Genomic DNA, 54,189 nt, shown 5'->3' with positions numbered 1-54,189 from the left:
CTCCCCTTACACCGGGGAGCCCTCCCCCGCCGCAGCGGACGCCCCCTCCCCCTCCCCCGCCGCAGCGGACTCCCTCGCCCCCGCCGCAGCGGACTCCCCCGCCCCCGCGGACTCCCCCGCCCCCGCGGACGCTCCGGCGCTCGACTACGTAAAAATGACGCTCTCATCGGGCATCGCGCCGCTTGAGATGCGTTTCGCGCAGATAAACAGCTGCTACCGGCGCCTGCCGATCGCATACAGAAGCTTCACTTATATAAACAGCGTGCTCGAAGGCGTGATCCCGCCGGAGAAATACGCATACGCCGCCGACGAGACCGACCGCGGCGAACGCCTCGCCCGCTGGAACGTCGCGAAAGCGGTCGAAGCGATACAGACCTTCGAAGCGTTCGACCGCAACGTGGACTTCGTGACCGCGCGCGTGCCGGCGTCGCTGACGCGTCAGCCGGACCTCTACTCGTGGATGAAGGACCTGCTCGGGCAGCTGAAGCTCGACGATCCGTCCAAGCTCTGCCTTGAGTTCCCGCGCACGCTGCTTTACGAAGAGGTCGAGACCGCGCGCACGTCGCTGCTTTCGATGAAGCTGCTGAAGGTGCGCACGCTCATGACAGGCTGCGGCGAACGCGACTGCCCCGTGACCGCGCTCGTGGAGCTCCCCGTCGACATGGTGCTGCTGTCGCCGCACGTATCGGCGATGTCGGATAACCGCGACAAAAACCATGTGTTCGCGGCGTTCGTGAACTTCCTGCGGTCGCTGCCCGTCGACGTTATCGGCGACGGAATATACAACGACGAGCAGATAACCGCGCACAGCAGAGCCGACTGCTCCGGCTACATCCCGTCGGCGGGCTACGAAGGCGCCGTTGAACACGGAGGCCTGCGCATGACGCTTGAAGAAGCGGTAGAACAGAAGGAGGTGAGCGTCTGATGGCTCAGCAATCATCCGGTTTGACCATCCGCAGAACCGCGACCGAGGTCAAACGGTACAGATTATGGACGAAGATGATACCGATAATCATACTCATAGCCGCGCTGCTGCTGGTCGTCGGCTACGTCGCATCGGTGCTTTATATGAAATTCGGCGCGTTCACCGTTTCGGTCAATAAGTTCGATAACCACGACTACGCGCTCTCGCTTTCCGAAAGCCCCGGCTTCGACGTCTACTCGTCCCGCCTGAACGCCGAGATCGCGGAGGAGATAACGAACATCGACGGCTCCACCCTTCCCGACTGGCTCGACAACGTCGACGGCGAGCACAACGGCGACAACTACGTGGCCTACACCTTCTACTGCAAGAACATGGGCACGAAGACGCTGACCTACTCGTACGAAATGTACATCGCCAATATGACCTTCGAGATCGAGAAGGCGGCGCGTATCAGGCTCTACATCAACGGCGAATACGTCGACTACGCCTACGCGAGGACGGACGGCATAGAAGGCCCGGAACCCGGCACTACGGCGTTCCAGACGGGCAACACGATAGTCAAGAAATTCATTGAGAACTTCAAACCCGGCGACATCACGAAATACACCGTCGTCATCTGGCTCGAGGGCCCCGACCCCGACTGCGTCGATAAGATAATCGGCGGCGAGTTCAAGATCGACATGCGGATGGAAGTCACCGGCGGTGAAGAAGAAATAGAAGCGTAAGATCGCTCAAAGCGCCCCGAAGTTTTCGGGGCGCTTTTCGCGGGTAAATTGCTCGCGGGGGAAGCCTTCCCCTTGAGGGGAAGGTGGCGCGAAGCGCCGGATGAGGTGTAGCGGCGAAGCCGCGTTATACGCTCGCAGGTAAATTCACGGCTTTCGCCGTGAGGTAAATCGCCGCGCGGGGCGCGGCGGGTAAATTCGCGCCTTCGGCGCGAGGTAGAAAGGAAAGGATACGCTGTGAAAGAGAGCGCGATGCTTGAGAACGCGAAAGATTTCGCGGTCAACGTCATTAAGGTATGCAACGGTATAAACAAAGGACCGAACGCCGCCGTGCTTACAAAGCAGCTCATACGCTCCGGAACGTCCATCGGGGCGAATATCCACGAAGCGAAATACGGTTACGGCAGCTCGGATTTCACGTTCAAGCTCCAGATTGCCTTGAAGGAGTGCTACGAGTCGGAATACTGGCTCGAACTCCTCGGCAGAACCGGACTGATAACGGAAGAATCGTCAAAAGCGCTGTCGGGCGAATGCGGCAGGATCCGCAGGATGCTGATCTCGGCGATAAATAAAATGAAATCAAAAGAAGAATAACGCGTATGCCCTCGCGCGCATGCACGCGTATACGTGCGTATAATAAAAAAAAAAGAACCCGTCGCAGCGAAAGAACCCGCCGCAGCGAAATCATTCAAATCGCGGAGCGATTTGCACCTTCCCTCGCGCGCGCGAGCGCGTGAATTTACCCCGAGCGGAGCTCGGATTTACCTCGCCCGGAGGGCGAATTTACCTCACGCGAAGCGTGAAATTACCTCACGGGCGCAGCCCGTGACACAACATCTTGTGTCCCGCCCCGCATCGCTTCCCCACATCTATATCCCGCAAAAATTTTTTGAAAAATTTTGAAAAAAACTCTTGACAAACCGGAAACGGTGCGCTATAATCTAACCACAATCGCGAAGGGCGGTTCGCCTGAGCGACCAAACTGAAGACTTGGCAAACCCGGAGAAATCCGGCGGCGCAAAGCTACAGGGCCCTACGGGGCAGCCAGCTGCGATGTTCGACACAGCGCGAACAGCGCGGCTTTTTAATTTCAAAAAACCTAACACTTGGCAAAGCCGGAGCAATCCGGTGACGCAAAGCTAAAGGACCCCACCGGGGTAGCCAGCTGCGATGTTCGACTCAGCGCGAACAGCGCGGCTTTTTTATTCCCCGCGAAGCTGTCATCCTGAGCGAGCGCGAAGCGCGAGTCGAAGGATCTCACGTAACCTTGCGAATACTGAGGCGCGGCGCGCCGAAGTATCTCAAACCTGAGATTCCTCACTTCGTTCGGAATGCAGAAGGCAGCGCGAGATTCTTCGCCCTGCGGGCTCAGAATGACAGAACTTCCCCCCCACCCACGTATTGATTATCCGAAGGAGGCGTCCTGAGGATTCTCGATAAAAACTTTATCAACAAAATCCAAACAAAGAAAGGAAACACAACAATGAAGTTTAAGAGACTTATCCCCGCCCTCGCGATGCTGCTTGTCAGCGCCATCCTCCTGGGCACCTCCACTTTCGCATGGTTCTCCATGAACAACCAGGTCACCGCGACCGGCATGAAGGTTCAGGCCGTTGCTGAAGGCGGTATTGAAATCCGCTACAACGTCCTCGCTACCGGAACCGATGACAACACCGCTTACAGCTACACCGATGATGCCGGTATGACCACCGCGACCGCGCTTCGCCCGACTTCTACTGCTGCGACCGGCACCGCCAGCGCTATTACCTCCAAATGGCTGCACGCTTCTGCTGCGAGCACTGATGCTACTACTGCTAAGGCCGGCACCTATGTTGATTTGACTGCTGCGGCCGGCTGGAGTGACGGTGTTATCTCCAACAATCCCGCTACCGATCTCGACGGCAATTACTATGTTGTCAAAGAGTTCAACATCCGCTCCACCAGCGATGCTGCTCTTGCGAAAAACCTCAGAGTTAAGGCGGTTGATGTTACTGGTTCTACTAATTCCCCTGACCTCGACAAGGCTCTCCGCGTAGCTATCATTGCTAATGCTCAGTGCGTTGTTTACGCTCCTCTCGGCGGCGACGCCTCCAATACAGTTGGTACCGGTGTTGGTGCTGATGGTAACAGAAGCGGTACTACTACCGTTTCCAACCTTGCTCCTACGAGCGTTGGTAACCTTTACGCGACCGCCAACGAGACCGTTCCTGCGAAGGATACGACCAATAGCAAATTTGGCGGCGTTGACGTCCGTATCTACATCTACTTTGAAGGCGAAGCTACTGAGCTCTACACCGATAACATCTATGCCAGCCTGAACGAGCTCGATATCGAAGTCACTTTCGAGGCTGAGTAATCACCCCACTGACTAACCTCGCGTAAAAGACTTACGCAAAGCAAAAACCGATCCGGGAGGGAGAAATCCTCTCCCTCCCGGAAACAATTTAATCTTTTGGCCAAAGAATTAAATTAAAAACCACTTACAAACGCCGTGGGCAGACGCAGCCTGCGGTCGTTTTATTTTATGCCGCGCCCGCGCCGTGTTTCTGTCATTCCGAGGAGCCGCGAACGCGCCCGCGCGTTCTGTCATTCCGAGGAGCCGGCGAAGCCGCCGACGAGGAATCCCACACCTTTCGCAGACCGTCATCTTTCGGTGTGGGATCCCTCGGGCTACGCCCTCGGGATGACAGACCTCACGCCGTCCGAGACTGAGGGGTTGTCGGCTTCCTCAAAGCGAGCGCGTCAATGCCCGGACGAGCAATGCTCGTCCCTACGGACAACCCCTCCGTCAGTCGCTCCCTGCGGCCGCGCCTGCCACCTCCCCTTGCACAGGGGGGCCTTTACGCCTCCCGCGGTCGTTTTATTTTTACCGCTTTTGGTACAGCGATAAACACGATTGTAAAAGTAATTAAAACTAACGCCATTCCAAGAAAAGCAGTCGGTTTTCAAAGAAAACTTCAGAAAAAGCCAAGAAAACTCGACAAGAAACAAAGAAAAATTCACAAAATCTGAAATAAAAGTATTGACATTTGAAATATAAGGAGTATAATGCAACTGTAAGTCAGTTGCAAAGGAGGGCGCCGCGTGAGCCAACTTGAAAAAGCGAAAGATCGAATAAGAGCGCTGCCGAAGGATTATACTTATGATGAGGCGCGCTCGCTGCTGAAACGGCTCGGATTTGTCGAAGAAACGAAGGGCAAGACGTCCGGATCGCGGGTAATGTTTTTCCGCGAAAGCGATAAAAGGGCGATCTTGCTTCACAAACCGCATCCGCAGTCCGAAATGCGCGAATACGCGGTGAAGAATCTGAAAGAATGGCTTGAAGGGATAGGTGAACTGTAATGAATAATACGATTGAATACAAAGGATACTTTTCAAACGTCGAATACTCCGCGGAAGACGGAGTGCTTCACGGCAAGATCGAGGGCATACGCGATCTCGTCACTTTTGAAAGCGAAAACGCTGCCGACATCGAAAAGGAGTTTCACGCCGCCGTCGACGATTATCTTCTTTTCTGCAAGCAGGTCGGCAAGGAACCCGACAAAGCGTATAAGGGAACCTTCAACGTGCGAGTCAAGCCCGAGCTCCATCGCGCCGTCGCTTCGCGCGCGATAAAGAACGGCATTTCGCTCAATCAGGCGGTCGAGCAGGCGCTTACGGCTTACGCCGCGAATCAGTGATCCGCGCCGCGTTTCTGTCATTCCGAGGAGCCGCGCAAGCGCCGACGAGGAATCCCACACCCTTTGCAGAGCGTCTTCGTTTTTGTCATCCTGAGCGGAGCGACCGACGGGAGCGCAGCCGAAGGATCTTAAAGACGAGGTCGTGTCGAAAATAAAAGTGTGTATTCGGAGCAACCGATAATGTTCACGCTCCTGATACACACTTTTTCTTATACAATGGCGTTACCTTCAGGATCCTTCGGCTCCGGCTTCGCCTTCGCTCGGGATGACAACGTATGCGCTTACGTTCTGTCGTTCCGAGGAGCCGCGAACGCGCCGACGAGGAATCCCACACCTTTTGCAGCCGTCATCTTTCGGTGTGGGATCCCTCGGGCTACGCCCTCGGGATGACACCTCATCCGTCGCCGCCTTCGGCGACGCCACCTTCCCCTCAAGGGGAAGGCTTGGCCGACCGTCATCTTTCGGTGTGGGGTCCCTCGGGCTACGCCCTCGGGATGACAGACGTGAGCGCGTCGATGCCCGGACGAGCAATGCTCGTCCCTACGGACAACCCCTCCGTCAGTCGCTCCCTGCGGTCGCGCCTGCCACCTCCCCTTGCACAGGGGAGGCCTTTACGCAGCCCGCGGTCGTTTATTTTTACCGCAATTATTCATTATTCATTTTTCAGTCTTCAGTATTCAATATAAAACAAAAAGAGCCCTGGCTGCGTCTGCCGGGGGCTCTTTTTAAGTAAACTTTCTGCAGAAAGCCCAACGGGACGGGAACTCCGTCCCGTTGGGAATGTTTTCCGTTCAGCTATGATCGGTAGCTGATGGTGCGTAACGATTTACGCGGGGTTAGTTAGTAGGTTGATTACGCAAGCGCGACGCCAGGCGCGGTAGAGATAGCCGAAGCGTTCTTAACGAGCGAGAACTCGACGCTCACAATAAGATTGTCAAGCGTAGAAAGCGCGTTATCGGTCATCAGGTTGGTATCTTCACCCTCGAAGTAAACAAAAACGTCAGCTTCAAGACCATCAGCGGTCACAGCAGGAATAGTGAGAACGTTGGTCGCAGAGGTAGCGCCCGCGCTAGCAGATGCTGCGACAACAGGAGTAGTGGGGTTAGAACCGGCGTTGACATAGTAAGTGCCGTCAGCACCAACGACAGGAGCGAAGAAATAGACTCTGCCAGCGATTTTAACGGCAACACGGAGGGCCTTGTCGAGATTGGCAGAAGTGGCGGTATCGGGGCCCGTAGCTTTAACGGTGATATTGAGGTTCTGCTCACCCTGAGCCAGCGAAGTGGTAATCGCTTCAGCGGAGGACTTCAGGAAGTAGGTATACTTGACATAGTAGCCTTCGCCGTTGGTGTAGCCGGTAGCTCCGGTATCAACGTAAGTGATGTCCTGCTTAGCCTGATGCGAAGCAGCAGCAGCGGCAACTGTCGAGGTCGCGGTGGAATAAGGATCAGTGCCGAGAGTCTTGTAACCTTCAGTAGTCAGGTTGCTGGACGGAGCGCCGGCACCGGCTTTAGCAGCATCGCTGGTAATCTTGCTGTGCGCAACATACCAAGTGGTAGTGTCCGCGGTGGAAGTGGCGTGGAGCAGGATGCCCGTGGTCTGGTTGGTAGTCGCGTTGCTGTCCCAATACTGACTATCAGCAGTATCTTCGACGTTGATCAGAATACCCTGATCGGCAACGGCCTTGACCTGCATGTTAGCAGCGGTCACGGTGGTGTTCATGGAGAACGATGGACGCGTTCGGTCACCGCGGGAGGACGATTACGCTGCCGTCGCGGAAGGTGAAGACAGTCTCCGCGCGGGAGACGGTCACGCGCTCAACGACGCAGCGGAAGAGCGTTTCGTCAAACGGCGGGGGAGAGGGGAGCGCGGGAGTCAACGCCCCCTCCTCACGCACCCGGTCGGCCAAGCCTTCCCCTTGAGGGGAAGGTGGCGTCGCCGAAGGCGGCGACGGATGAGGTGTCATTCCGATGGCGAAGCCCGGGGAATCCCCCGCCGCGCGCGTTGGCTCCCCTGTGCAAGGGTAGCGAAGCGGAGGCCGCGGTAGTGAATGACAGCCCGGTGGGCTGTCAGAGCCGCGGCCTGACCGAGCCCGCGGTGAGACGCTGTCGAGACTTGCGAAGCAGGGCGAGACTGAGGGGTTGTCGGTTTCCTCAAAGCAGCCGTTTGATTGCACAACCCCTCCGTCGTCCCCGGCTTCGCCTCGGACGCCACCTCCCCTTGCACAGGGGAGGCCGGCGGTCAACGCCCCATCCTCACGCACCCGGTCGGCCAAGCCTTCCCCTTGAGGGGAAGGTGGCGTCGCCGAAGGCGGCGACGGATGAGGTGTCATTCCGATGGCGAAGCCCGAGGAATCCCCCTCCTCACGCACCCGGTCGGAAAGGGTGTGGGATTCCTCGTCGGCGCTTGCGCGGCTCCTCGGAATGACAGATGACGGCGTGAGATCCTTCGGCTCGCTGCGCTCGCTCAGGATGACAGATGATACCGCCTCCGCGCAGGCGGCCTCCGCGGCGCTCAGGTCGAACCGCGCCGCGCACGCCGCGGCGAACGCCGCCTTCAGCTCCTCCTCGGGTACGGGCGGGGCGGAGCAGCGTCCGCACTTGCGGCCGGAGCAGCGCAGGGAGCGCGTTTCCGCGCCTCCGCGCCTCCGCGTGAAGCGCCCCATGACGCCGCCGCACTCCGCGCAGAACACACGCCGCGCGAAAACGCCCTCCGCCGCGCGCGGCTCGCCCTCGCGCTCCTTCAGCTCCCGCTGAACGAGGTCGAAGACGGCGGGGGAGACGATGGCCTCGTGGTGTCCGGCTATGTAGTATTTCCGCAGCTCGCCGTTGTTGACGGCGCGCTCTTTCGTCAGATAGCTCTTCGAGTAGGTCTTCTGCCGCAGGGCGTCGCCCTTGTACTTCTCGTTGCGCAGTATGCTCAGCACCGTGGAGGCGTACCACTTTTCGCGCCCCGCCGCGAAGGGTACGCCTTCGCCCTCGAGCGTGCGGGCGACGCCGTAGGGGGTGAGCCCCGCCAGAAAAAGTCCGTAGACGCGGCGCACGACCGCCGCCTGCTCCGGATTCACCGCCATCGAGCCGTCCGGCGCGCGGTCGTAGCCGAGGAACGACTTGTACGGCACCCACGCGTTGCCGCGCCGCATGCTTTCGCGCATGCCCCAGGTGACGTTCTCGGAGATCGAGCGGCTCTCCTCCTGCGCCAGCGACGAAAGTATCGTCAGCATCAGCTCGCCCTTTTCGTCGAAGGTGCGGATATTTTCCTTCTCGAAGTAGACCTCCGTGCCGTGTTCGCGCAGCAGGCGTATGTGCGTCAGGCTGTCGACCGTGTTCCGCGCGAAGCGGGCGACCGACTTCGTGACGATAAGGTCGATGCCGCCGGCGAGGGCGTCTTCGATCATGCGGCGGAAGCCGTCGCGCTTCTTCGTGCCGGTGCCGGAGTATTCGTCGGCGTAGACGCCCGCAAGCGTCCAGTCGGGGCGGGAGGCGATCAGGCGCGTGTAGTAGCTGCGCTGGGCTTCGTAGGAGGTCTGCTGTTCGTCCTTTTCGGTGGAGACGCGTGCGTAGGCGGCGACGCGGCGCGGCTTCGGCGCGGCTTCCGCGCGCTCCGGCGCGGGCGTGGATTCGATTACGGTTACTTGCGGCATGGTGTTCGCTCCTTTCGTGGTGTGGTTTGAGTGCGGGGGCGGGGAGAGGGGAGGCCTGTCATCCTGAGCGAAGGCGAAGCCGGAGTCGAAGGATCTTGAAGGTAACGGTCGTGTGAAAGGCAAAGTGTGCAGTCGGAAACGGGAGGTTACGCTTCGTTTTCTTTCGCGGCGCTTTCGCATCAATCCCCGGACGAGCAATGCTCGTCCCTACGATTTGCGCTTGCGGCACGGCTGCGTGACTGCGCGGGCGATTGATAATCGCCCCTGTGGTCTCCTCGGCCGCCGCCCCTGCGGAAGTGTCAATTTCACTGACGCCGAAGGCGTCATTGCTGCTCCGGCGCTTCGCCGGAAAGCAGCGCGGCGAGCAGCGGTCTGAAGCGCCTGCGCAGCGCCGCGCAGACGGAGGCGTATTCGCTTTCGGTGAGCGCGCCGCGCTCGAGCAGCCGCTTCGCGTAAGCGGCGGCGAGCAGGCAGTTCGCCTCCGCGTGCAGCTCCGAAGGCGTCATTTTCACGTCCGATCCCTCCTTTCCGGCAGGATACGAAAATATAATATTATACCGCGATTCCGCTCTCGAAAAAGGAAAAAAAACCGCGCTAATTCCGCTATTAATATATATATAGCGGTTTTGAGTCGAAAAAAATCAAAAAAATCGGCTCGATTTTGAAAAAAACACTTGCTTTATATATAGTACTATGTTATAATACGATTGCATATAGTATAAGTATCGGCAAAGCCGGAGCAATCCGGTGACGCAAAGCTACAGGACCCCACCGGGGTAGCCAGCTGCGACGTTCGACATAGCGCGAACCGAGCGGCTGTTTTTATTACCCCGCAAGCTGCCTTCCTCAGACGGGGAGGCGGCGCTCACGGGCGGGCCCGTGAGTGACGGAGGAAGGGAAGAGCCCTTTCTCCGCCGGAACGCTTTGACGGAAGGGGAGACTTTCCTCCCTCGGCCGCCGCCGCAGGCGGCGTGCGCCCCGGTTCCCCCCGCGGGGGGAGGAGTACGGCGCGGAGCGTTGAGTGTGTGGAAGAAGACGTATCGCGGGTCTTGTAAGAAAAGTTTTGCTTTGCCAAAAGCGGCGATCGGTATTTCGCCGCGGCGCGGCTCAGCCGCGAACGGACGCGGGAGGGCCCGCGTTCACGCGCCGAAGGCGCACGCCCCGTGGAGTTCCCGCCGACGTCAGCCGGTCGGAAAGGGAAGACTCCGCAAACCTGTCGTCCCGAAGAGGCGCGAGCCGACGAGGGACCCCCGCCGACCGCAGCCGGTCGGTCTTGCCTCCCTCTGAGGAGGGAGGTGGATTGCCGAGGTGTAAACCGAGGCAAGACGGAGGGAGAGATAACGGCAGCTCGTCTTCGGAGCAAAGTTTTGACAGGAGGATAACTTTCGTTATCTCTCCCTCAGTCTCGGACGGCGTATCGCCGCCCTCGACAGCTCCATCGTCAGAGGGAGCCAAGGCAGCAGGTCGGAAAGGGAAGGGGATTCCTCACTTCATTCGGAATGACAGCCTGCAACAAAAACACAACCTAAAACTTGGCAAAGCCGGAGCGATCCGGTGACGCAAAGCTACAGGGACTCCACGAGTCAGCCAGTTGCAATCATGCAGCAGGCCGGCTTTTTTTAACGGCTGAAACACGCGCGTGCGGAGCGTGCGCGTACAGAAAGGTGAAAGAAAAGAGTGCCGAAGTATTTCACGAGAAAGCAGAACATCTGGTTCGCCGCGAGGATCTGTTCGCTGATCCTGCTCGGCTTATTCGTGCTGGGCGTCATTCTGCTTTATCTGAACTCCGCCTTCGGATGGTTTGCGCAGAACAAGGAAGTCGACGGAAACGGCATGGCGGTCACCGCCTATCAGGACGACGTCGAGGCCGAATACTCGCACTACTTTTACGACGCGAAAAACGCCGTGGGAGTAGGGGAGGATTCCATCACCGATATCCAGGTCCCGCAGTACGACCTGATATTCCGTCAGCGCAACCGCTACACCCCCGCCGTCATCAGGGTCGCTCTGACCGGCGAGGAGGATCTCCCGCAGTCGGGAACTATCGCGCTCACGATCGGCCGCAACCTCGCGGCGAGCATTACCACGGACGAAGGCACGATAGCCAACGGCTCCGAGCTCGCGGCGCTGAACAACCTCTTTTCGAGTCTGATGCGCCTGACCATCGTCAAGGGAGCCGGCATCTACAGCGACGACCCTACCACGCTTTACCGCAACATCGACAACCTGCCCTACGGCAACGACTCCACCCTCTATGAGGTCATCAAGTCGCAGACGGTGAACGACGCTACGACCAACGTTTTCACGACGGTCACCGGCGACGAAGGCGATCCCGACCGCTACACGAAGGCGGATTCGGTAACGCTTTCCATCGACTACACCGCCGCCGACTGGAACGACATGGACGGCGACGGCGTGAACGAAACGCTCAACGTCTACGTCTACGTCACCTACGACGAAACGCTGCTCCGCGAATACGGCGCTTACGACGCCACGCTCAACGGCGACATCACCAGCGTCGGCCAGGTCATCAAACTGAGCAACGACCTGATGACGATCGCGGCCAGCCATTCGTAAGGGCGAACCCCACTAATCTGCACGGAAAGGAAGTGACGATAGTTGAAAAAGTTTGCGAAAAAGCAGCTCGCTTCGAGCTTTGTGCTTTTGCTTTTCCTGCTGGCGCTGACGACGTCGGCTGTTTACGCATGGCTGAGCAACTCTCTTGAATCGACTGTCGGCGCGACCTCCTACGTGCACAAGTCCTATTTCGAGAGCGGCGACGGCACCTCGACGCAGCAGTACAACGTCAGCTACGACGCGGACGGCAACCCCACCCACGGCTACGACAGCCAGGGCAATCCGCTGACAAGCGAAGCCGGCTGCGCTTTCGAAATCAGATATCCGCTGCAGCTTTACTATTTCGCGTGGCTGCAGAACCTCGGATATTTCAACGAGCCCGATCCGGAAACAGGCGAGATCGAGCCCGTCTACTTCTACATTTCCGAAGACCTCGATATGACCGGGTGGGTGCTTCCCCCGAGCGGCACCGCCGAATACCCCTTCATAGGCGAGTTCAACGGCAACGGCCACACCATCTCGAATCTGACCGTCACGAACGCGAACACCGTTACGGATATCCCGAACGAAGGCACGACCGGAGACCAGATCATCGGCTTCTTCGGCGTCGTCGGCGAGTATAACGGCTCCGCGAACGCGAACAACCACACCGCGCGCGTCGAGAACTTCACGCTGAACACCGTGACCATCGAGTCCACCGCGCCGGCGGAGAACAAATCCCTCGTCGGCGTCGCCGCGGGCTACGTCAACGGCGTCATGAACGGCGTCGCGGTCGCGAACTCCACCGTGACCGTCGGCAGCGGCGTTTCGGCGCTTGGCATGCCCGCCTCCGAGAGCGGCGGCGGCACGACCAACCAGTCCGACTACGGCCTTGTCGGCTACTGCACCGAGCCCTACCGCCTCGACCTGAACGTGACGAGAGTTACCCTCGCCGCGCCCGTCGAGACGCAGAACGTCATGTATAAAAATCTGCAGGACGAGGGCCCCGGCTTCGGCGGCAGCGTAAAGATGGATAACCTGTTCACCCGTCTGACGGACGTCAGGTCGAACCTCACCGGTAACAGAACGCCGACGACCGCTTACCCGACCGCGCAGACCGTCGTCCGCGACGAGCACGGAGTCGAGGTCAGCCGCGTCACCACCGCGACGTCGAGTACTTTCTCAATCACTGCCAACCAGAATCAGAACATCCCCCCAAAAGCCGCGCGTTATTATTCTTCCGACGAGTCGGGAATGTATTACTACTACAATACAAACGATAACTTCCTTTACATGTATCAGGAGACGATGACCGTTACGAACATGTCCTACACGGGCGAGATCAAAAACGGCTTCAAGGTCTCCAACGGCGCCAACTACATGACCCTCAGCTCCGCGAACGCCCTCGCGTCGACTGCGGACGCCGACGCCGCGAACGGCTGGGTGCTCGAAAACGGCCGCCTCTACACCTATTCCAACGCCAACGGAAGCACCTACTACCTCAACAGAGGGAACAACAACACGCTTTCCGTCGGCACGACCGCTTCCACGACCAACTGGACGCGCAACGCGGACGATACGCTGAGCTACACCTACAACAACCACACGTGGTATCTGACCTATAACAACGGCTGGTCGGTCTATCCCGGCAAGGAGACCTTCCGCATCCGCTCGAACGGCTACTACCTCAACAGAAGCGGAAACACCACGGTCAACGGCGTTGCGAACAACCCCGGCAATACCGCGGAGTGGGCGTACGACGAGACCACCGGCGGAATAAGCGTTTTCTACAACAACAACGTCTACTACCTTAACTCGAGCGCCGCGGGAGCCGTTTCGCTCAGCACGACGAGGAGCACCTCCTGGACGAAGACGGAGAACTCGCTCTACTTCACCGACAACGCCGGCGTGAAGTGGTATCTCCGCTACGCGAACGGCGCGTGGTCCTGCTTCCCCTCCGAGACCGCCTACCGCGTGACCGACGGCAGCTACTACTTCGGCGTCAACGGCACGGCGTTTGCCGCCGTGAACGCCGCGAACGCCGCGGACTGGGTGTGGGACGCGGATAACGGCCATCTCTACACCGTGGTAAACGGAACGATCCGCTACCTCAACGCGACGAATACGCTTTCGCTCGGAACGACCGCGTCAACGGTCTGGACCCGCGACGGCGCCGCGCACATGTCCTATACCTACAATAACGGAACGTGGTATCTCTACCGCGAGGGCGCGGAGTGGAAGGTCTATCCCTACGCCGACGCCTCCGTTATCTCGCAGGACGGCAACTATCTGAATATCGCTTCGACGACCGCGGTCGGCTCCGGAACCGACGCGGACGCCGCGACGCGCTGGGTCTTCGACAACGGCGCGATCAGCACCTATTATAACGGCAACACCTATTACCTCAACGCTTCCGGCGCCAACGTTTCGGTCTCGACCACGCGGTCGACGACCTGGACGCGGAACAGCGACGGAACGCTCAGCTATACCTATAACAACGCGCCGTGGTATCTCGTCTTCTCGGACGGATGGAAGGCGTATCCGTCGCTCGACCTCGTCGCCGTACATTCAGGAGACGACTATCTCGCTCCGAACGGCACGAACGCGGTGACGAATTCCGCCGACGCGCCCGCCTACTGGCTCGCGGACGGAAACAAGCTTTACACCGTCGTCGGAACGACGAACTACTACCTGCGCGCGCAGACGACGGGGCTTTCGCTCAGCACCGCCGCCAACGGCACGAACTTCACCTATAACGCGGCGAACAAGACTCTGACCTTCACCGCGAACAACACGACCTATTACGTCGTCTTCAACGGCACGAACTGGACCGTCAGCACTTCCGCCGTGAGCGGCGGCCCGATTTCCGCGCGTTCCGGAAACACGACCTACTATCTGAACGCTTCGACCACGGCGGTTTCCACCGGAAACAGCGCGAACAACGCGACCGACTGGGTTTATAACGAGGCGACCGGCAAGATTTACATGACCAGCGGCAACACGACGTATTATCTGCGCGGTTTGCTTGCGAACGTCCAGACCCGCTCGACCACCAACCTCGCGGTCACGACGAACGAGAACGATTCCGGCACCGCGTGGGAATACTCCGGAAACAACCTTACCTGCGCGCTTCAGGTCGACAACGCCGAAGTGACCTATACCCTGACGCTTGAAAACAACACCTTCAAGCTGATGGATACGAGCAAGAACTATTATACGATCGAGAGCTCCGGAGGCTATTATCTGAACGTTTCCGACGCCGCAAATCCCGCGCTGAACGCGTCGAACTCCGACGACAACGCCGTTCTTTGGTCTTTCTCCAATGATACGACGCCCGGCAGAAATGCGTCAACCAGCACTACTGTTTCAACAGTGGCGAGGGGTGTGACACGTTATCTGGTCGTCGGAAACGGCAGCGCGTCAATATCGAATAACAGCACACAATCCCAATATTATAACTACTATAACTACTATTACTATATCCGTAACAGCGGCGGCAACTACTATTTGCGGTATAACAACGGTTGGACGTCCAGAAACAGCAGAAACAACAACGACCGCATCACCCGCACCGAAATCACCTTCACTCCCGCGACCGTGACGGTTTCCGGCCACGCCTACGAAACCGAAGAAGACGCCTCCGCCGTATCCGCGGAAACGGTCTTTACCGCGCAGGGCCCCTCGACGCTGACCTATACTCCGCAGGATACTCACACCGAGCTGACCTACACCGACGTGCGCAGCGCCGATCTTACCCTTACGGCGGCGGACGTCCACGCTCTCCGCAACGACGGAACGACGACGGAGGGCTCCACCTACGCCTCCGCGTTCCCGATCAACGTCATCCAGTCCTCGCCGTACGCCGCGAACCCCGATACCAACACCGGCTACATCGTCGCCGGCGGTATCTCGCCGGCTTCATCCAGCGGCCGGGGCGATATCCGCGTATCGCAGTATTCCGCGGATAATATCAGTACTGCGACGAACGGAACAAACGGTTGGACTCAATCAGGAAACTGGGGTAACACATACTATACGTACAATGCCACGGCAGACTCGCGCCTCGAGGTAATCACCGGCGTGGATAACGGAACTTACAGCGGTTGGTACCGCGTTTCCGACAGCTTCAACGCGAACAATAACTCGGTCAATGCTAACATTTCCAGTGCCGCCTCTCAAAAGATAAACTTCAGCACCCTCGGATTCAAGCGCTACGAGGACGCCCGCCAGTCGATGAGCGATACGTTCGTGGGATCGCGGTATATCTACGGTCTGCACTTTATGGACGCCGCGATCGACGTCAATAAATACGTCACCCTGCCGAAGGCGTACATCGAGAGCGAGGAATACACGAACTTCCAGGTCCCGAACGACTCCATCGACTTCCACGTCAAGCGCCGCGGCTTCATCACCGTTTTCGCCGGCTCTTATTACGGCGGCAACACCTCCTTCTTCTCGCTGCACCGCATCTTCCGCTATGCCGCGGACGATCCCGAGGTCGTCGCGGGGTACAAGAACGCCAACGATCTGAAGGAGATCAAAGAAATCTCGCAGATATACAAGCCGCGCGAAGGCGACGACTTCATCTATAAATACGCCGACGGCACCTATTCGGACGGCAAATCCGCCTCCGACTGCGGTTCCATCGCGTTCGATATGGTTCGCATGACGAACCCCGGCTCCGCGATGGTGCAGAACGCCGTCTACTACTTCGAGATCCCGGTCAACGGCGGCGAGTTCGCGCTCGGCTCCGTTCCCGGCAGCGACGGCGCGTACCTCTTCTACCTCGACATCGCCGCCAACGGCGGTATGGCGGAGGATAAGGACCGCGTCACGATCACCGAACGCTTCACCGAAGAGGATTACGACGTCACGCTGCCCAAGGGCGTCCAGCTCACCGCGGGCGGCGGCTACGACGCGCAGCGTCCTTACGAGACCGCGACCATCGCCCTCGCGGGCGCCTACAACGGCTCCTACGATTTCGTCCGCAACGGCAACGCCGTCGTCTATAACTCCGAAACGAACACCGAGCTGACCTACATCGGCGGCAGGATCACCGTTTCCAACAGCAACGGCGATCCCATCGAATACTTCCCGCACGGTTACGTCGTCAGATCGGTCGAGAACATCACCGATACCGGCCGCGACACCCACAACGTCGATAAGCTCCGCGTCGAAACGCTCGACACCTTCGACAAAAACGGCGTCCGCACCGGCAACCGCACCGTCACCGTCTACGGCGGCGTCAGTCTGACGGACGTCGAAGCGGACTTCGTCGAGATCGTTACCTTCACCTACGCCTACGCCGGCCATGAGAATATGAAGACGCGCATCATCCGCGCCGCGTCCGAGGGCGGCTTCAACATCGTCTTCGACGAAGTCATCACGCTGCTGAGCATCAGCGTGCCGGACGATAGAGTCCACGTCAACTTCGGCGACAACACGTCGGTCTATATGCAGACCTTCACCGCCGAGGATACGCCGGTCGAGAACGTGACGCTCAGCCAGTACGCCGTCGTCGATATGACAAACGGCTTCCGCGAAAATATCTTCTATCCCTCGGTTTACGGTCCCAACATCGCCTACTACTTCACCTACGTTGAGGGCGGCAACATCACCCGCACGACCGAGCCCGTGCTGACGACCTCCGTCTCCGGCGGCACGTCCGCGAAGATCCCGGCAGGCTCGACCTCCGCGACTCAGACGCTCAACTACACCGTGACCCTCACCTCTACCGAGGATATCTACGCCTACGGCACGCAGCTGATCAACACCTACTCCGGCACCACCCGCGTCATCAACACCGGCGGAACCACCGCGAACGAAGCGACCTTCACCGTGAACACCGATGCGAACCCGGCCGCCGTGATCATCAACGGCGTCACGCTCGAGAAGGACGTGCCGAAGGAAATAGTCACAAACGCCTCGCCGTAAGCGTTCACGCGCCCGCAAAGGCGATAACGTACACCGTCAGAACCGCGTCTTCCGGCGCGGTTCTGAATTCTCCGCGGACAAACCCGCGCTTTTGTCCCGAAACCGCGGTTTTCCGCGTTCCGGAGCGAAAATTTTAACCGTTTTTTCACATTTTCTCTTTACAAATCCGCAATTATATATTATAATTACAATTACATATCGTATACCATAGGCTAAAAGGGTACTTGTGTCCGGGAAACCGCGTGTTTCCGGACGCATAGGCGTGTTATTCGCGCTTCGGCGTTGAATATATCAGATTCATAAGCAAAAAGACTTACATAGAAAGGAAAGTCAACTATGCAGACTGAAAAGACAGCAGAAAACAGCACTGCCAAAAAGGTGCTGCGCATCGTCGGTAACGTCCTTATATGGATATTTATCATCTTCGCTGCGCTGACCACCGTGCTTGCGTTCGCCGCGCAGTCCAATGCCGACGGCATTCCCGCCATCGCGGGGCGTGCGATCTTGACCGTTCAGTCCGAGTCGATGAACCGCGCTGCCGGCGAGCAGGCGGTCAAGGACGGCAAGCTCGTGCTCGAGGACGGCTGGGAAAAGGGCTTCAACCAGGGCGATATCATTATCGGCAGGAAGCTCCAGCCCGAAGAGCAGAAGGCGCTGAAGGTCGGCGACATCGTCACCTTCAAGACCTCCATACTCGGCGACGACGGACAGTTCCACGACGCCCTGAACTCCCACCGTATAGTTGAGGTTCAGGGAACGGGCGACGACGTCATGTACGTCACCCGCGGCGACAACCCGGAAACGAACCAGAAGGACGACGATCCGATATCCTGGACCGCGGTCATCTGCAAGTACACCGGCACGCGTCTCCCCGGAGTCGGCAAAGTGCTCGATTTCCTGCAGACGTCAACCGGATTCCTGGTAGTCATCGTTCTGCCGCTGGTCGCGTTCTTCGTCTTTGAGCTGGTCGTCTTCATCCGCAAGTTCCTGAAGGTCAAGAACGCCGGCAAGAAGCAGATCACCGCCGCCGACGAAGAGGCCATCAAGCAGAAGGCGATCGAGGAGTACCTCAGACAGCAGCAGGGCGGCGCCAAGACCGAAGAGGTCAAAGCCGAGGCCGAAGAGGTCAAAGCCGAGGTCGAAGAGAAGGCCGAAGAGGCTGTCGAATCCGTCGAAGAGAAGGCGGAAGAAGCCGTCGAAGAGGTCAAGGCCGAAGCCGAGGAAGCCGTTGAGGAGATAAAGCCGGAGTAATACGGCCAATCCGACGCGTTTTCAGACTTTTCGATTTATTCATTTATATTTTGTGAAACCCGGCAGATTCTTTGCCGGTTTCACGGCGAGACACGCATTTTCCCCGCGCCCGAAAGGTGCGAGGGTGTGATAACTGCGTGCAGTTTGCATCCAAAAGTTGACTTTTTGCTGTTGTTTTAAGTTATTTCGAAGCGCCTTTCAGGCGCCTCCCGACCCCGCGCCGACGGCGCGGATACACCCCCCGGACGGCGAATCCCCCGCTCGCGGAAAGAGCGGGCTACCTGCCGCCGCAGGCGGCAATCCATTAGTAAAGGTTGTTGATCAATGGACGCATTTATGAATTGGTTTTTTGCCTTCATGACGACTATTCTCGAAGGCTTATGGACCGGTATTTCAAAGCTGTTCATAGGAATTTTCCAGCTCTTCAATTTCCCGATGATATTCGACCAGCTGTCGAGGTACAAAGGGGACTTCAATATTCTGGGCTGGATCCTGTGCATACTTACGATCCTGCTTGCCTACGGCATCTTTTTTGCGATCGTGTTCCTCATCGTGCTCGGAATACGCAAATACCTGCGCTTTCGCAAGACGCTCGTCGGCAACGAAGACCTGCTTGAAGAGATCGCCGATCTGCACCGCGACGTCATTAAGCTGACCGCCGAGAAGGAACACATCCTCGCGATGAAGTTCGACCCGACCGGCATGTCCATGGAAGAGATCAAGAAAACGCTGGAAGGCATCAGCAACGAAGCCGGGGCGATCGCCGCGGCGAGCACCGCCGGCGGTACCGGCGGTACCGGCGAAGGCGGCGAAGGCTCGAACGTACCGGATCTGGAGGGCAGACGCTTCTTCCGTCTGACCGCAGTCGACGAGAAGTACGAATACTACGTGCCGCCGGAGTACGACCGCTCGATGAGCCTCGAGCAGCTCTGCGACGACATCCGCAACTTCGCGTGCTTCAACTCGCGCCTCTTCTATGAAATCAAGACGATACGCCTGATGATCGCCGGCCTCGCTTCCACGAAGCTGATACTCCTGCAGGGTATTTCCGGTACAGGTAAAACGTCGCTGCCTTACATAATGGGCAAATACTTCCTCAACGACGCGACGATAGCGTCGGTCCAGCCGTCATGGCGCGACCGCACCGAGCTCTTCGGCTACTTCAACGAATTCACCAAGAAGTTCAACGAGACCGAAGTCCTCAAGCGCATCTACGAGGCGTCCTACAACGACAACATCAACATCATCATCCTCGACGAGATGAACATAGCCCGCGTTGAGTACTACTTCGCGGAAATGCTCTCCATCCTTGAAATGCCGAACGCCGACGAATGGAAGATCGAGCTCGTTCCGTCCACCTGGCCGGGCGACCCGAACCACCTGATCGACGGCAAGCTGCAGATCCCGCAGAACGTCTGGTACATCGGTACCGCGAATAACGACGACTCGACCTTCGCCGTTTCCGACAAGGTCTACGACCGTGCGCTCGTCATCAACCTCGACAGCAAGGGTATTCCGTTCGACGCCCCCGAAACCAAGGCGAAGAACATCAGCTACTCCTACGTCGAATCGCTCTACAGCAAGGCGATCGAGGAGCATCCGGTCAGCGAGGAAATGCTGCAGAACATCAGCCACCTCGACCTCTACGTCATCGAGAAGTTCCGCGTGGCTTTCGGTAACCGTATCATCAAGCAGCTGCGCATATTCGTTCCGGTCTACGTCGCCTGCGGCGGCACCGAGGTCGAGGGTATCGACTACATCCTCGCGACCAAGGTTTTCCGTAAGTTCGAGGGACTCAACCTTTCCCTCATCCGCGACGAGATCCGCGGCCTGATCGCCTACCTTGACAACCTCTTCGGCAAGGGCGCGATGAAGGAGTGCATCGAGTATTTGCAGCGCCTCCAGAAGATGTCCTATTAAAAGCGGGTCTTTTCAGTCCTTTGCGGCTTGTCGTCCTCGGCAGGCAATAGCCTAGCCGTCGTCCTTCCGCGCCGCAAATCACCTGAAAATCCCTCGCTTTTCCGTGTTCTGCTTTCCGCGGCGAAAATCGTCCGAAAATCCCTCGTTTTTACGCGCCGCGCATTTACGCGGAAACGTCTGTCATCCCGAGCGAAGCGAGGGATCCCACACCTTTCGCAGCCATCTGCATACGTTGTCATCCTGAGCGAAGGCGAAGCCGGAGTCGAAGGATCTTGTCGGTAACGGTCGTGTTATCGGGAAAGTGTGCAGTCGGAAACGTGGGCTACGCTTCGTTTTCTTTCGCGGCGCTTTCGCGTCAATCCCCGGACGAGCAATGCTCGTCCCTACGGGCGCGATGCTTCGCATCGCGCCGGTTTCGCTGCTCACGCAGTGAGCAATACCAAACGAAAGGAGGCCTTTCCGTGCCTGAAGAAGCCAAAAAGAAGTCAAATGATTTCAGCCGCGTTTATGAAGACGCGACTTTCTTCATTGACAATATGATGCAGGACTACGACGTCTTCCCGACGATCCTCGAGAAGATGCGCGACGGCAACGCCTCCATCGAACTGAAAAAGCGCTATATCCTCCGCGCCATCGACGAAACGTGGGTGAACGCGATCGAGGACGTCCTGCCCGCGCTTGACGTCATCATCCGCAACCCCTCCAAGTACATCGAGGAGCGCGAGGAGGTCGTGCCGATCGAGCTTTCGCGCAACATTTCCGTGCGTTCGCTGCAGCATCTTTCTCAGCACACCAACCTTATCTCGAAGTTTGAGGACGGCGTGATAACCCCATCGAAGATACTCAACGTCTACCGCGAGGAGACGATCCAGACCTACGAAAACAAGTTCATCAATACGCTGATCAGCAGGCTTTACGCCTTCGTCAACCGCCGCTACGAGATCGCTCAGAAGGCGGGGCAGGACGAGAAGACGACGTCCCTTGACTTCAACGAGAGCTTTTTCCACGGCACCGCAAAGGTCAAGGTGAATATGCGCGTCGAGATCGCGGAGCCCGCGATGAGCGAGGAGGACCGCGTCGAGCGGAACTATACCCACACGACCGATCTGTGGCGCCGCGTCGTCAAGCTCAACGACGTAGTCACAACCTACGCCAACTCTACCTTCGTGCAGGATATGGGGCGCAGCTACATCCGCCCGCCCGTCATGCGCACGAACGCGATACTGAAGAATAAAAATCTGCGCCAGTGCCTCGCGCTCTGGCAGTTCATCGAGTCCTACGAAGAGGCCGGATACAGCATGCTCGTGCAGGAGAACCTCGAAAAAGTGGACGAAGCCTACGTCAAGGAGCTCTATTCCACCCTCGCGCTGCAGTATCTTATCTTCAGATATAATATAAATAACGAATTCGACGCGGAAAGCACGCTCGACACCCGTATAGCGGAGGACGTTTATAATCCGCGCATCGTAGATCAGCTGACGGCGCCCGACAAGGACGAGTTCAACGTTTCCGCGGAGCCGGAAAAGATCGCGCCGCCGCCCGCGCAGCAGCGCGCCGTGACGCTCACGCCCGAAGACAGGCTTATGCTCGAGTCGCTCGACGTGGCGATCGCCGCGGCCGAGGCGCTTACGCCCGAGGATGAGAAGATCATCTCTCACCCGTCCGTGCCGGAGCCCGAAGCCGCGCCCGTGTACGTTTCCGAAGAAGAGAAGGAGCGTAAGGCTGAGGAGGAACGCGCCGCCGCAGAAGAAGAGATCAGGCGCAAGGCGATAGAGGAGTATATCGCGCAGCAGGAAGCCGAAGCCGCCGCGAAAGCGGAGGAGGAGGCGAAAGCCGCCGCCGAAAGAGGCGCCGATAACGCCGCCGATACCTACCGCGCTCCGCGCGTCTCCGCCGCCGGAGGCCGCCGCCGCATAGTACACGGCACCGCCGCCCCCGCCGTCCGCGAACGCAGCGCGGAATACGGCGCGAAACGCCGCGCCGCGCTTGACCGTTTGAACGCGAGAAAGAGGGGTTAGTATGTCTGAAAAACATAACCCCGATAACGATATTCCCAAAGAAGACGCCGCGCCCTTTGAAGAGGATACCCCCGCGGACGCTGTCATCCTGAGCGAGCGAAGCGAGTCGAAGGATCTCACGGCTCCTTCTGTCATCCTGAGCGAAGCGAAGGATCCCACACCCCAAGCAGAATCCCTGCCCGAGGAGGGGGATTCCTCCGGCGAAGCCCTCGGAATGACAGCCGTCCCCGAGGACGCCGCCGCCCCCGCCGCCGCCGCGCCCTTTGAAGAGGAAGCCCCCGCCGCAGGCGGAGCTCCCTCAGACGAGGGAGCTGTCGAGGACGGCGCGCCGTCCGAGACTGAGGGAGGGATCCCCGCGCCCGCCGCTGACGCTGTCATCCTGAGCCCGCAGGGCGACGGATCCCCCGCCGGAAGCAGCCGCGCGGAAGAGGAAGCCCCCGCCGCAGGCGGAGCTCCCTCAGACGAGGGAGCTGTCGAGGACGGCTCGCCGTCCGAGACTGAGGGAGGGATTCCCGCGGACGCCGCGGACGCTGTCATCCTGAGCGAAGCGAAGGATCCCACGCCCCAAGCAGAATCCCTGCCCGAGGAAGGGGATTCCTCGTCGGAGGCGTTGCCTCCTCGGAATGACAGCGACGGCACCGCCCCCGCGCCCGCCCCGAAAAAGCCGAAAAAATCCATCTTCCGCCGCGTCTTTGAGATCGTCGGCTACACCGTAGTCGTCGGGATGATGGTGCTTGTCGCGTTCATACTCTTCTCGAATATGAGCGGCAAGGTGACCTTCATCTTCGGCAGGACGGCGATGTGGGTAAAGACCGAATCAATGGCGCCGGTGATACCGGAGCGCAGCTATATACTTGTGCGAAAGGCCGCCGCGAGCGAGGTCAGGACGGGCGACGTTATCGTCTTCAAGTCGGACGATCCCTCCATCGCGGGCGCCTACAACACGCACCGCGTCGTTGAGATACTGAACGGCGGCGCGGAGTTCGTCACGAAGGGCGACAACAATATCATCCAGGATCAGTACACCGCGAAGGCGGCGAACGTCCTCGGCATATACGAGAAAAATCTGCCGCTTATGACCTCCTTCGGGCGCGTGCTTTCGACGACGCGGGGGATAATGATAACCTTCACGATGATATTCGTTATCTTCCTTATTATATACGTACCCGATATGACCCGCGCCGCGAAGCGCAAGCAGGAGGAAGCGGACCGCATCGAGCAGGAGCGGGTGGACGCGCTCGTCGCGCTTGAGGTCGAGAAGCTGAAGGCGGAAGCGGCGAGGAAAGCCGCCGAAGCCGCGGCTCCGCCTGCGGAAGAGCAGAAGGATACGGAATAAACGGCGTTCGGCACGTAAACAACCATTTCACATAAAAGGGGAAACCGAAATGTTCAAAAAGATGAAGCTCAAAAAAGAAATCGAGAACTGCAAGAAATCGATCGCGGAGCTCGAGCAGAAGCGCACCCGTTCGCAGGCGGCGCTGGTCGAAGCGATTTTGATGAAGACCGAGCCGAAGGACGACGACGTCGACTTCTTCAACAAGTTCACCGAGCAGATCGAAGCGGAACGCAACAGGCTTCATGAGCTTATGAAAGAATTAGAGGCACTCGGATAAGCAGCGCGCCGGCTCGGCTCCCTCTGAGGAGGGAGCTGTCGAAACTTGCGAAGCAAGTTGAGACTGAGGGAGAGATAATGCCGAGATTCGTTAAGCGGAACTCTGTTTGCAGACGTCGGGCCGTTCCGCGTAAATCTGTCCCTCATCTCCGGCATAGCGCCTGATAAGCAGGAGAGTTGTCGTTATCTCTCCCTCCGTCTTGCCGTCGCTTCGCACCTTCGCACCAACGCCTGTCATCCCGAGCGAAGCGAGGGACCCCACACCTTTCGCAGCCGTCTGCATAGGGAAGGGGATTCCTCGTCGGCGCGTTTGCGGCTCCTCGGAATGACACCGTGCCGCGCACACCACGTTTCCGGAGGTACACTTTGGCAAAAACCAAGACTCCCAAAACCGAAAACACAAAAAAGATCGCCTCGAAGAAAAAACGCAGCTTCGGCAGCGGTCTGTTGATACTGCTTGTCGTTCTGATATCCGCCGTTCTCGTCAGCAGCGGACTGGTCATGGTGTTCAACTACTCAGACCAGATCGATCAGGAGGCGGGCATCGTCGGCATGCGCTATTCGCAGGAGATGAAGACCCACCTTTACAAGGCGGTCGACGCCTATCAGGATAAGTCCGAGCAGATGGCGAAGTACATCGTCCAGGGCGCCGCGCAGAGCGAGGAGGAGTTCAACGTCCGTCTGCGCAACGTCAGCTCGCAGTTCGGCGTGACGAACCTGCGCCTGCGCTACTTCAAGGGCGGCAGCGAATACCGCGTCAGCGGCGCGGAGTTCAACACCACGCTCGAGACGAAATCCGTCCTCGAGCTCGCTACGCGCCGCCGCTCCGGCTGCGCCGGCATAGTCTCCGACCAGGAGATCAACCCCAACGGCGTCGCGTTCGTCGTCGCGGTCGACGGCTGCGCCTACGCGGACGTCATCGTTTTCTTCTACTTCCCCGTCTTCGACGTCGTCGCGTTCCCGCCGGAATCGCTCGACGAAGAGATATTCGCCGATTCGCGCCTTACCTGCGTCGCCTCCGGCGAGGGCGAGATAATCAATATCCTTTCGCAGAAGGATATGGGGCTCTATGAGCACAACAACATCTACGAGGCGCTCCGTCCTCAGATAAACGACAAGAGCATCATCGACGGGATGCGCACCGCGGTCTACGAGTCCACCTCGCAGGTCTTCCAGGCGGAGATCTCGAACGAGCGGCACGTCATCTGCGTCAGCAGCCTGACTGAAAGCGGAGCCGTTCCCTTCGCGGTCGTCTCCGTCTACCGCGCCGAGGACCTCCACGGCACCGGCTATTCCACCGTCAGAACGGTACTCAGCGTCATCATGATATTCGCGGCGCTGCTGCTCGTGCTGGTCGTGACGAACGTCATCGGACGTATCCGCGCCCGCCGTCAGCTCGCGCTCATGCACGATATCGACCCCGTTCTCGAATGCCCGACGCGCATCAAGTTCGAGCGTGTCGCGGGCGAGATCCTGAGCCGCAACAAAGCGACCGCGTTCGCAGTCGTCACCATAAATCTCAGACACTTCAACTACATAAACGACCAGATGGGCGGCGAGACCGTCACCCAGATCCTGCAGCATCTGAAACTGCTTTATTCCCGTATGCTCGTGCTGGACGAAACCTACGGTTATATGGGCGACGGCCGCTTCGTGATGCTTATGCACTATCGCGACTTCAAGATGATAGAGGATAAGCTGAAGTCGGTCACTCAGCTCGCCTCGAACTATAACGCGCGTCTGCCGGTCGGCTACCACATCACGCTTTACGGCGGTATCTACCGCACCCAGACCGGCATAGTCGACGACGTCGGCAAGATGATCGACCTGGCGGTCGACGCGGAAGGCTCCATGAACTTCCCCTACGACTTCGGCTCCTTCCGAATCTACAACGACAAGATCCACGCGTCCCACGCGCAGGCGGAATACATCGAAGTCCACATGGAGAGCGCGCTGCGCAACCGCGAGTTCCAGGTCTTCTATCAGGCTAAGTACAACATCGCCAACGATGCGCCGGACGGATGCGAAGCGCTTGTCCGCTGGTACAACCCCGAGAAGGACGAATACATGCAGCCGGGCGTCTTCATTCCGCTGTTTGAGGCGAACCGCTTCATCGTCAAGCTCGACCTCTACGTTTACGAGCAGGTTTGCGAATACATCGAAGAGGCCGCGAACCGCGGCGAACGTCTCTATCCCGTTTCGGTCAACGTCTCCCGCATCTCCGCGATGGAGAGCGACTTCCTGCAGCAGTATATCAACATCAAGAATAAGCACAACATCGCCAACGGCTTCCTTACGCTCGAGTTTACCGAGTCCTTCGCCTACGAGGACTACGATATGCTCCGCGAAATAGTCAACACCCTGCACAAAAACGGCTTCAAGTGCTCCATCGACGACTTCGGAACCGGCTACTCTTCATACAGTATATTGAAGCAGCTGCCGATGGACGAGATCAAGCTCGACCGCTTCTTCCTGGAAAAAGGCCTCTCCGCCGACCGCGACACGAAGGTCCTCTCGAGCGTCATCAACGTCGCCCGCGAGCTGAAAATGAAGGTCACGCAGGAGGGCGTCGAAACGCTCGACCAGCTCGAAATGCTCAAGAAGATGGGCTGCCAGGTCATCCAGGGCTACCATTACTCCGCCCCGCTGCGCCTGAGCGACTACATCGAGTTTATCGAACGCAAGTCGCATAACGTCGACTTCGTCACCCGCGGCCGCGAGTAAAGCGGTGATTTTCAGTCCTTTGCGGCTTGTCGGCGGCATAGCCGCATTCCGTAGGGACGAGCATCGCTCGTCCGCAAAGGCTTCCCCTTGAGGGGAAGCTGTCGCCGCAGGCGACTGATGAGGTGTTGCAGCGCAGCGGTCGATTTGTCATCCTGAGCGAAGTGACGCGTCAGCGTCACGAAGTCGAAGGATCCTGAAGGTAACGGCATAATAAAAGAAAAAAGTGTGTATTCGGAAACGGATCATTACCGTCCGCTCCGAATACACACTTTTGTTTTTAACACTGCCTCGTCTTTAAGATCCTTCGACTCCGGCTTCGCCTCCGCTCAGGATGACAGGCGGGACCGCTTCGCTCCGTGAGCTCCTTCGACTGCGCTCCCGTTGGTCGCTCCGCTCAGGATGACAGACAGGCAAAGCCGCAATTTAGCTCACGGCGTAAGCCGTGAATTTAGCCGCGCAAGCGCAGCGCGCCTGCGCCTGCGCTCACGCCATCCCGTCCGCTATCGCGGCGAACTTCTCCACGCTCAGCGTTTCTCCGCGCGCGGTCGGCGGGATCCCCGCGGCGTTCAGCGCCGCGAGCGCACGCTCCCTGCCGAAAGCGGAGCCGAGCGCGTTCGAGAGCATCTTGCGCCGCTGCCCGAAGGCCGCGCGGACGACGGCGAAGAAGACCGCCTCGTCTTTGACCTTCACCGGCGGCTCGGCGTAGGGAGTCAGCCGGATGACGGCGGAGTCCACCTTCGGCGGCGGCATGAAGCTGCCGGCGGAAACGCCGAAAAGCAGCTCCGTCTTCGCGCGGTAAGCGGCGGAAACGGTCAGCGCGCCGTAGCTCGAACTGCCGGGCTTCGCCGCGAGGCGCTGCGCGAACTCCTTTTGCACCATAAGCGTAAGAGCGGTGAAGCGGTTTCCGTATTCCAGCAGCCGCATCAGCACGGGTGTCGTTATATAATAGGGCAGGTTGGCGCAGACCGCGACCGGCATATCGCCGAATTTTTCGCGTATCAGCGCGTCGAGGTCGACCTTGAGTATATCGCCCTGCACGAGCTCGACGTTTCTGAAGCCCTCGAGCGTTTCGCCGAGGACGGGGAAGAGGGAGGCGTCCAGCTCGACGCAGACGACCTTGCCCGCGACGCGTGAAAGCTCCCGCGTCAGCACGCCGACGCCGCAGCCGATTTCAAGCGCGCCGCCGTCGGGCTTCGCGCCGCACAGCCCCGCCATGCGCGGGCATACGGAGGGGTTGACGATGAAGTTCTGCCCCAGCCCCTTCTTCGTGCGCGTGCCGTGCCGCTGCAGCAGTTCGCGGACGTATCCGATATCGGTCAGCTCGCGGCTCATCTGGTATAGACGGCCTTGATCTCGCCGATATACATTCTGTGATAATCGCCGTCGGGATAGTGGCGGCGGAGGTTGTATTCGAGGAACTGCTCGGGCGTGATGTCGCCGAAGTAGAGCTTTTCGCAGACGATGACTGTACGCGCCTCCGCGAAGGCGACGGTGCCGTCGAGGTCGATCGGCGTGAGCTCGGCTTCCTGCGCCTTGTCGCAGTCGCGTCCGGAGTGTGTGCCGCAGAAGTTCAGCGCGGGCTTGTATTCGTCGTCGAATAGGCAGATGGAATACTTCAGCTCGTTCTCGATATAGCCGAAGGTGTGGCGCGACGGGCGCACGAAGACGAAGCTGACGTCCTTATCCCAGAGCACGCCGAGGCCGCCCCAGCTGCAGGTCATCATGTTGCAGTCGGCGGCGTTTCCCGCGCCGAGCAGAAAATGGCGCTTGCCGACCGTTTCAAATACGCCGTCAAGCTCCGTGGTGAGGATCTTTTTGAATTCCATAGTAATCGCTCCTTCGGTGGATTGAGCGGCGCGGCGCGCTGCCGTTCCGCCATTTCTATTATACCGCGTCCGCGGCAAAATTACAACAGAAAATTGACGCCGGCTGCCGTTATCCGCGTTCGCAATTTAGACTTGAATTACGCCGGACGTTGTGCTATACTTTACTATATAATACCATACGTATGCGCAAAGGCGCGTGCAATATGAAGGTGAAAGCATGCAGTACAACTTTTCCGACAAATTCGCCTCCCTCAAGCCTTCGGCGGTCAGGGAGATACTGAAATCCGACGCGGGCAAAAACAACGTGCCCTTCTCGGCGGGCAACCCCGCCGCGGAGTCCTTCCCGTCGGACTTCGTCCGCCGCGCCGCGGAGCAGATACTGGAGTCGCGCCCCGTCGAAGCGCTTCAGTACGGCATCAGCGAGGGCTGGGCGCCGCTTCGCGAAACGCTGAAGAAGTGGTGCGAGGAGCGCTGCGGAATAGATATGACGAAAAACGAGCTGATCGTCGTCAGCGGCGCTCAGCAGGGAATAGAGCTTACCGCGAAGGTCATGTGCAACGAGGGCGACACCGTCGTCGCGGAGGACCCGAGCTTCATCGGCGCGCTGAACGCCTTCCGCTCCTGCGGGCTGAAGCTGACCGGCGTGCCGCTTGACGCGGACGGCGCCGACCCCGCCGCGCTCGAACGCGCCCTCGCCTCCGACGCGAAGGCGAAGCTCGTCTATCTCATTCCGACCTTCCAGAACCCGACCGGCATCACCGCCAACGCGGCCCGCCGCGCCGAGCTCTACGAAATCGCGCGCAAATACAACGCGATAATCCTCGAGGACGACCCCTACCGCGAAACGCGCTTCGCCGGCGCGGACGTGCCGACGATAAAGAGCATGGATACCGACGGCCGCGTCGTCTACTGCGGCTCCTTCTCGAAGGTGCTTTCCGCGGGCCTGCGCGTCGGCTTCGTCGCCGCCGCGCCTGAGCTTATCGCGAAGCTGACCGTCGCCAAGCAGTGCTCCGACGTGCACACGAATATGCTCGCGCAGATGATAGTCGACAGCTTCGTCAACGCCGGCCACATCGAAGCGCACATCGCGAAGATCCGCCGCATCTACGGGCGCAAATACGCGCTGATGGCGGAGGGCGCGAAAAAATACTTCCCCGAGGGAGTGACCATGACCGAGCCGCAGGGCGGCCTTTTCACCTGGTGTGCGCTCCCGCAGGGGAGCGACGCGCTTGCGGTCACGGCGCTCGCGAAGGAGCGCGGCGTTTCCGTCGTGCCGGGGCTTGCGTTCTCCGTCAAAGAGGGCGAGAACGTGCCGTTCATCAGACTCAACTACTCCACGCCGAGCGACGAACAGATCGAGCGCGGCATGGCGATACTCGGCGGCGTGCTGAACGAATACGCCGCTTCGCTCGCCGGATAACCGGACGTCCGTTTTCGCGCCGCGCCGCGGCGTAAAGGAGGGATTTTATGATAAAAGAATACCTGCTTCAGAACTGGGCGCTGCTTCTGATCATCGTCGCGTTCGCGATCGCGCTCAAGGTAACGGTCTTTCTGGAAAAAAGGACGGTCAGGCACTTTTACGCCATGCTCGTCGAGATATTCGTTTTGTCGATAGCGGTCTTCACGGAGTTTTATCTCGCCGACCGCGGCGCATACGCCCTTGCGCGTACGCTGCTCATGGCGCTCCGCTACAGCGCGACCCCGATAATCATCGCGCAGGTCATCTATTCGCTCGTCAAGAAGCCGAACCCGGCGGTCTTCATTCCCGCCGCGGCGCTCACCGTTATAGATATCGTGTCGATATTCACGGGGATCGTTTTCAGCGTCGGCGAGGACGGAGTCTTTCACCGCGGACCGCTCGGCACGCTGCCGTTCGTTGCGGCGGCGGTATACTCGGTCTTCGTGGTGTACGTGCTGTATAAAAACAGCAACAAACGCGCCGCGGAGATCATGCCGATAGTCTTCCTCGCGATCGCGCTCACCTCCGGAGTCGTCCTGCCGTTTTTCCTCGGGCCCGCGTTCTCGCATATTTTCTGCACCACCATCGCCCTCGCGCTCTTCGTGTATTACGTTTTCCTCATCATTCAGGTCACGAAGAAGGACCCGCTGACGGGACTGCTCAACCGCCAGGCGTACTACGCGGATATCGAGAGCAATCCGGAGAGCATTACCGCGCTCGTATCGATGGATATGAACGGCCTTAAGATACTCAACGACACGCAGGGACACGCCGCGGGCGACGAAGGCCTGATTACGCTGGGCGTCTGCTTCATGCGCGCCGTCCGCCGCGGAGAGTCCGCGTACAGAGTCGGCGGCGACGAATTCGTGATAATCTGCCGCCGCGTCCCGCGCGACGAGGTCGCCGCGCTCGCCGACCGCATCCGCAAAAACGTCGCCGAAACGGAATACGGCGTTTCCGTCGGCTACAGCTACTCCGACGGCAAAAAGACGATAGACGATATGCTGCGCGAGTCGGACGAGATGATGTATATCGAAAAGGCCTGCTACTACAAAACGACCGAAAAAGACTGACCCAGCGCGTCCGCCGCCGCGGATAACGATAAGAGAGGTATATATTATATGGAAGAGAATACGAAAAAGAAGATAAGCTTCAGCGCGATACAGCCGAGCGGCACGCCGACCATCGGCAACTACTTCGGCGCGCTCAAAAACTGGGCGGCGCTGCAGGAGGAGTTCGACTGCATCTACGCAATCGCCGACCTGCACGCGCTTACCGTGCGGCAGGAGCCCGCGGAGCTGCGCAAGCGCACCCTTTCCGCGATATCGCTGGCGATCGCCTGCGGCATCGACCCCTCGCGCAGTCTGCTTTTCGTGCAGAGCCACGTCCACACCCACGCGGAGCTCGCGTGGATACTCAACTGCTGGACGCCCTTCGGCGAGCTTTCGCGCATGACGCAGTTCAAGGATAAGTCCCAGAGCCACGCCGACAACGTCAACGCCGGACTTTTCGACTACCCGGTGCTGATGGCGTCCGACATACTGCTTTACAACGCCGACGTCGTGCCGATCGGCAACGACCAGAAGCAGCACCTGGAGCTCGCCCGCAACATCGCCGTGCGCTTCAACGGCATCTTCCCCGGCGTCTTCACCGTGCCGGAGCCGTATATGCCGAAGCAGGGCGCCCGCGTCATGAGCCTGCAGGACCCCGCGAAGAAGATGTCGAAATCCGATCCCAACCCGAACGGCTACGTTTCGATGCTTGACGACAAAGACACCGTCGTCCGCAAGTTCAAACGCGCCGTCACCGATTCCGGCGCCGAGGTGCGCAGGGGAGAGGGCAAGGAAGGTATAAACAACCTCATCGATATATACTGCGCCGCCACCGGCGCTTCGCCGGAGCAGGTCGAGCGCGAGTTCGAGGGCAAAGGCTACGGCGACTTCAAACTCGCCGTGGGCGAAGCCGTCGCGAATGTGATGGATCCCATCCGCGCCGAGTACGACCGCTTGATGAACGACAGGGCGTACCTCGAGAAGGTCTGCGCCGACGGCGCGGAAGCCGCGCTGTACGTTTCCGGCAAGACGCTGCGCAAGGTATATAAGAAAGTCGGACTGCTGCAAAGATAAAAGCGGTGATTTTCGGCCCTTTTCGGCTTGTCGTCCTTGGCAGGCAGATAGCCTGGCCTTCGTCCTTCCGCGCCGAAAATCATCCGAAAATCCCTCGCTTTTTACTCAAAGTCCGGGAAGCTCCCTCAGACGAGGGAGCTGTCGCCGAAGGCGACTGAGGGAGTGAAATTGCCAAAGGCAATAATAATTCAAATTGCCGCAGGCAATTTGCTCCTTACCTCATCCCGAAGGGATGAATTTACCTCGCCCGAAGGGCGAATTTACCTCACGGCGGCAGCCGTGAAATTACCTCGCGCCGATAGGCGCGAACATAACCTGCGAACGCAAAGCGTTCGCAATCGGGAGCTTATGGATAACTCAACCGTCTACGTTACATTTACGTCGCTGCCCTTCGGGTGGGTGCTCGCCGCGTTCGCGATCGCGGCGCTGATGTGCTTTTTCGCCTCGCCGTTCGCGCGCAGACTCGCGATACTCATCGGCGCCATCGACGTCCCGAAGGACGACCGCAGGGTGCATCGCAAGCCCATTCCGCGAATGGGCGGCCTTGCCATATTCATCGCGTTCGCGACGGCGACCATGTGCTTCTACCCCTACCTCGACAAGAGCTACTTCGGCTTCCTCGCGGGCGGCGCGGTGCTCGTGACCGGCGGCATACTTGACGATAAATACAACCTGCGCCCGATGAAGAAGTTTATCTTCCAGCTCGTCGCGGCGGGGATCGCCGTGGCGTCGGGCGTGCGTATCGACGTGCTCAACAACATCCTCGTTTTCTCGTCGAAGGAATACCTCTCGCTCGGCTGGCTCTCCGTGCCGATAACGATGGGCTGGATAATCCTGCTGATCAACGCCGTGAATCTCATCGACGGACTCGACGGACTCGCCGCGGGAGTGGCGAGCATCTCGTCGCTTACGCTGCTGATAATCGCGGTGCTGCTCAACGACGCGCCCTCCGCGATACTGACGGCGGCGCTCGCGGGCGCGTGCATCGGCTTCCTGCCGTATAACTTCAACCCGGCGAGCATCTTCATGGGCGAGACCGGCGCGTCCTTCATCGGCTACGTGCTGGCGTGCGCGTCTGTCGCCGGACTTTTCAAAATGTACGCCGTCGTGTCGGTCGCCGTGCCGATAATTATTCTCGGCCTGCCGATATTCGAGATAATATTCTCCGCCGTGCGCCGCATACTGAAGGGGCAGTCACCCGTCCACGCGGATAAGAAGCACATACATCACCGCCTGCTCGCCCTCGGGCTTTCGCAGAAGCAGTCGGTCGCGTTCATTTACGGCGTCTGCGTCATCCTCGGCGCGGTCGCGGTGCTCTTCGTGCTCGGCAGGGAGCGTATCGCGCTGCTGATCATCACGCTGGCGGTCATAATCGGCGTCGGTTTCGCGCTCTGGCGCATCAACGCCACGCCGCTCGCGCTCTACCGCAAGATAAAATGGTGGCTGATCGGCCTGCGCGATCCGGAAGCCGCCGAAGAAGCCGCCGAAGCCGCCAAAGCCGACGAGATCGGCAAACGAACGCGCAAGCACCTGAAGCCGAAGGGCAAGGACGCTCCGCCGCCCGAAGCGGACGAGCCCGCCGAAGCGGACGAACCCGCCCCCGAACCGGACGAAACCGCGCCCGAACCGGACGAGCCCGCCCCCGCGGACTCTATTATATATAATAAGGAAGAAAGCGGCGAGGAATAACCCCCGCCGTTTCTGTCATCCCGAGCGAAGCGAGAGATCCCACGCCTTTCGCGGACGGCTGCACACGTTGTCATCCTGAGCGAAGTAACGCGCAGCGTTACGAAGTCGAAGGATCTTGAAGGTAACGGTCGTGTTATCGGAAAAGTGTGCAGTCGGAAACGGGGGTTACGCTTCGTTTTCCTGCGCGGCGTTCCGTTTTCTTGCGCGGCGTTGCGCTGAAAAGGACAGCTCGTCTTTAAGATCCTTCGACTGCGCGGCGTTCCGCCGCTTCGCTCAGGATGACAAAGGGCGGCGCGGGTGCGAGAATGCACGGACGAGCGGTGCTCGTCCCTACGAGCTGTCATCCCGAGCGAAGCGAGGGATCCCCATCCTTATGCAACCGGTCGGAAAAGGTGCGGGATCCTTCAGCGGCTGCGCCGCTTCAGGATGACAGGTGCCCTGCTGACGGCGCGGGATTATTCGGCGACGTTCAGCCGCGTCCATATCTTGTGCCCGCGCCCGCGTATTTCCACTAAATATAACCGCGAAAAAAATTTTTTCAAAAATCGCAAAAAAATGCTTGCATTTCGCGCTCGGTTGTGATATTATTGCCGAGCGTGGTTTGTTAAACCCCATACTGCGGAAGCCTGCGCAGCGAGCGCAGACGGCGCGGATCCGGCGGCCGGAAGTCGTTACTCCGGCGGCGGCCGCGGCAGTACGAACAGACCTACGGGAGCGATGAAGCGGGAGGTTGCCGTCCCAGAGACGGGTTATTTCCGCGGAGCTCCGGCGGAGGGGACACCCCCGACGCCAACGTCCGTGCAAATCGGACGGCCGTGCCCGGTGACGTATTCGGTAACCCGAAAATATGCGTTATGCTCCGGTGACTGCGGCAACTGCGGCTCTGCCGGTTATTTAACGGGCAGGGGCGAAACGCTCGGCGGCGTGTCAGAAAAAGACACGCTTCCGGGGCTAATCTATTTTCGGTAGGAGGAAAAACACACATGGCAAACAAAGAGAAAGTCAGAATCAGACTCAAGGCGTACGATCATCAGCTGATCGACGCGTCCGCCGCGAAGATCGTCGAAGCCGCGGAGCGCACCGGAGCGAAGGTCTCCGGCCCCATCCCGCTTCCGACCAAGAAGGAGATCGTCACGATACTCCGCGCGGTCCACAAGTACAAGGATTCCAGAGAGCAGTTTGAGATGAGAACGCACAAGCGCCTCATTGACATACTGAATCCGTCCGCCAAGACCATGGAGGCGCTTGCCAGCTTCGAGCTGCCCGCCGGCGTCGAGATGGAGATCAGAAACTGAGCGGAGGGTCAAGTTGACCGAGGTTTATATATATAATGAAGAAACCGCGGCCAACCAATAACCAAAGGAGGAAAAAGAAATGACAAAGGCCATTATCGGCAGAAAGCTCGGTATGACTCAGATCTTCGACGAGGACGGAAACGTTACCCCCGTTACCGTTATCGAGGCGGGTCCCTGCACGGTGATCCAGAAGAAGACGGTCGAGACCGACGGCTACGAGGCGCTTCAGCTCGGATTCGCTGACGCCGCGGAAAAGAATGTGAACAAGCCCGAAAAGGGACACTTCGCTAAGGCGGGCGCCGCCCCCAAGAAGTTCCTCAGGGAGTTCAAGCTCGAGGGTGAATACAACGTCGGCGACGTTATCAAGGCTGACGTTTTCGCTGAAGGCGACGTTGTCGACGTCAGCGGCGTATCCAAGGGCAAGGGCACCGCGGGCACCATCAAGCGTTACGGCGCTCACAGGCTCCCGATGAGCCACGGCGCCGGCCCCGTCCACCGCAGCGTCGGTTCGACGGGCATGAACTCCGACCCTTCCCGCGTGTTCAAGGGAACCCGGATGCCCGGCAGAATGGGCAACGAGAAGATCACCGTTCAGAACCTCATCGTCGTCAAGGTTGACGCCGAGAACAACGTGATCGCGGTCAAGGGCGCCGTCCCGGGCAACAAGGGCGGCATCGTCACCGTTACGGCGGCTGTCAAGGGAGGTAACAAATAATGGCAAAGGCTGGACTTTATAACATCAGCGGCAAGAAGGTCGGCGATTTCGACCTCAACGACGCGATTTTCGGCATCGAGCCCAACACCGCGGTCATGCACGCGGCGGTCAAGAACCACCTGGCCAACTGCCGTCAGGGCACGCAGTCCGCGCTGACCCGCGCCGAAGTAAGCGGCGGCGGCAAGAAGCCGTGGCGCCAGAAGGGCACCGGCAGAGCGAGACAGGGTTCGACCCGCGCTCCGCAGTGGACTCACGGCGGTATCGCCTTCGCTCCCAAGCCTAGGGACTACAGCTACGAGATCAACAAGAAGGCCAGACGCCTCGCGCTCAAGAGCGCCCTCTCCGTCAAAGCCGGCGAGGAAGAGATCTACGTCATCGACGAGCTGAAGCTCGACGAGATAAAGACCAAGAGCATCGTCAAGATGCTGGAAGAGATGAACGTCGCCAACGCGCTGCTCGTCACCGCGGAATCCGACAATATCATCTACCGCAGCGCCCGCAACATCGAGGGCGTCAAGGTCATTCCGCTGAACAACATCAGCACCTATGACCTCATCAAGTACGACAGCCTCGTCATCGCGAAGGACGCTGTCGAGAAGCTGCAGGAGGTGTATGCGTAATGACGGCTCAGGATATTATTCTCAGACCCATCATCACCGAAAACTCCATGGACGGCGTTACCTATAAGCGCTACACCTTCAAGGTCGCGCCCCGCGCCAACAAAGCCCAGATCGCCGCTGCGGTCGAGGAGCTGTTCAACGTCAAGGTCGCCGACGTCCACACGATCAACATGAAGGGCAAGCCGAGGAGACAGGGCTACACGTCCGGTTACACCTCCGCCTGGAAAAAAGCGATCGTCAAGCTCACGAAGGAAAGCAAGCCCATCGAGTTCTTCGAGGGACTCATGTAAGTGAGCGATTATCCGCACTAAACAGCGGGAGAATTTGTTTAAGGAGATTGAATTATGGCTATAAAAACTTATAATCCGACGACTCCGGGCCGCAGAGGCATGACCGTCACGGATTATACCGAGCTTTCCAAGGTCAAGCCGGAGAAGAGCCTGCTGGCTCCCAAGAAGAAGCACGCGGGCAGAAACTCTTACGGCAGGATCACCGTTCGCCATCAGGGCGGCGGCAACAGACAGAAGTACAGGATCATCGATTTCAAGCGCGCCAAGCAGGATATGCCCGCGACGGTGCAGTCTCTTGAATACGATCCCAACCGTTCCTCCTTCATCGCTCTGGTGAAGTACGAAGACGGCGAGAAGGCGTACATCATAGCGCCTCACAAGCTGAAGGTCGGCGACGTTATCGTCAACGGCGCGGCCGCGGACATCAAGCCCGGCAACACCCTGCCGATAAGCTCCATTCCGGTCGGTACCTTCATCTACAACATCGAGCTTCACCCCGGCAGGGGCGGCCAGCTCGTCCGCAGCGCCGGCACCATGGCGCAGCTTATGGCGAAGGAGGGCGAATACGCCCAGGTCAGACTTCCCTCCGGCGAAGTCCGCCTCATCTCCGTCCGCTGCATCGCCAGCATCGGCCAGGCGTCGAACATCGACCATGAGAACGTCAACGTCGGTAAGGCCGGACGCACCCGTCACAGAGGCATCCGTCCCACGGTCCGCGGTTCCGTCATGAACCCGAACGACCACCCGCACGGCGGCGGCGAAGGCAAATCCCCGATCGGCCGTCCCGGCCCTGTCACTCCTTGGGGCAAGCCCGCGCTGGGATACAAGACCCGCAAGAAGAACCACCGCACTGACAAGTTCATTGTCAAGCGCCGCAACGGTAAGTAATGCGAGGGAGGAAAGAGACTTATGGGAAGAAGCATTAAAAAGGGTCCGTTTGTAGAGCAGCGTCTTTACAACAGGATCATTGAAATGAACAAAGCCGGCGAGAAGCGCGTTCTCAAGACCTGGAGCAGAGCGTCCACCATCTTTCCGGATTTCGTCGGCCACACGATCGCCGTTCACGACGGACGCAAGCACGTTCCGGTGTACGTGACGGAGGATATGGTCGGCCACAGACTGGGAGAGTTTGCCCCCACGCGTACCTTCAGGTCGCACTCGGGCAGCAAGACCTCCAACACGAAGTAAGGAAGGGAGAATTTTTATGCAGGCTATTGCGCATCTGAGATACCTGAGAGTATCTCCCAGAAAAGTAAAAATTGTCCTCGACCTTATCAGAAATAAGGACCTCAGAGAGGCGCTGGCGATCCTGAGCAACACGCCGAAGCTCGTTTGCAGAGACGTTGAGAAGCTCGTCAGATCCGCCGCCGCGAACGCCGAGAACAACAACGGCATGGACCGCTCCAAGCTTTACGTAGCCGAGTGCTTCGTGACCCCCGGCCCGACCCTCAAGAGGATCAGACCGAGAGCGAAGGGCAGCGCGGCGCGCATTCTCAAGCGCACCTCGCACATAACCGTCGTTCTCAAAGAACGCGAAGAGTAAGGAGGCAGATCAATGGGACAGAAAGTTAATCCGCACGGTCTCCGTGTAGGCGTCATCAAAGGATGGGACTCCAAGTGGTACGCGAAGGACGAAGAGTTCGGCGATCTGCTTGTCGAGGACTACAAGATCAGGGAATTCCTGAAGAAGAAGCTCTATGACGCGGGCGTCGCCCGTCTCGAGATAGAGCGCGATAACGCGAAGATCCGCATCAACGTGTACTGCGCCAGACCCGGTATGATTATCGGCAGAAACGGCGAAGGCATCGAGGCGCTCCGCGCCGACGTCGAGAAGATCGCTTCCAAGCCGGTCATGCTCAACGCCGTCGCCATCAAGGAGCCCGATCTTAACGCTCAGCTGGTTGCCGAGAACGTCGCGCAGCAGCTCGAGAAGCGCGTTTCCTTCCGCCGCGCCCTTAAGCAGGCGATCGGCAGAACGATGAAGCTCGGCGCGAAGGGTATCAAGACCTGCGTCAGCGGTCGTCTCGGCGGCGCCGAGATCGCCCGTACCGAGCATTATCACGAGGGCACCATTCCGCTGCAGACTCTGCGCGCGGATATCGACTACGGTTTCGCCGAAGCGCACACCACCTACGGCGTTATCGGCGTCAAGGTCTGGATCTACAAGGGCGAAGTCCTTGCCGATTCCGGAAACACTCAGAGAAGAAGAGGGGGTAACCGCTGATGCTTATCCCGAAGAGAGTTAAATACCGCAAGCAGCAGCGCGGCCGCCTTAAGGGCAAAGCGCTCCGCGGCAACAAGGTGACCAACGGCGAATACGGCCTCCAGGCCCTCGAGCCGAGCTGGATCACCAGCAACCAGATAGAAGCCGCCCGTATCGCGCTCACGCGTTACATCAAGAGAGGCGGTAACGTCTACATCAAGATTTTCCCGCACAAGCCCGTGACCGAGAAGCCGGCCGAGACCCGCATGGGTTCCGGTAAAGGTTCGCCGGAGTACTGGGTAGCGGTCGTCAAGCCGGGCAGAGTCCTGTTTGAGATCGCCGGAGTACCGGAAGCCACCGCCAAGGAGGCGCTCCGACTCGCCGCCCACAAGCTGCCTATCAAGTGCCGCTTTGTGACCAGGGAAGAGGAGGTCGAAGCGAAGTGAAAAACGTAAAAGAGCTTAAAGAACTCAGCGTGATCGAGCTGAACGATCAGCTCAAGGAGCTGAAGGAAGAGCTGTTCAACCTTCGCTTCCAGCACGCGATCAACCAGCTGACGAACCCCGTCAGGATCAACCTCGTCAAGAAGGACATCGCGAGAGTCAAGACGGTTATCCGCGAAAAAGAGATAGCCGCTGCGGGAGGAGCCGATAAGTAATGGAAAGAAATCTCAGAAAAGAGCGTGTCGGCAAGGTCGTAAGCGACAAGATGGATAAGACGGTCGTCGTCGCCATCGAGGAGCACGTCAAGCACCCGCTTTACAAAAAAGTCGTTAAGAGAACTTACAAGCTGAAGGCCCATGACGAAAACAACGAGTGCGCGATCGGCGACGTCGTCCGCGTCATGGAAACGAGGCCGATCTCCAAGGATAAGCGCTGGAGACTGGTTGAGATCGTCGAGAAGGCGAAGTAATTCGCTTTCGGTTTAAGGAGGAAAACGTATTATGATACAAATGCAGACCTATCTTAAAGCGGCGGACAATACCGGAGCGAAGGAGCTTATGTGCATCCGTGTTCTGGGAGGCACCCGCCGGAGATACGCCGGCATCGGAGACGTCGTCGTGGCTTCCGTCAAGAAGGCCGCGCCGGGCGGCGTCGTCAAGAAGGGCGAGGTCGTTCGCTGCGTTATCGTGCGCACCGCGAAGGAGCTCCGCCGTGACGACGGCTCCACCATCCGCTTCGATGAAAATGCGGCGGTTATCATCAAGGAAGACAAGAACCCCAGAGGTACCCGTATCTTTGGACCGGTCGCCAGAGAGCTGAGAGAAAAGGATTACATGAAGATCCTCAGCCTCGCGCCCGAAGTGCTTTGATGGGGAGGAACGAGAATGAAAGTACATGTTAAGACCGGCGATACCGTAATGGTCATCAGCGGCAGACACGGCAAGAACGGCGACGTCGGCAAGACCGGCAAGGTCGTGGCCGTTTCCCCGAAAGAGGGCAAGGTCATCGTCGAGGGACGCAACATAAAGCAAAAGCACGTCAAACCCCGCAAGCAGGGCGAGCAGGGCGGTATCATCGCCGCCGAGGGCGCTCTTCACGCCAGCAAGGTAATGCTTGTCTGCCCCAAGTGCGGCAAGCCCACCAGAGTCGGTCATGAAGTCAGCGTCGACGCCAAGGGCAACGTGACGAAGCTCCGCAAGTGCCGCCGCGCGGACTGCGGAAAGACCTTCAAGTGAGGAGAGTAGAGATGGCAAGATTAAAGGACTTTTATAAAAACGAAGTCGCTCCCGCGCTCATGAAGAAGTTTGAGTACAAGAGCGTAATGCAGATACCCAAGCTTGACAAGGTCATCGTCAACGTCGGAGCGGGCGACTGCAAGGACAATCAGAAAGCGCTTGACGCGATCGTAAAGGACGTCGCCACGATCACCGGTCAGAGACCGGTCGTCACCAAGGCGAAGAAGTCGGTCGCTAACTTCAAGCTGAGAGAGGGCATGAGCATCGGCGTCAAGGTCACCCTTCGCGGCGACATGATGTACGAGTTCGTCGACCGCCTCTTCTCCGTGGCGCTTCCCCGCGTCAGAGACTTCCGCGGCATCAACCCGGACGCCTTCGACGGCAGAGGAAACTACGCGCTCGGCCTGAAGGAGCAGCTGATATTCCCCGAGATCGAGTATGACAAGGTCGAGAAGGTCCGCGGTATGAACGTAGTGTTCGTCACCACCGCGCCCAACGACGAAGAAGCCAAAGAGCTGCTCACGCTGATGGGCGCTCCGTTCGCGAAGTAGGAGGAGAAAAGTTATGGCTAAAACGTCAATGAAGATAAAGCAGCAGCGTACGCCGAAGTTCTCCACGCGTGCCTACAACCGTTGCAAGATATGCGGCAGACCGCACGCGTATCTCCGCAAGTACGGCATATGCAGAATATGCTTCCGCGAGCTGGCTTACAAGGGCTACATCCCCGGCGTCAAGAAGGCGTCCTGGTAATAACCGCTTTATAAGGAGGAAGAAATAATGCAGACAACAGATTCCATTGCCGATATGCTCACCCGTATCCGTAACGCGAATTCGGCAAAGCACGATTCGGTTGATGTTCCTGCGTCCAACATAAAGAAGGCTATTGCTCAGGTGCTTCTGGACGAGGGATATATCAAGAGCTGGACCAATATCGAGGACGGTAAGCAGGGAATAATCCGCATCGTCCTGAAGTACGGTCCCAACAAATCGCAGGTCATTCAGGGACTCCGCAGAGTTTCGAAGCCCGGTCTCCGCATTTACGCGTCGAGCGAGGAGCTTCCGAAGGTCATGCGCGGTCTGGGAATAGCCATCGTGTCCACCTCCAAGGGCGTTATGACCGACAGAGTGGCGCGCAAGGAAAACATCGGCGGCGAAGTTCTCGCCTTCGTCTGGTAAGGGAGGAAGAGAAATGTCACGAATCGGTAAAAAGCCTATCGTCATCCCCGCCGGAGTTACCGTCGATATCAAGGAAGGCAACGTCGTAACGGTAAAGGGCCCCAAGGGAACCCTTGAGCAGCCCCTCTGCCCCACGATGAAGCTGACTATGGAAGACGGACAGATCACCGTTGAACGTCCCGACGACGAGAAGGAGAACAGAGCGCTCCACGGTCTTACCCGCGCGCTGCTCCACAATATGGTCGTTGGCGTCACCGACGGCTTCTCCAAGGAGCTCGAGGTCAACGGCACCGGTTACAGAGCCCAGAAGCAGGGCAAGCAGCTGGTCATGAATCTCGGTTATTCCCATCAGGTCGTTATGGACGAGATCGACGGCATCACCATCGACGTCCCCGGCCCGAACAAGATCATCATTTCCGGTCCCGATAAGCAGAAGGTCGGCCAGTTTGCCGCGGAAGTCAGAGAAAAGCGTCCGCCGGAACCCTATAAGGGCAAGGGCATCAAGTACGTGACCGAGCACATCCGCCGCAAGGAAGGCAAGGCCGGCAAGACCGCGAAGTAAGGAGTGAGAAGATATGATCAATAAGAAAGATTCCAACGCTGCCAGACTCAAGAGACACTTCAGAGTCAGGAACAAGATATCCGGAACTCCCGAAAGACCGCGCCTGAGCGTTTATCGCAGCACGAGCAACATCTACGCCCAGATCATCGACGACGTCGCCGGCAAGACGCTGGTCGCCGCCTCTTCTCTCGAGAAGGGCTTCGGCGTCAGCGGAGGCAACAAGGAAGGCGCCAAGAAGGTCGGCGAGCTTATCGCGAAGAAGGCGCTGGACGCCGGCATCGAGAACGTCGTTTTCGACCGCGGCGGTTACATCTATCACGGCAGAGTACAGGCTCTCGCCGAAGCGGCCCGTGAAAACGGACTGAAGTTCTGATGGGGAGGAATACGATGTCAAGAATAGATGCACAGCAGTTTGAACTTACCGAAAAGGTAGTCGCCATAAACCGCGTATCCAAGACCGTCAAGGGCGGACGTATCTACAAGTTCGCCGCGATCGTCGTCGTCGGTGACGGAAACGGCACCGTCGGCGTAGGTCTGGGCAAGGCCGGCGAAGTTCCGGACGCCATCCGCAAGGGTATCGAAGACGCCAAGAAGAACCTCGTCAAGGTCGCCCTGAAGGGCACCACGCTTCCTCATGAAACGATCGGCGCGTTCGGCGCGGGCAGAGTTATGCTCAAGCCCGCCGCCCCCGGTACCGGCGTTATCGCGTCGGGCGCCGTCAGAGCCGTCGTCGAGGCGGTCGGCGTCAGAGACGTCAGAGCGAAGTGCCTTCGTTCCAACAACCCCATCAACGTCGTTTACGCGACGATGGAGGGACTCAAGAGCCTGCGCAGCATAGAGCAGGTGGCGGAAGTCAGAGGAAAGACGCCCGCCGAGATCGTCGGATAGGGAGGATAAATTATGGCTACCGCAAAGAACAACAAGCAGGTAGAAGTCAAGCTCGTCAAGTCCCTCATCGGCAGGAAGAAGAGCCACATCGCCACCGCGAATTCCATGGGACTTCGCAAGATCGGCGACAAGAGCGTTCAGCCCGTCAATGACGCGACCAACGGCAAGCTCGCCCACATCTGCTACTTAGTAGAAGTCAAAGAACTGTAAGGAGGTGCTACGCGTATGAAATTGTGTGATCTCACACCTGCCGAGGGCGATTCCAGAAAGGCATGGCGCAAAGGCAGAGGCGCGGGCAGCGGCAACGGCAAGACCGCCGGCAAAGGACACAAGGGACAGAACGCGCGCTCCGGCGGCGGAGTCCGTGTCGGATTCGAAGGCGGCCAGATGCCCATCACCAGACGCCTGCCCAAGAGAGGCTTCACGAACGTGTTCGCCAAGAAGCTCGTCGAGGTCTATATCTATGAGCTCGAGCGTTTCGACAACGGCACCGTGGTCGACGCGCAGCTTCTCCTCGACACCGGCGTTATCTCCAAGGCTAACGACGGCATAAGGATCCTCGCCAACGGCGAGCTGACCAAGAAGCTTACCGTCAAGGCGGCCGGCTTCACCAAGGCTGCGCAGCAGAAGATTGAAGCTGCCGGCGGAAAGGCCGAGGTGATCTGATGTTTTCGACGCTTAAGAACGCTTTCAGAGTTCGGGAGATAAGAAGCAAGATCATCTACACCCTTTTCATCATTCTCATCTTCCGTCTCGGATGCCACGTCATGGTTCCGTTCCTGAACCCCGACGCCGTCCAGGCGGCAGCATCGAGCCAGCAGGGCACGTTGTCGACGTACCTCGGACTGCTGACCGGCGGCGCGTTCCAGAACGCAACGCTGTTCGCGATGTCCATCACGCCCTTCATCAACGCGTCCATAATCATGCAGCTGCTGACCGTCGCGATCCCCGCCCTCGAGAGACTCTCGAAGGATGAGGAGAACGGCAGAAAGCGCATCGCGCAGATCACCCGTTACGTCGCCGTCACTCTCGGTCTGCTGCAGGGCTTCGTGTACTACATCACCCTGACCCGCAACACCGCGACGCTCGAAGACGGATCGACTCAGGCGGTCCTCGCGACCAACACGCCTTTCGGCGGCGGCGACTGGTTCAGAGCCATCGTCATCATCGCCTGCTTCGTGGCCGGCACCGCGCTTGTCATGTGGCTGGGCGAACAGATCAACGAGAAGGGTATCGGCAACGGTATCTCCATGATCCTCTTCGCCGGTATTCTGGCGAACTTCAAGAGCCTGGTGCTCTATCTTATCGAGCTGTACCGCAACAGCGAATGGCTCCTCGCGACCGCGATCATTCTGGGCATACTGTTCATGATCGTCTACGTCGTGATAATCTCGGCGACCGAACGCCGCATAGCCGTTCAGTACGCCAAGCGCGTCGTCGGCCGCAAGGTCTACGGCGGACAGAGCACCCACATCCCCTTCAAGCTGAATATGTCCGGCGTTATGTCCATCATCTTCGCCAGCTCCCTTGTGAGCATGCCGCAGATGATCACCGAGTTCTTCGCGGACCAGACTCAGGGATGGATAGTCTTCATCCAGAAGTGGTTCGGACCGAGGTCCTGGGTATACGCCATCGTATTCTTCCTGTTGATAATCTTCTTCAACTTCTTCTACATTTCGATTTCCTACGATCCGCAGGAGATCGCGAATAACCTGAGGAAGAACAGCGGCTCGATCCCCGGCATCCGTCCGGGCGAACCGACCGTCCAGTACATCAAGAAGATACTCAACAAGATCACGCTCATAGGCGCCTTCGCGGTCGCGCTGATCGCGATAATCCCGGTGCTTGTCGGAATCCTGTTCCCGCAGGTCGGCAACCTGGGCATCGGCGGTACCACGCTCCTCATCTGCGTCGGCGTTGCGCTCGACACGATGGAAGCGATCGAGTCCCAGCTGATGATGAGACACTACAAGGGATTCCTTGAGTAATTTCCGGTTCCTATGAAGCTGATATTCTTCGGCCCCCCCGGAGCGGGGAAGGGAACTCAGGCGGCGCTGCTGGCGGAAACGCTGGGCGTGCCGACGATTTCCACAGGTAACATCATCCGCGAAGAGATAGCCGCCGGAAGCGAGCTGGGCGTTCAGGCCCGGCAGGCGATAAACGAAGGCAGACTCGTTGCGGACGAAACTGTTATCGGTATAGTAAAGACCAGACTCGCGAAGCCCGACTGCGCCGGAGGGTTCATACTCGACGGCTTCCCGCGCACCGTCGCGCAGGCGGAAGGGCTTTGCGGGATGGGGATTATTATAGACAAGGTTATTGACATCGAGGTAGCCGACGATGCGCTTATCAAGCGCATGAGCGGACGCCGCGTCTGCCTGAAGTGCGGCGCGACCTACCACCTTGAAAACAATCCGTCCCCGGCGGGAGACCGCTGCGGGGTATGCGGCGAGCCCCTGAGCGTCCGCGAGGACGACAGGGAGGAGGTCGTACGCGAGCGGCTGGCGGTCTTTCACCGTCAGACCGAACCGCTCGAGGCGTATTACCGCGAGAGAGGGATCCTTTTCCCCGTCAGCGGAGACGCCCCGATCGAAAAGATCGCGAGCGACATCGTCGGGATAGTGCGTGGCTGATATGATAGTGCTTAAAGATAAAGCTGAATTGGAGTTGATGCGGGAGGCGGGTAAAATAGCCGCGGCTGCTCTCGCGGAGACCGGAGAACGCATAAAGGACGGCGTTACGACCGCCGAGCTGGATAAGTTCATCCGTCACTTTATCGAAAAGCACGGAGCCACTCCGTCATTCCTGAATTATCAGGGCTTTCCCGCGTCCGCGTGCATATCGATCAACGAGGAGGTCATCCACGGCATCCCGTCGAAAGACAGGATAGTCCGCGAGGGCGACATCGTCACGATCGACGTCGGAGCGTACAAAAAGGGCTACCATTCAGACACCGCCTGCACCTTTTACTGCGGAAGCGTCAGCGAAGAAGCGAAGCGCCTCTGCGAGGTGACGAAGACGGCGCGGGACAGAGGCATCGAAGCGGCGCTTATAGGCAACCGCATCGGCGATATCGGTTCCGCGGTGGAGTGCGAGGCGCTCGCGCACGGATACTCCGTGCTGCGGGACTACACCGGCCACGGAGTCGGAACGCACCTTCACGAGCCGCCGGACGTGCCGAATTACGGCAGGGCGGGGCACGGCGTCAGACTTTGTGAGGGTATGACGATCGCGATCGAGCCGATGCTCACGCAGGGCAGCGAGCGCGTCTACACCCTACCCAATGAGTGGACCGTTGTTACCGCGGATCACATGCTGTCCGCGCATTTCGAGCATACGGTCGCCATTACGCCGAACGGCGCGGAGATACTGACGAAGGTATAACGCAGAAGGAGATTTCTATGGAAATTGAACCCGGATGCGTCGTCCGGTCCCGTGCGGGGCACGACAAAGGCCGCGTCTACGCGGTCGTCGCCGTTGAAAACGGCGTCGCCTCCGTCGTCGACGGAGAGCTTCGCAAGACTGCGAAGCCGAAACGCAAAAACGTCAGGCATCTCGCGTATTTGGGCAAACTTGATACCGCGGATGCGAAAAACGCGGAAGACCACGTTCTCAGAAAGTTGTTAAGTTCCTGGAGGTAATTTATGTCAAAAGAAGATATGATCGAACTGGAAGGAGTAGTCGTCGAGGCGCTTCCCAACGCCATGTTCTCGGTGAAGCTGCAGAATGACCACATCGTTCTGGCGCATATCTCGGGCAAACTCAGAATGAACTACATCAAGATTCTCCCGGGCGACAGGGTGACTCTCGAGATGTCTCCCTACGACCTGACAAGAGGCCGCATCACCTGGAGAAACAAGTAAGAGGCGGGTTTCCGCCGCTGAAGCACAGCGAAAAATCGCATAGCGTAGGAGGAAAATATTATGAAAGTCAGACCTTCGGTAAAACCGATGTGTGAAAAGTGCAAGATAATCAAGCGCAAGGGGCGCGTCATGGTCATCTGTGAGAACCCCAAGCACAAGCAGAAGCAGGGCTAATAAAATGGAGGTGCAGAAGTAAATGGCACGAATTTCCGGTGTTGATCTGCCGAACGAAAAGCGCGTTGAGATAGGCCTCACCTATATCTACGGCATCGGCAGAACCCGCTCAAACGAGATTTTGAGCAAAACGGGAATCAATCCCGATACCAGAGTCAAAGACCTTACCGACGATGAAGTTTCCAAGATCAGGGAGTTCATCGAGGCGAATTACAGCGTCGAAGGCGACCTTCGCAGAGAAGTCGCGCTCGACATCAAGCGTCTGGTCGAGATCGGCTGCTACAGAGGCGTGCGTCACCGCAAGGGACTGCCCGTCCGCGGCCAGCGCTCCAAGACCAACGCGAGAACCCGCAAGGGCCCGAAGAAGACCATTGCGAACAAGAAGAAGTAAGGAGGCAACGGAATAATGGCAGCTAAAACAGCGAAAAAAGGCGCTACGACAGTCCGTCGCCGCCGTGAGAAAAAGTTTGTTGACAAGGGCGCGGCTCACATCCAGTCGACCTTCAACAACACGATCGTAACGATAACCGACACGCAGGGCAACGCTCTGTCCTGGGCGTCCGCGGGCGGCCTCGGCTTCCGCGGCTCCCGTAAGTCCACTCCGTTCGCAGCTCAGTCCGCCGCGGAGACCGCCGCGAAGGCGGCGATGGAATACGGGCTTCGCTCCGTCGAAGTTTACGTCAAGGGCCCCGGTTCGGGCAGAGAAGCGGCCATCAGGGCGCTGCAGGCAGCCGGCCTGGAGATCAGCATGATCAAAGACGTCACGCCGATCCCCCACAACGGATGCCGTCCGCCCAAGAGAAGACGCGTGTAACGGAGGAATAAGAATATGGCAAGATATACTGAAGCGGTATGCAGACAGTGCCGCAGAGAGGGCGAGAAGCTCTTCCTGAAAGGCGCGAAGTGCTATTCCGAGAAGTGCGCGATGAACGTCCGCCCCTTCGCTCCCGGCCAGCACGGCAAGGGACGCAAAAAGTCCTCTGAATACGGCATCCAGCTCCGCGCCAAGCAGAGAGCCAGAAGGATCTACGGCGTTCTCGAGACCCAGTTCCGCAACTATTTCGCGGAAGCTGAGAGAAGACCCGGCCAGACCGGTACGAACCTGCTCCAGCTTCTCGAGACGAGACTTGACAACGTGGTCTATCGCTGCGGCTTCGCGCTTTCCAGACCGGAAGCGAGACAGCTCGTGCTGCACGGCCACTACACCGTCAACGGCAAGAAGGTCAACATCCCCTCTTACGCGCTGAAGGTCGGCGACGTCGTCGCCATCGCGTCCAAGTCTCTCGAGAAGGAAAAGATCAAGGCCGTTCTCGAAGCGACTGCGACTCATCCGGCGCCGAAGTGGCTCGACCTCAACAAAGAGGCGCGCGCCGCGAAGGTGCTCAGCATCCCCACCCGCGAAGAGATCGATATCCCGGTAGACGAGCAGCTCATCGTCGAGTTGTACTCCAAGTAAACTGCCGAAGGAAGGCGGAATATCCGCCGCAGGTGCGGCGCATTGCGCCGTCTGGCTTTGCGCGCCCTCGCGCGCACAGCCGTCTCATTATAACCGCAGAGGAGGGTTAATATGATCGAAATCGAAAGACCGAAAGTGGAATTTTTCGAGCCGGAACCGGGCAGCAGCTACGGAAAGGTGGTCGTCGAGCCGCTTGAGAGAGGCTACGGCATCACAATGGGCAACTCGCTGAGACGCGTACTGCTCTCATCTCTTGAGGGTTACGCCGTGACGTCCGTCTACATTGAGGGCGTACAGCACGAGTTCACTACCATCCCGGGCGTGAAGGAAGACGTCACCGAGATCATTCTCAACGTCAAGTCCATTATCGCCAAGCTCAACTGCGAAGGACCGAAAACCGTATATATCGAAGCGCAGGGCGAGTGTGAAGTCACCGCCGGAAGCATCCAGCCGGACGCCGAGGTGGAGATCCTCAACCCCGAGCTTCACATAGCGACTCTTGACAAAGACGCCGAGCTCCGCATGAAGCTGGTCATCAACGGCGGCCGCGGCTACGTAGGCTCCGAGCGCAACAAGTCGGACGACGACGCCATCGGCGTTATCCCGGTCGACTCCGTTTACACTCCGGTGCTGAAGGTCAACTACAAGGTTGAGAACACCCGCGTCGGGTCGCTCACCGATTACGACAAGCTGATCCTCGAGGTCTGGACGAACGGCACGGTTTCCGCGAAATCCGTCGTCGCCCTCGCCGCGAAGGTGCTCACCGAGCATCTGAACCTCTTCGTCGAGCTGACGCAGGAGGCGAAGGACGCTTCCATAATCATTGAGAAGGAAGAAGCGAGCAAGGAAAAGGTCCTCGAGATGACTATCGAGGAGCTGGATTTCTCGGTGCGTTCCTTCAACTGCCTGAAACGGGCGGGAATCAACACGGTGGAAGACCTCATCAAGTTCACCGAGGAAGATATGATCAAGGTCAGAAACCTCGGCAAGAAGTCGCTTGAAGAAGTCATCTCCAAGATCGCCTCGCTGGGCTTGTCCCTGCGCAGGGAAGAAGAATGATACAGGGAGGATATTTGATATGCCCGGAACGAGAAAACTCGGGAGACCGACCGATCACCGCATCGCGATGATGAGAGGCATGGTCACGGCGCTGCTGGAGCACGGCCGCATCGAGACCACCCTTTACAGAGCGAAGGAGCTGCGCTCCGTCGCCGACAAGATGGTCACTCTCGGCAAAAAGAATACTCTTCACAGCCGCCGTCAGGCGCTCGCCTTCATCACGAAGGAAGACGTCGTCAGCAAGCTGTTCAACGAGATAGCGCCCAGGTATGAAAGCCGCAACGGCGGTTATACCCGCGTTATCAAGACCGGTCCGCGCCGCGGCGATGCCGCCGAGATGGCGATCATCGAGCTGGTCTGACGCGAATCGCGGAGCGATTTGTGTCAACGCTCGCCGAAGGCGAGTTCATAACCGCGGCGCAGCCGCGTCATAACTTAAAACCGTAAACCTGCGCGTAAGCGTCGGCTGATGGTTTTGAGTTCAGAGCTTACGACCTTTCCCGCGTCCTACGCCGCGGAGAAGGGGACTTCCGCAGCCGTTCAGCCACGGCGCGCGGAAACGGTACCGCTTACACCGGAAAAGCGAACGTTTACTCATACCGCGCGGCAGAAATGCCGCGCGGTTTGCGTTATGTAAAAGCGTCCGCCGCGCCCGTAGGGACGAGCATCGCTCGTCCGCGCATTCACGCACCCGCGCCGTCCTTTGTCATCCTGAGCGGAGCGATGCGAAGCATCGCGCAGCCGAAGGATCTCACGCAGCGCAGCGGTCGGTTTGTCATCCTGAGCGGAGCAACCGAAGGTTGCGCAGTCGAAGGATCTTAAAGACGAGCTATCCCTTTCAGCGTAACGCCGCGAAAGAAAACAGAACGCCGCGAAAGAAAACAAAGCGTAGCCCCCGTTTCCGACTGCACACTTTCCCGATAACACGACCGTTACCGACAAGATCCTTCGACTCCGGCTTCGCCTTCGCTCAGGATGACAACGTATGCAGGCGTCTGCTTACGGTGTGGGATCCCTCGCTGACGCTCGGGATGACAGCCCGTAGGGACGAGCATCGCTCGTCCGCGCATTCACGCGGAGCGTTTGAACGACAAATGACCGCTGACAACAATAAAAGCGCCGCGTCTTTCGACGCGGCGTTTTTCTTTCTGACCTTGACCTGTCGCGCTGAGCGAAAGGCCTCACCGAAAAAACTCAGTAGTTTTCGACGACGATCTCAAAATATGCCTGCGGATGGGCGCAGACGGGGCAGACCTGCGGAGCGGACTTGCCGACGTGGATATGACCGCAGTTGCGGCACTTCCACATATAGGTCCCGTCCTTCTCGAAGACGGCGCCGGCCTCGAGCGCCGCAAGCAGCTTGCGGTATCTCTCCTCGTGTGCCTTCTCGATCTTCGCTACGCCCTCGAACTGCGCGGCGATCTGGAGGAATCCCTCCTCCTTCGCCTCCGCGGCCATGCGCGGATACATATCGGTCCACTCGCCGTTTTCGCCGGAGGCGGCGGCAAGAAGGTTCTCGGCGGTCGTGCCGATGCCGCCCAGGTGCTTGAACCACAGCTTGGCGTGCTCCTTCTCGTTTATCGCGGTCTCCTCGAAAATGGCGGCTATCTGCTCGTAGCCCTCCTTCTTCGCCTTAGAAGCGAAGTAGGTGTACTTGTTCCTCGCCTGCGATTCGCCGGCGAACGCCTCCATCAGGTTTTTCTCGGTTTTGCTTCCTTTAAGTTCCATTAATCAGACCCCCTTTCGAATAAAAGAATAACATATTTTTCAGGATTTGTAAATAGTAAAATCAGAAATGACTGATCGGCGATAAGGACAATACGCCTGATAAGCGGTCAAATCCGGAACTTTCCGGCTTGTTGTCCTCGGCGGGCGCCGGCCCGCCGTCGTCCTCCGCGCCGCAAATCCCTCGGATTTGCCTCGCTTTCAGGTGCGGAGCAGTTTTGAACGAACCGATTTTGTTTCGTTCAAGGCAAAAGCGCAAGGCAATACTTGCTGTATTGCCGAGCATTTTAACACGGAACGGGGCAAAATCCGCCGTTCAAAACCGTGTTGTCCTTACCGCCAATCAGTCTATTATAAAACGGCTTCGCAATTTGTTGTGAAACCGCTTGCATTCACGCTTCGTGTGTGATATACTGTATAATGGCGGGAGATGAGGGGCGCGATGCCGCTTGCGCCGCCGGACGACCCGCAAACAGCGCTTTGCGAACGCATTTTACCTCGAAAGGACGAGTGAATATGAAAAAAGTCGGTTTCACCGAAACGGTGCTGAGGGACGCCAACCAGTCGCTCATCGCCACCAGACTGCCCTTCGATAAGTTCGAGGGCATACTCGAAACGATGAACAAGGCGGGCTACTACTCCGTCGAATGCTGGGGCGGAGCGACCTTCGACTCCTGCCTGCGCTATCTGAACGAGGACCCGTGGGAGCGCCTCCGCAGGATCAAGGAGAAGATGCCCGATACCAAGCTGCAGATGCTGCTGCGCGGTCAGAACCTGCTCGGCTACAAGCACTATCCGGACGACGTCGTCCGCCGCTTCGTGCAGCTTTCCGTCAAAAACGGCATAGACATCATCCGCATTTTCGACGCGCTCAACGACATCCGCAACATCAAGGTCGCGGTGGAAGAAACGCTGAAATGCGGCGCCCACGCCTCCGGCGCGATCTCCTACACCACCAGTCCGGTGCATACGCTTGAGAACTACGTCAAGCTCTGCAAGGAGATGCAGGAAATGGGCGTCAACTCTATCTGCATCAAGGATATGGCGGGCGTCATGACTCCGGACGAGGCGTACGACCTCGTTTCCGCGATCAAGAACGCCGTCGACCTGCCGCTCGTCGTCCACACGCACTGCACGACCGGCCTTGCGTACATGACCTATCTGAAGGCCGTTGAAGCCGGCGCCGACGTCATCGACACGGCGACCTCCTGCTTCTCCGGCGGCACCTCCCAGCCCGCGACCGAAACGCTCGCGTTCGCGCTGCGCCGCCTCGGCTACGAAGTCGACCTTGACGACGCCGTCACGAAGCAGGTCAACGACTGGTTCAAGCCCGTCCGCGACGAGTTCCTCGAAGCCGGCAAGCTGAACCCCCGCGTGCTCGCGACCGACACCGACGCGCTGAACTACAAGATCCCCGGCGGAATGCTCTCCAACCTCATCGCGCAGCTGAAGGCGCAGAACGCGCTCGACCGTCTGCCCGAGGTGCTTGAAGAGACCCCCCGCGTCCGCAAGGACATGGGCTATCCTCCGCTGGTAACTCCGATGAGCCAGATGGTCGGCGTCCAGGCGGCGACGAACGTCCTGCAGGGCGAACGCTACAAGACCATCAGCAAGGAGATAAAGGCGTACCTCCGCGGCGAATACGGCCGCGCCCCCGGCGAGATCGACGCCGACCTTATGAAGAAGGGGCTTGAGGGCGAGGAGCGCATCACCTGCCGCTTCGCGGACACGCTCGAGCCGCAGATAGAGAAGGCGCGCGCCGAGATCGGCGACCTCGCCGAGACCGACGAGGACGTCCTCTCCTACATCGCCTTCCCGCAGCAGGCGGAGAAGTTCCTGACCGACCGCCGCGCCAACGCGGAGAATAAGGCGAAGTACACCATCGAAGCCATCTGAAAGGACGGGATACCGATATGCTGAGATTCATTTCCGAAGCGGCAGCCGCGACGGGCGCGAACTCCAACGCCGAGATGGCGAAGTCCGCCGGCGGCGTGCTCGCGATCGCCGGGCTCGGCCTGCTGGTCGTCTTCGCGGTGCTCGTGCTGCTGATGGGCGTCATCAAGCTGATGGGCGTGTTCCTGAAGGATAAGGCGGCGCCCGCCGAAGTCGCGCCCGCGGCAGCGGCCGAAGCTCCCGCCGCGCCGGTCGCGGAAGCCCCCGGCTCCTGCGGCGAGGTCAAGCTCTTCGACGTGCCCGACAAGACCGCGGCGATGCTCATGGCGATAACCGCCGACAAGCTCGGCGAGCCGCTGAACACCCTGCGCTTCATCTCCATCAAAGAAGTAAAGTGACGAAAGGACGGAACCCGATATGAAATATAAAATTACTCTCAACGGAAAAACCTACGAGGTAGAGGTAGAGAAGGGCGAAGCCATCGTCGCCGCCGAATACGAAGCCATG

At 58.7% G+C, this 54,189-nt stretch carries 58 protein-coding genes and 4 riboswitches; of the genes, 52 read left to right on the top strand and 6 right to left on the bottom strand.

Annotated features, from left to right (window positions below; all coding sequences use genetic code 11):
• The 6 genes from J5441_07045 to J5441_07020 all read left to right on the top strand — a co-directional run.
• Window positions 1-925: EAL domain-containing protein (locus J5441_07045; GenBank protein ID MBO4934902.1), on the top strand; the 925-nt coding region annotated here is incomplete at its 5' end.
• Window positions 925-1,650 carry a hypothetical protein gene (locus J5441_07040; GenBank protein MBO4934901.1) on the top strand — a complete coding sequence of 242 codons (726 nt, stop codon included), beginning with the start codon at window positions 925-927 and terminating at the stop codon, window positions 1,648-1,650. The genes J5441_07045 and J5441_07040, both read left to right, overlap by 1 nt.
• Before the next feature lie 249 nt (window positions 1,651-1,899).
• Window positions 1,900-2,241 (top strand): four helix bundle protein, encoded by a 342-nt coding sequence (locus J5441_07035; GenBank protein MBO4934900.1) that lies wholly within the window; start codon window positions 1,900-1,902, stop codon window positions 2,239-2,241.
• A 388-nt stretch (window positions 2,242-2,629) separates the two neighbouring features.
• A riboswitch (cyclic di-GMP riboswitch) is annotated at window positions 2,630-2,703 on the top strand.
• Between the two features lie 42 nt (window positions 2,704-2,745).
• A riboswitch (cyclic di-GMP riboswitch) is annotated at window positions 2,746-2,820 on the top strand.
• Window positions 2,821-3,130: 310 nt separating this feature from the next.
• On the top strand, window positions 3,131-4,003 hold the full coding sequence (locus J5441_07030; GenBank protein ID MBO4934899.1) for a hypothetical protein: 873 nt from the start codon (window positions 3,131-3,133) through the stop codon (window positions 4,001-4,003).
• Between the two features lie 728 nt (window positions 4,004-4,731).
• Window positions 4,732-4,989 (top strand): type II toxin-antitoxin system HicA family toxin, encoded by a 258-nt coding sequence (locus J5441_07025; GenBank protein ID MBO4934898.1) that lies wholly within the window; start codon window positions 4,732-4,734, stop codon window positions 4,987-4,989.
• Window positions 4,989-5,327: a type II toxin-antitoxin system HicB family antitoxin gene (locus J5441_07020; protein ID MBO4934897.1), complete on the top strand. Its 339-nt coding sequence runs from the start codon at window positions 4,989-4,991 to the stop codon at window positions 5,325-5,327. Before J5441_07025 ends, J5441_07020 begins: the two co-directional genes overlap by 1 nt.
• 852 nt (window positions 5,328-6,179) lie before the next feature.
• On the opposite strand, the gene J5441_07015 is transcribed toward J5441_07020, so the two are convergent.
• The 3 genes from J5441_07015 to J5441_07005 all read right to left on the bottom strand — a co-directional run bounded on the left by J5441_07015 (window position 6,180) and on the right by J5441_07005 (window position 9,482).
• On the bottom strand, window positions 6,180-7,049 hold the full coding sequence (locus J5441_07015) for a hypothetical protein (GenBank protein ID MBO4934896.1): 870 nt from the start codon (window positions 7,047-7,049) through the stop codon (window positions 6,180-6,182).
• A gap of 22 nt (window positions 7,050-7,071) precedes the next feature.
• Window positions 7,072-8,970, bottom strand: coding sequence for a recombinase family protein (locus tag J5441_07010; protein MBO4934895.1), 1,899 nt, complete (start codon window positions 8,968-8,970; stop codon window positions 7,072-7,074).
• A gap of 323 nt (window positions 8,971-9,293) precedes the next feature.
• Window positions 9,294-9,482, bottom strand: a complete 189-nt coding sequence (locus J5441_07005; protein MBO4934894.1) for a hypothetical protein — start codon at window positions 9,480-9,482, stop codon at window positions 9,294-9,296.
• Window positions 9,483-9,687: 205 nt separating this feature from the next.
• A riboswitch (cyclic di-GMP riboswitch) is annotated at window positions 9,688-9,762 on the top strand.
• Between the two features lie 732 nt (window positions 9,763-10,494).
• Window positions 10,495-10,569, top strand: a riboswitch (cyclic di-GMP riboswitch).
• A 78-nt stretch (window positions 10,570-10,647) separates the two neighbouring features.
• Here J5441_07005 and J5441_07000 point away from each other — a divergent pair.
• From J5441_07000 to J5441_06965, 8 genes are all read left to right on the top strand, one after another.
• Window positions 10,648-11,547: a hypothetical protein gene (locus tag J5441_07000; protein MBO4934893.1), complete on the top strand. Its 900-nt coding sequence runs from the start codon at window positions 10,648-10,650 to the stop codon at window positions 11,545-11,547.
• A 42-nt stretch (window positions 11,548-11,589) separates the two neighbouring features.
• Window positions 11,590-17,460 carry a hypothetical protein gene (locus tag J5441_06995; GenBank protein ID MBO4934892.1) on the top strand — a complete coding sequence of 1,957 codons (5,871 nt, stop codon included), beginning with the start codon at window positions 11,590-11,592 and terminating at the stop codon, window positions 17,458-17,460.
• A gap of 336 nt (window positions 17,461-17,796) precedes the next feature.
• Window positions 17,797-18,711: a signal peptidase I gene (locus J5441_06990; protein ID MBO4934891.1), complete on the top strand. Its 915-nt coding sequence runs from the start codon at window positions 17,797-17,799 to the stop codon at window positions 18,709-18,711.
• 324 nt (window positions 18,712-19,035) lie between these two features.
• Window positions 19,036-20,631 (top strand): hypothetical protein, encoded by a 1,596-nt coding sequence (locus J5441_06985; protein MBO4934890.1) that lies wholly within the window; start codon window positions 19,036-19,038, stop codon window positions 20,629-20,631.
• A 461-nt stretch (window positions 20,632-21,092) separates the two neighbouring features.
• Window positions 21,093-22,649, top strand: coding sequence for a DUF2357 domain-containing protein (locus J5441_06980; GenBank protein ID MBO4934889.1), 1,557 nt, complete (start codon window positions 21,093-21,095; stop codon window positions 22,647-22,649).
• Between the two features lies 1 nt (window position 22,650).
• Window positions 22,651-23,985 (top strand): signal peptidase I, encoded by a 1,335-nt coding sequence (locus J5441_06975; protein MBO4934888.1) that lies wholly within the window; start codon window positions 22,651-22,653, stop codon window positions 23,983-23,985.
• Between the two features lie 49 nt (window positions 23,986-24,034).
• On the top strand, window positions 24,035-24,262 hold the full coding sequence (locus tag J5441_06970; GenBank protein ID MBO4934887.1) for a hypothetical protein: 228 nt from the start codon (window positions 24,035-24,037) through the stop codon (window positions 24,260-24,262).
• A gap of 365 nt (window positions 24,263-24,627) precedes the next feature.
• Window positions 24,628-26,985, top strand: coding sequence for a GGDEF domain-containing protein (locus J5441_06965; GenBank protein ID MBO4934886.1), 2,358 nt, complete (start codon window positions 24,628-24,630; stop codon window positions 26,983-26,985).
• A 483-nt stretch (window positions 26,986-27,468) separates the two neighbouring features.
• Here the strand turns inward: J5441_06965 and rsmA are convergent, their stop codons facing one another.
• Both rsmA and J5441_06955 read right to left on the bottom strand, forming a co-directional pair.
• A complete protein-coding gene (gene rsmA, locus J5441_06960) occupies window positions 27,469-28,317 on the bottom strand; it encodes a 16S rRNA (adenine(1518)-N(6)/adenine(1519)-N(6))-dimethyltransferase RsmA (protein ID MBO4934885.1) in 849 nt (282 codons plus the stop codon).
• Entirely contained in the window at window positions 28,314-28,811 is a 498-nt protein-coding gene (locus J5441_06955; GenBank protein MBO4934884.1) for a flavin reductase family protein, read from the bottom strand. The genes rsmA and J5441_06955 overlap by 4 nt, the downstream gene beginning before the upstream one ends.
• Before the next feature lie 217 nt (window positions 28,812-29,028).
• On the opposite strand from J5441_06955, the gene J5441_06950 reads away from it, so the two are divergent.
• The 36 genes from J5441_06950 (at window position 29,029) to rplQ (ending at window position 50,425) form a co-directional block, all read left to right on the top strand.
• Entirely contained in the window at window positions 29,029-30,231 is a 1,203-nt protein-coding gene (locus J5441_06950; protein ID MBO4934883.1) for a PLP-dependent aminotransferase family protein, read from the top strand.
• A gap of 47 nt (window positions 30,232-30,278) precedes the next feature.
• The gene (locus tag J5441_06945) at window positions 30,279-31,343 is read left to right on the top strand and encodes a diguanylate cyclase (GenBank protein ID MBO4934882.1); all 1,065 of its coding nucleotides are present in this window, start codon (window positions 30,279-30,281) and stop codon (window positions 31,341-31,343) included.
• A gap of 48 nt (window positions 31,344-31,391) precedes the next feature.
• A complete protein-coding gene (trpS, locus tag J5441_06940) occupies window positions 31,392-32,396 on the top strand; it encodes a tryptophan--tRNA ligase (GenBank protein MBO4934881.1) in 1,005 nt (334 codons plus the stop codon).
• 348 nt (window positions 32,397-32,744) lie between these two features.
• Window positions 32,745-34,085: an undecaprenyl/decaprenyl-phosphate alpha-N-acetylglucosaminyl 1-phosphate transferase gene (locus J5441_06935; protein MBO4934880.1), complete on the top strand. Its 1,341-nt coding sequence runs from the start codon at window positions 32,745-32,747 to the stop codon at window positions 34,083-34,085.
• Between the two features lie 983 nt (window positions 34,086-35,068).
• Window positions 35,069-35,380, top strand: coding sequence for a 30S ribosomal protein S10 (gene rpsJ / locus J5441_06930; protein MBO4934879.1), 312 nt, complete (start codon window positions 35,069-35,071; stop codon window positions 35,378-35,380).
• A 79-nt stretch (window positions 35,381-35,459) separates the two neighbouring features.
• On the top strand, window positions 35,460-36,095 hold the full coding sequence (rplC, locus tag J5441_06925; protein MBO4934878.1) for a 50S ribosomal protein L3: 636 nt from the start codon (window positions 35,460-35,462) through the stop codon (window positions 36,093-36,095).
• The gene (gene rplD / locus J5441_06920) at window positions 36,095-36,715 is read left to right on the top strand and encodes a 50S ribosomal protein L4 (GenBank protein MBO4934877.1); all 621 of its coding nucleotides are present in this window, start codon (window positions 36,095-36,097) and stop codon (window positions 36,713-36,715) included. The genes rplC and rplD overlap by 1 nt, the downstream gene beginning before the upstream one ends.
• The gene (rplW, locus tag J5441_06915; GenBank protein ID MBO4934876.1) at window positions 36,715-37,005 is read left to right on the top strand and encodes a 50S ribosomal protein L23; all 291 of its coding nucleotides are present in this window, start codon (window positions 36,715-36,717) and stop codon (window positions 37,003-37,005) included. Before rplD ends, rplW begins: the two co-directional genes overlap by 1 nt.
• Before the next feature lie 54 nt (window positions 37,006-37,059).
• Complete coding sequence (gene rplB / locus J5441_06910) at window positions 37,060-37,893, top strand: 50S ribosomal protein L2 (GenBank protein MBO4934875.1); 834 nt, start codon at window positions 37,060-37,062, stop codon at window positions 37,891-37,893.
• 21 nt (window positions 37,894-37,914) lie between these two features.
• The gene (rpsS, locus tag J5441_06905) at window positions 37,915-38,193 is read left to right on the top strand and encodes a 30S ribosomal protein S19 (GenBank protein MBO4934874.1); all 279 of its coding nucleotides are present in this window, start codon (window positions 37,915-37,917) and stop codon (window positions 38,191-38,193) included.
• A gap of 16 nt (window positions 38,194-38,209) precedes the next feature.
• On the top strand, window positions 38,210-38,548 hold the full coding sequence (gene rplV, locus J5441_06900; GenBank protein ID MBO4934873.1) for a 50S ribosomal protein L22: 339 nt from the start codon (window positions 38,210-38,212) through the stop codon (window positions 38,546-38,548).
• A 12-nt stretch (window positions 38,549-38,560) separates the two neighbouring features.
• A complete protein-coding gene (gene rpsC / locus J5441_06895; protein ID MBO4934872.1) occupies window positions 38,561-39,229 on the top strand; it encodes a 30S ribosomal protein S3 in 669 nt (222 codons plus the stop codon).
• Window positions 39,229-39,654, top strand: coding sequence for a 50S ribosomal protein L16 (gene rplP, locus J5441_06890; protein ID MBO4934871.1), 426 nt, complete (start codon window positions 39,229-39,231; stop codon window positions 39,652-39,654). The genes rpsC and rplP overlap by 1 nt, the downstream gene beginning before the upstream one ends.
• Window positions 39,651-39,866 carry a 50S ribosomal protein L29 gene (gene rpmC, locus J5441_06885; GenBank protein MBO4934870.1) on the top strand — a complete coding sequence of 72 codons (216 nt, stop codon included), beginning with the start codon at window positions 39,651-39,653 and terminating at the stop codon, window positions 39,864-39,866. Before rplP ends, rpmC begins: the two co-directional genes overlap by 4 nt.
• Complete coding sequence (gene rpsQ / locus J5441_06880) at window positions 39,866-40,120, top strand: 30S ribosomal protein S17 (protein ID MBO4934869.1); 255 nt, start codon at window positions 39,866-39,868, stop codon at window positions 40,118-40,120. The genes rpmC and rpsQ overlap by 1 nt, the downstream gene beginning before the upstream one ends.
• Before the next feature lie 31 nt (window positions 40,121-40,151).
• Complete coding sequence (gene rplN / locus J5441_06875; protein ID MBO4934868.1) at window positions 40,152-40,520, top strand: 50S ribosomal protein L14; 369 nt, start codon at window positions 40,152-40,154, stop codon at window positions 40,518-40,520.
• A gap of 15 nt (window positions 40,521-40,535) precedes the next feature.
• On the top strand, window positions 40,536-40,886 hold the full coding sequence (locus J5441_06870; GenBank protein MBO4934867.1) for a 50S ribosomal protein L24: 351 nt from the start codon (window positions 40,536-40,538) through the stop codon (window positions 40,884-40,886).
• A gap of 11 nt (window positions 40,887-40,897) precedes the next feature.
• Complete coding sequence (rplE, locus tag J5441_06865; GenBank protein MBO4934866.1) at window positions 40,898-41,437, top strand: 50S ribosomal protein L5; 540 nt, start codon at window positions 40,898-40,900, stop codon at window positions 41,435-41,437.
• 13 nt (window positions 41,438-41,450) lie between these two features.
• Window positions 41,451-41,636 (top strand): type Z 30S ribosomal protein S14, encoded by a 186-nt coding sequence (locus tag J5441_06860; GenBank protein ID MBO4934865.1) that lies wholly within the window; start codon window positions 41,451-41,453, stop codon window positions 41,634-41,636.
• Between the two features lie 27 nt (window positions 41,637-41,663).
• Window positions 41,664-42,062, top strand: coding sequence for a 30S ribosomal protein S8 (gene rpsH, locus J5441_06855; protein MBO4934864.1), 399 nt, complete (start codon window positions 41,664-41,666; stop codon window positions 42,060-42,062).
• Window positions 42,063-42,075: 13 nt separating this feature from the next.
• The gene (gene rplF, locus J5441_06850) at window positions 42,076-42,624 is read left to right on the top strand and encodes a 50S ribosomal protein L6 (protein ID MBO4934863.1); all 549 of its coding nucleotides are present in this window, start codon (window positions 42,076-42,078) and stop codon (window positions 42,622-42,624) included.
• A 13-nt stretch (window positions 42,625-42,637) separates the two neighbouring features.
• Window positions 42,638-42,997, top strand: a complete 360-nt coding sequence (rplR, locus tag J5441_06845) for a 50S ribosomal protein L18 (protein ID MBO4934862.1) — start codon at window positions 42,638-42,640, stop codon at window positions 42,995-42,997.
• A gap of 14 nt (window positions 42,998-43,011) precedes the next feature.
• A complete protein-coding gene (rpsE, locus tag J5441_06840) occupies window positions 43,012-43,512 on the top strand; it encodes a 30S ribosomal protein S5 (GenBank protein MBO4934861.1) in 501 nt (166 codons plus the stop codon).
• A gap of 12 nt (window positions 43,513-43,524) precedes the next feature.
• A complete protein-coding gene (rpmD, locus tag J5441_06835) occupies window positions 43,525-43,722 on the top strand; it encodes a 50S ribosomal protein L30 (protein MBO4934860.1) in 198 nt (65 codons plus the stop codon).
• A 15-nt stretch (window positions 43,723-43,737) separates the two neighbouring features.
• Window positions 43,738-44,178 (top strand): 50S ribosomal protein L15, encoded by a 441-nt coding sequence (rplO, locus tag J5441_06830; protein MBO4934859.1) that lies wholly within the window; start codon window positions 43,738-43,740, stop codon window positions 44,176-44,178.
• Window positions 44,178-45,500: a preprotein translocase subunit SecY gene (gene secY / locus J5441_06825; GenBank protein MBO4934858.1), complete on the top strand. Its 1,323-nt coding sequence runs from the start codon at window positions 44,178-44,180 to the stop codon at window positions 45,498-45,500. Before rplO ends, secY begins: the two co-directional genes overlap by 1 nt.
• Before the next feature lie 12 nt (window positions 45,501-45,512).
• Window positions 45,513-46,145: an adenylate kinase gene (locus J5441_06820; protein MBO4934857.1), complete on the top strand. Its 633-nt coding sequence runs from the start codon at window positions 45,513-45,515 to the stop codon at window positions 46,143-46,145.
• A 1-nt stretch (window position 46,146) separates the two neighbouring features.
• Window positions 46,147-46,896, top strand: coding sequence for a type I methionyl aminopeptidase (gene map / locus J5441_06815; protein MBO4934856.1), 750 nt, complete (start codon window positions 46,147-46,149; stop codon window positions 46,894-46,896).
• Between the two features lie 17 nt (window positions 46,897-46,913).
• Window positions 46,914-47,153 (top strand): KOW domain-containing RNA-binding protein, encoded by a 240-nt coding sequence (locus tag J5441_06810; GenBank protein MBO4934855.1) that lies wholly within the window; start codon window positions 46,914-46,916, stop codon window positions 47,151-47,153.
• A gap of 3 nt (window positions 47,154-47,156) precedes the next feature.
• Entirely contained in the window at window positions 47,157-47,375 is a 219-nt protein-coding gene (gene infA / locus J5441_06805; protein ID MBO4934854.1) for a translation initiation factor IF-1, read from the top strand.
• Window positions 47,376-47,435: 60 nt separating this feature from the next.
• Window positions 47,436-47,549 carry a 50S ribosomal protein L36 gene (gene rpmJ / locus J5441_06800; GenBank protein ID MBO4934853.1) on the top strand — a complete coding sequence of 38 codons (114 nt, stop codon included), beginning with the start codon at window positions 47,436-47,438 and terminating at the stop codon, window positions 47,547-47,549.
• Between the two features lie 22 nt (window positions 47,550-47,571).
• Complete coding sequence (rpsM, locus tag J5441_06795; protein MBO4934852.1) at window positions 47,572-47,940, top strand: 30S ribosomal protein S13; 369 nt, start codon at window positions 47,572-47,574, stop codon at window positions 47,938-47,940.
• A 15-nt stretch (window positions 47,941-47,955) separates the two neighbouring features.
• Window positions 47,956-48,363 (top strand): 30S ribosomal protein S11, encoded by a 408-nt coding sequence (rpsK, locus tag J5441_06790; GenBank protein ID MBO4934851.1) that lies wholly within the window; start codon window positions 47,956-47,958, stop codon window positions 48,361-48,363.
• A gap of 15 nt (window positions 48,364-48,378) precedes the next feature.
• A complete protein-coding gene (rpsD, locus tag J5441_06785; protein ID MBO4934850.1) occupies window positions 48,379-49,005 on the top strand; it encodes a 30S ribosomal protein S4 in 627 nt (208 codons plus the stop codon).
• Between the two features lie 111 nt (window positions 49,006-49,116).
• The gene (locus tag J5441_06780) at window positions 49,117-50,064 is read left to right on the top strand and encodes a DNA-directed RNA polymerase subunit alpha (protein MBO4934849.1); all 948 of its coding nucleotides are present in this window, start codon (window positions 49,117-49,119) and stop codon (window positions 50,062-50,064) included.
• Between the two features lie 19 nt (window positions 50,065-50,083).
• Window positions 50,084-50,425, top strand: a complete 342-nt coding sequence (gene rplQ / locus J5441_06775; protein MBO4934848.1) for a 50S ribosomal protein L17 — start codon at window positions 50,084-50,086, stop codon at window positions 50,423-50,425.
• An 833-nt stretch (window positions 50,426-51,258) separates the two neighbouring features.
• Here the strand turns inward: rplQ and J5441_06770 are convergent.
• Window positions 51,259-51,792 (bottom strand): rubrerythrin family protein, encoded by a 534-nt coding sequence (locus tag J5441_06770; GenBank protein ID MBO4934847.1) that lies wholly within the window; start codon window positions 51,790-51,792, stop codon window positions 51,259-51,261.
• Window positions 51,793-52,305: 513 nt separating this feature from the next.
• Here J5441_06770 and J5441_06765 point away from each other — a divergent pair.
• Both J5441_06765 and J5441_06760 read left to right on the top strand, forming a co-directional pair.
• Window positions 52,306-53,685, top strand: a complete 1,380-nt coding sequence (locus tag J5441_06765) for a pyruvate carboxylase subunit B (protein MBO4934846.1) — start codon at window positions 52,306-52,308, stop codon at window positions 53,683-53,685.
• A gap of 74 nt (window positions 53,686-53,759) precedes the next feature.
• Complete coding sequence (locus J5441_06760; GenBank protein ID MBO4934845.1) at window positions 53,760-54,080, top strand: OadG family protein; 321 nt, start codon at window positions 53,760-53,762, stop codon at window positions 54,078-54,080.
• Window positions 54,081-54,189: the final 109 nt, after the last annotated feature.

It is taken from the genome of Clostridia bacterium, assembly GCA_017620395.1.
Classification (GTDB): domain Bacteria; phylum Bacillota; class Clostridia; order Oscillospirales; family RGIG8002; genus RGIG8002.
This window is presented reverse-complemented; position numbering and strand designations above follow the sequence as displayed.

Bases quoted from the DNA above. Each gene is read 5' to 3' on its own strand.
- rplF (MBO4934863.1), top strand. From the start codon at position 42,076: ATGTCACGAATCGGTAAAAAGCCTATCGTCATCCCCGCCGGAGTTACC.
- rplV (MBO4934873.1), top strand. From the start codon at position 38,210: ATGCAGGCTATTGCGCATCTGAGATACCTGAGAGTATCTCCCAGAAAA.
- J5441_06860 (MBO4934865.1), top strand. From the start codon at position 41,451: ATGGCTAAAACGTCAATGAAGATAAAGCAGCAGCGTACGCCGAAGTTC.
- rplC (MBO4934878.1), top strand. From the start codon at position 35,460: ATGACAAAGGCCATTATCGGCAGAAAGCTCGGTATGACTCAGATCTTC.
- rplP (MBO4934871.1), top strand. From the start codon at position 39,229: ATGCTTATCCCGAAGAGAGTTAAATACCGCAAGCAGCAGCGCGGCCGC.
- J5441_06770 (MBO4934847.1), bottom strand. From the start codon at position 51,792: ATGGAACTTAAAGGAAGCAAAACCGAGAAAAACCTGATGGAGGCGTTC.
- rplE (MBO4934866.1), top strand. From the start codon at position 40,898: ATGGCAAGATTAAAGGACTTTTATAAAAACGAAGTCGCTCCCGCGCTC.
- J5441_06760 (MBO4934845.1), top strand. From the start codon at position 53,760: ATGGCGAAGTCCGCCGGCGGCGTGCTCGCGATCGCCGGGCTCGGCCTG.
- J5441_06955 (MBO4934884.1), bottom strand. From the start codon at position 28,811: ATGGAATTCAAAAAGATCCTCACCACGGAGCTTGACGGCGTATTTGAA.
- J5441_06950 (MBO4934883.1), top strand. From the start codon at position 29,029: ATGCAGTACAACTTTTCCGACAAATTCGCCTCCCTCAAGCCTTCGGCG.
- rpsD (MBO4934850.1), top strand. From the start codon at position 48,379: ATGGCAAGATATACTGAAGCGGTATGCAGACAGTGCCGCAGAGAGGGC.
- J5441_06820 (MBO4934857.1), top strand. From the start codon at position 45,513: ATGAAGCTGATATTCTTCGGCCCCCCCGGAGCGGGGAAGGGAACTCAG.
- J5441_06780 (MBO4934849.1), top strand. From the start codon at position 49,117: ATGATCGAAATCGAAAGACCGAAAGTGGAATTTTTCGAGCCGGAACCG.
- rpsE (MBO4934861.1), top strand. From the start codon at position 43,012: ATGTCAAGAATAGATGCACAGCAGTTTGAACTTACCGAAAAGGTAGTC.
- rpsC (MBO4934872.1), top strand. From the start codon at position 38,561: ATGGGACAGAAAGTTAATCCGCACGGTCTCCGTGTAGGCGTCATCAAA.
- J5441_06945 (MBO4934882.1), top strand. From the start codon at position 30,279: ATGATAAAAGAATACCTGCTTCAGAACTGGGCGCTGCTTCTGATCATC.
- rpsH (MBO4934864.1), top strand. From the start codon at position 41,664: ATGCAGACAACAGATTCCATTGCCGATATGCTCACCCGTATCCGTAAC.
- J5441_07035 (MBO4934900.1), top strand. From the start codon at position 1,900: ATGCTTGAGAACGCGAAAGATTTCGCGGTCAACGTCATTAAGGTATGC.
- rplN (MBO4934868.1), top strand. From the start codon at position 40,152: ATGATACAAATGCAGACCTATCTTAAAGCGGCGGACAATACCGGAGCG.
- J5441_07010 (MBO4934895.1), bottom strand. From the start codon at position 8,970: ATGCCGCAAGTAACCGTAATCGAATCCACGCCCGCGCCGGAGCGCGCG.
- rplB (MBO4934875.1), top strand. From the start codon at position 37,060: ATGGCTATAAAAACTTATAATCCGACGACTCCGGGCCGCAGAGGCATG.
- J5441_06870 (MBO4934867.1), top strand. From the start codon at position 40,536: ATGAAAGTACATGTTAAGACCGGCGATACCGTAATGGTCATCAGCGGC.
- J5441_06970 (MBO4934887.1), top strand. From the start codon at position 24,035: ATGTTCAAAAAGATGAAGCTCAAAAAAGAAATCGAGAACTGCAAGAAA.
- J5441_06975 (MBO4934888.1), top strand. From the start codon at position 22,651: ATGTCTGAAAAACATAACCCCGATAACGATATTCCCAAAGAAGACGCC.
- J5441_06810 (MBO4934855.1), top strand. From the start codon at position 46,914: ATGGAAATTGAACCCGGATGCGTCGTCCGGTCCCGTGCGGGGCACGAC.
- infA (MBO4934854.1), top strand. From the start codon at position 47,157: ATGTCAAAAGAAGATATGATCGAACTGGAAGGAGTAGTCGTCGAGGCG.
- rplW (MBO4934876.1), top strand. From the start codon at position 36,715: ATGACGGCTCAGGATATTATTCTCAGACCCATCATCACCGAAAACTCC.
- J5441_07030 (MBO4934899.1), top strand. From the start codon at position 3,131: ATGAAGTTTAAGAGACTTATCCCCGCCCTCGCGATGCTGCTTGTCAGC.
- rpsQ (MBO4934869.1), top strand. From the start codon at position 39,866: ATGGAAAGAAATCTCAGAAAAGAGCGTGTCGGCAAGGTCGTAAGCGAC.
- rpsM (MBO4934852.1), top strand. From the start codon at position 47,572: ATGGCACGAATTTCCGGTGTTGATCTGCCGAACGAAAAGCGCGTTGAG.
- rpmD (MBO4934860.1), top strand. From the start codon at position 43,525: ATGGCTACCGCAAAGAACAACAAGCAGGTAGAAGTCAAGCTCGTCAAG.
- J5441_07015 (MBO4934896.1), bottom strand. From the start codon at position 7,049: ATGAACACCACCGTGACCGCTGCTAACATGCAGGTCAAGGCCGTTGCC.
- J5441_06990 (MBO4934891.1), top strand. From the start codon at position 17,797: ATGCAGACTGAAAAGACAGCAGAAAACAGCACTGCCAAAAAGGTGCTG.
- rplO (MBO4934859.1), top strand. From the start codon at position 43,738: ATGAAATTGTGTGATCTCACACCTGCCGAGGGCGATTCCAGAAAGGCA.
- secY (MBO4934858.1), top strand. From the start codon at position 44,178: ATGTTTTCGACGCTTAAGAACGCTTTCAGAGTTCGGGAGATAAGAAGC.
- rplD (MBO4934877.1), top strand. From the start codon at position 36,095: ATGGCAAAGGCTGGACTTTATAACATCAGCGGCAAGAAGGTCGGCGAT.
- rpsK (MBO4934851.1), top strand. From the start codon at position 47,956: ATGGCAGCTAAAACAGCGAAAAAAGGCGCTACGACAGTCCGTCGCCGC.
- J5441_06935 (MBO4934880.1), top strand. From the start codon at position 32,745: ATGGATAACTCAACCGTCTACGTTACATTTACGTCGCTGCCCTTCGGG.
- rpmJ (MBO4934853.1), top strand. From the start codon at position 47,436: ATGAAAGTCAGACCTTCGGTAAAACCGATGTGTGAAAAGTGCAAGATA.
- trpS (MBO4934881.1), top strand. From the start codon at position 31,392: ATGGAAGAGAATACGAAAAAGAAGATAAGCTTCAGCGCGATACAGCCG.
- J5441_07020 (MBO4934897.1), top strand. From the start codon at position 4,989: ATGAATAATACGATTGAATACAAAGGATACTTTTCAAACGTCGAATAC.
- rplQ (MBO4934848.1), top strand. From the start codon at position 50,084: ATGCCCGGAACGAGAAAACTCGGGAGACCGACCGATCACCGCATCGCG.
- rpsJ (MBO4934879.1), top strand. From the start codon at position 35,069: ATGGCAAACAAAGAGAAAGTCAGAATCAGACTCAAGGCGTACGATCAT.
- J5441_07040 (MBO4934901.1), top strand. From the start codon at position 925: ATGGCTCAGCAATCATCCGGTTTGACCATCCGCAGAACCGCGACCGAG.
- rplR (MBO4934862.1), top strand. From the start codon at position 42,638: ATGATCAATAAGAAAGATTCCAACGCTGCCAGACTCAAGAGACACTTC.
- map (MBO4934856.1), top strand. From the start codon at position 46,147: ATGATAGTGCTTAAAGATAAAGCTGAATTGGAGTTGATGCGGGAGGCG.
- J5441_06985 (MBO4934890.1), top strand. From the start codon at position 19,036: ATGGACGCATTTATGAATTGGTTTTTTGCCTTCATGACGACTATTCTC.
- rsmA (MBO4934885.1), bottom strand. From the start codon at position 28,317: ATGAGCCGCGAGCTGACCGATATCGGATACGTCCGCGAACTGCTGCAG.
- J5441_06765 (MBO4934846.1), top strand. From the start codon at position 52,306: ATGAAAAAAGTCGGTTTCACCGAAACGGTGCTGAGGGACGCCAACCAG.
- rpsS (MBO4934874.1), top strand. From the start codon at position 37,915: ATGGGAAGAAGCATTAAAAAGGGTCCGTTTGTAGAGCAGCGTCTTTAC.